The following is a 57,671-nucleotide window of genomic DNA, read 5'->3' on the forward strand; positions in this document are numbered from 1 at the left end:
AGAAAACAGAATCAAATCCAGCAGAAGTTTCTTTTGATAGTCTACATGAGAGTTCCAATTACACAACATTAATATAGCCTCCAAAACCAGTGTTATGGCAATTAATACCATACGCTGTGGTTTTCAAATTTTTGGAAGCTAATGTCAAGGTGTACAGTAACCATATATGGTTACTACTGGTAAATGTTGTTGGAAAATTTAAAGTAAAAAACTGGAGAATGTTAGAGGTGCGAGAAGAAAATTGCATCTTAAAACATAGAGCTCGAAAGCTATTGGAGTTTTCGAGAGTATTATTATGACTTCAAGGAGGTTTTTTATGATTATCGTAATGAGTCAGAGTGCAACCAAACAGGACATTGCAAACGTAGAAAACAAACTTACCGAGCTGGGCTTCAAAACACATCCCATATATGGTGACATCAAGACAGTAATCGGTGCAATCGGCGACAAGAGATTGCTGAATATACACGCAGTCTCACAAATGCCCGGGGTGGAAACCCTTGTGCCCATTATGAAGCCTTACAAACTGGCCAGTAATGAGCTGCAGCAGTCTCCCACAGTCATCGAAGTAGGCGATGTCAGGATCGGTGGAAATGAAATTGTAGTTATGGCAGGTCCATGTGCAATAGAAAATGAAAATGATTTTGTAGAAACTGCAAAAAAAGTCAGGAATGCCGGTGCCAAAATATTGAGAGGCGGTGCTTTTAAACCTAGAAGCTCCCCCTATGCCTTCCAGGGACTTGAGGAAGACGGCCTGAAAATAATGGTTGCCGGCCGTGAAGCCACCGGCTTGAAGCTGGTTACCGAAGTGGTTGACACAAGAGATGTGGAACTGGTCAACAAATACACTGACATATTCCAGATCGGCGCCAGAAACATGCAGAATTTCAGATTGTTAAGCGAGGTTGGCATGACCAGCAAACCTGTACTTTTAAAGAGAGGTCTGTCGGCTACAATAGAGGAATGGCTTATGGCGGCCGAGTATATCATTGCCGAAGGAAACCACAATGTTATTTTATGCGAACGCGGAATCCGCACCTTTGAAACCATGACCAGAAACACTCTTGATCTGAGTGCCATCCCTGCAATCAAGGAAGTCTCACACCTTCCCATAGTAGTTGATCCCAGCCATGCCACCGGCAACTGGAAATTCGTGCCGGCACTTGCCAAGGGAGCTGTTGCCACTGGGGCTGACGGCTTGATCATCGAAGTGCATCCCAACCCGCCCTGTGCTCTTTGTGACGGGCCGCAGTCATTAAGGCCTGAGAAATTTGAAACCCTGATGCAGGAATTGAGACTTGTGGCACAATCTGTACAAAGAACGATATAAATGCTCACAAAGTACATGCCTGAAATTTGTACAGCTCGTGCAAGTGTTCCGGCTGCAATTTCAGGCGTACTTTTAACGGGCAATGGGGCTTTACTCTTTACCTTTCAGTTTGACTGATTTGTTAGAATTGTAATAAGTATGGCTTTTAAAGCATGGTCATTCATAGGATACTTGAATACTCTTCCCCGGTAACCGGTTCCAGCGTAAATTCATGTATCCCCATAAACACGACCTTCAGACATTGGGTATCGCCGCAGGCTTCTCTGTCCGGGCCGTCGAGCAATACATACACCTGGGTATTATCATTGACCCTGATGTTTATTCTGTCAAAGATGTCCTTCTGCAAAAGGTCCAGAACAGAATCCATATTTTTGACAACCGAATGATTGGATTTAGGTTCGAGTACAACCGGTATTTTTGTATTGTTGGGATTTAGGAGTTTAACATGCAATATACCGGGATCAAGAATATTGTCCGTAGGGTATAAAAGGTCTCTTTCAAAAAGGAACGAGCTCATTTTTAACCTCCATGCCGGCGTAATTGGATACCGGTAAGGGGCCTGTCGTTCAAGGCCCCTTACCCGATATATTTTACACTCAAATTTTTATAGTATTATATATAAAAATACCACTATTTATTATTGTCGTAAAGCTTTTTATACATGCTGAAATATTTGCTGATTTTTTCTACATAATTTCTTGTTTCCTCAAAGGGAATCCGGTCAAGTGTCTTACCGTTTTTACTTACATTTTCATCCTTCAGCCACTTGGAAACATTTCCACTGCCTGCATTATAGGCTACCAATGCAAGTTCGGTATTCTGATTGTATTGTTTCAGCAGCCTGGCAATATACCAGCAGCCGATATTTATATTTGTTTCAGGTTCCAGCAGCTGTTCTGCTGCAAAATCCTCAAGCCCGATTTTTTCAGCTGCCCACTCTCCCGTAGAGTCCATGATCTGCATAAGACCTTTTGCATCCCTCGGAGAAACAGCATTAGGATCAAAGCCGCTCTCTGCTTTGATCATGGAGTAAACAAGATGCTTATCCAGATCATACTCATCGGAATATTTTTCAACATATTCGGAATAATCGGTAGGATACATATAATACAGCGCATACTTGACAGCGCTGATTGAAAATACAACCAGTAACACAAGAATCAAAAATATAATAAATGTTTTAAATTTTCCTGAAGTCTTCCTTCTTTTCAAAAAATCACCCTAACAGCCCGGTCAATTGACTTTTTACGTCCTCTTTCAAATGAGAATAATCATAGTTATTATATATTACAGTATCGGCAATTTTTATATATTCCTGCTCGTCAAGCTGGGAATTTATTCTCGAGACGGCTTCGTCGCGGGACATGCCGCTTCTTTCCATGATACGCCTGATACGCAACTCCCTGTTTGCCGTGATTGTCCAAACCCTGTGGCACAAATCCAGAAAACCATTTTTTATAGGTATTGGAGCATCAATAACAATGATTTTTGTCCTTTTTATCTGCTGTTCTTTCACATTATCATTTATTCTTTCTGCAACATATTTATGCAAAATGCCGTTTAATTTCTGCAGCTTTTCATTATCGTTAAAAACAATATGGGCCAGTTTTTTGCGCTCAAGCTGTCCTTGGGCATCAAGTATATCCCTGCCAAATACCTCCGACAACTCCTCCAGAGCCTTTTCACCTGGCATTACCACATCCCTGCTGATTTTATCCGCATCAATGACCACTGCCCCAAATTCCTCCAGAATACGGCTGACGGTGCTTTTCCCGCTGCCTATTCCTCCGGTCACACCCAGTACTACCGAGCCGCTATTTTGTTTCATACCAGCTCTCACCACTCTTTACGTCAACAGTCATTGGTACTTTCAGCTCCACAGCATTCTCCATACACTGCTTGAGCAGGACCGATACCTCCTGGAGCTCGGACTTCTCAGCTTCTACTATAAGTTCATCGTGTACCTGAAGGATCAGCCTTGATTTAAGCTTTCTTTTCTTCAGTTCACTGTACACCTTTACCATGGATATTTTGATTATATCTGCCGCACTTCCCTGAATAGGAGTGTTCATAGCAACTCTTTCACCAAAGGATCTCATATTGAAATTACTCGATTTCAATTCCGGCAGATATCTTCTTCTGTTAAAAAGTGTTGTTACAAACCCCAGTTCCTTACCCTTTGCCACGGTATCGCCCATATATTCCTTAACCTTGGAATACTTGGCAAGATAGTCGTCAATGTATTTTTTTGCTTCCTTCCTGGTAACCCCGATATCCTTTGAAAGGCTGAAATCACCGATGCCATAAACAATTCCGAAATTAACGGCCTTTGCCCGCGATCTCATGAGTGATGTAACTTCTCCCGCAGGAATACCAAATACCTTGGAAGCTGTGGTAGTATGAATATCCTCATTGTTGCTAAATGCTGAAATCATATTTTCATCGCCTGTTATGTGTGCCAGAACCCTCAGCTCAATCTGGGAATAGTCGGCATCCAGCAGTACATAATTTTCATCCGATGGTATGAATACTTTCCTTATCTTTCTTCCCATTTCCAGTTTTATGGGTATATTCTGCAAATTCGGTTCGGTACTGCTTATTCTTCCTGTAGCCGTGACAGTCTGATTAAAGCTGGAGTGTATCTTGCAGGTATTTGGGTCAAGTATTGCCAGCAAACCGTCGGCGTAGGTGGATTTCAGCTTCATCAGCGACCTGTATTCCAGTATCCTTTCGACTATTTCGTGTTTCTGGGACAGCTGTTCCAATACTTCGGCATCTGTGGAATAGCCGGTCTTGGTCTTTTTAACTACAGGCAGGTTAAGCTTCTCAAACAAAATGCTTCCCAGCTGCTTGGGAGAATTTATATTGAAGTTTTCGCCTGCCAGCATATATATTTCGTTTTCAAGTATGACAAGTCTTGAATCCATTTCTTTTGAATATGCCTTCAGGCCTTCAATATCCACTTTAAAGCCCCACAGTTCCATGTCTGCCAGTACTTCCACCAAAGGCAGCTCAATATTGTAATACAGCTCGTGCTGTCCGTTGCCTTCTATAATGGGGGCATATTTTTCAGCCAGTTCATAGATTGCGGTAACACAGGCTGCACAAACCGTCGAAGGATTGACATCCAGTCCCTGCTGCAGCTTTTTTCCATGCTTGTCGTACAAAATTTCTGCAGGCAGTATGCTCTTTTTAAGATTTTCCTCTGCAAGCTCGGAAATAGTATAGCTGTTTCTGGTTGGCTCAAGGATATACGCACCTATCATGGTATCAAATGCTATGCCCTTTATATCAATACTTTTTGTCTTGCAGAATTTTATTAATTTTTTCAGATCGTGGCCGTATTTTTTTATTTCTGCCGATTCAAGCACCTCGCGCAGAACGTCTATGGCCGTGTCTCCCGTGAACTCATTGTTGAAAACCATTACAGCCGGGGCATATTCCTCCTTGCAGGCATAAATACACAAATCATCAAGCCTGTTATCCGAAGGATCGGTATGATAGTATACCGCCATTTTTTTGCTGAGCCTGATTGCCTCGATGCAGGATTCCAGTTCACCAACGGTGTCTGCATCTACATGTTCCATATTTAACGACTCTGTTACCTCCACCATGGGAGTGTCACTTAAGCCGAATCTTTCAATAAAAGTTTTGAACTCCAGCTTTTTGAAAATGCTGTAAAGTCTCTCCCTGTCAAAATCCGTCCTTATATATTGCTGAATGTCGGTTGTTATACAGGGCATTTTTCTTTCAATTGTGGCCAGCCTTTTGCTTAGAAAAGCCAGTTCTTTGTTTGCCTCAAGCTTTTCCCTCACACCTTTTTTCTCGACCCTGTCTATATTTTCATATAATTCTTCAATACTGTGAAACTTTTGAATAAGATCCAGAGCCGTCTTCTCACCAATGCCGGGTACACCGGGTATATTATCCGAAGTGTCTCCCATCAAACCCTTAACATCAATAAGCATTTTAGGGGTAACACCATATTTTTCTACCACCTTCTGATAATCGTACTCATCAGTCTCCGTTTTGTTTCCTCTTGTAACAGGAAGTTTTATCCTTGTGGACTGGGAAGCAAGCTGCAAGGAATCCCTGTCACCTGTCAGGAGAATTGCTTCCATACCGTTCTCTTCGGCACACAGGGAAATAGACCCCAGTATGTCATCAGCCTCAAAGCCCGGAGTCTCAATTCTCTTTATATTCATGGCATCCAGCACCTGTTTGATAATGGGGACCTGCACTGCCAGTTCATCGGGCATTCCCTTCCGCTGTGCCTTGTACTTGTCGTATTCCAGATGTCTGAAGGTTGGTTCCTTCATATCAAATGCCACACATAGATATTTTGGATTTTCTTCAGAAAGAAATTTTGTGAGTATATTTATAAAACCAAATACCGCGTTTGTTTGAATACCTTCGGAGGTAGACAGCATTGTATTTCTGCTCAAACCGTAAAAGGCCCTGTTCAAAATGCTGTTACCGTCAACGATCATTATTTTTTCCGAGTTCATCAATGTCCTCCGGCCTTACTTTTTCACGAAAAAAATCCTGACCGTTATCTTACCGCTTTGGGCAATAATTTTATCCGTCTGTTCAACCAGGGTTGACTTTTCCGCTTCAAGAGCAGTTGTATCCTGCCCTTTATTTAAGGCTTCACTTATTTTATTTTCAATATCGTTTTTCTGAATTTCCAGGTTATTGTACTCTTCAGTAACGTCAGTTTTTATTATATCAGTTTTTGCTTGTAATTCCAGCTTATATTTCAATAATGCTTCACTCTTTAAGGAACCATACTCACTTAAGGGAATAATGTAGTCGGTATAGGCTACAATGTCCTTATAGTTTGCGGCAAAACCCTCCATGAGGCCTGAGGCCTGCTCAACCGCCTCCTGCTCCCCCATGAGCTTTTTCAGCTTTTCCACTTCTGTTTCGTCAGGTGAAACAGTTAAATTCAACTCAACGTAGTTTTTATAATAAAACGTTTTTTGGTCATCTGCCGGCTCGGCCAGGGTAAAAGCAATTATTTTTTCCGACTGGTTTTTGTCACCGTCTGCTGCGGTATTGCCGGTGCTTCCTGCCACACTTGAGTTTTCAGATTCTTCCCGGGAATCAGTCTTGACAGATGCTTTTACTTTAAAATCCCTCATGCTTTCGGATTCGACCACACCTTTTAAATTGCTGTTGCTGGCACCGCTTCGGGCAGCAGCCTCCTTCTGTGCAGACTCGTCCTGTGCGGTCTCCTGAGCCTGAGCACTGTCTGCTGCCGCAACTTTGGGTTTTGGCACAGCTTTGTCATCTGCAGCACCTGAACCGGTTGCCTCCTCGTTATGGACATTTCCGTCAGTATCGGAACCCGATTGCTGCTGTATATCTGCCGTACCGGCTGTGGCCTGAGGCGCCGCGCTTTCACTGTAACCGGTTTTGTCCATTCCCGGCAGCATATCGGGCAGCAGTTTAAAAGCCAAAAGTGAGATAACCACCACGGCAGCCGTTGAAAGAACGGCCATAAGCTTTTTATTGAAAAACAGAAGTTTACTTTTATTATTGTACTCTTTTTTGCTGACTTCTATAAGTTTCGAATGGAGAGATGAAGAAAAGTCATCAGGCAATTCAACGGTTTCTTCGTCATTAACAAGCTGAGTAAAATATGACTCTTCCTTGAGTTTCTGAGCGCATTGCGGGCATTCTTCAATATGTTTTAAGAATTCTTCTTTATCATTTTGTTCCAATTGATCGTCAATATACAGTGAAATATATAAATCGCTGTTATCACAGAAAATCATGTTATCCCTCCTTCCATTAACTATTTGACGTAGTCGGTAAATAAATGTTCCTTATCCTTGCACAATAATTCCCGCAATTCAGACCTTGCCCTGCTTATACGCGATTTAACCGTTCCCACGGGAGTCTCCAGTGTTTCAGAAATTTGTTCATAGCTAAGCCCCATAAAATCCCGGAGTACAATTATCATTCTGTTTTTTTCATTCATTTTCTCCAAAGCTTCTTTTATTGCTGCCTTTTGCGCATTGGTTTCGGCAATTTTTTCAGGCCCCGGCATACTTGAAACCAACCTGTCCTTCACAGTTATATCTTCAAAGGTGGCCTGTTCCATTGATACGATATTTTTATTCTTATTATTTTTTCTGATAAAATCAAGGCATGTATTTGTAGCAATACGATAAATCCACGTTGAAAAGGAGGAATTACCCTTAAAATCCTTTATGTATCTGAATGCCTTGATAAATGTCTCCTGTGCCTGCTCCAATGCATCATCAGGATTGTTCAGCATTCTGTAGCATATATTATATACTTTGGTATAATAGCTGCCGGAAAGTTCCTCAAATGCCTGTACATTGCCTTGCCGCGCTTTGGTCAGCAATCTATTTTCCACATCAAATCCCATTTTGATCCTACTTTCCTCTTAGAACCTGCTTAAGATCTCATTGCACTCGCCATTTTGGCGGATTTTGCGCCATGCTGCGTTAAATTTTTTTGCTTTTGTTACAAAAGTCATTATATCATAGCCCTATGTTAAGCCGCAAACCAATAAGGTTAATTTTGGGCATTATATTTGTGAACTATTAACATTTTTTTCAACAAAATTTGCGATTTTTTTAATTATTTATTGAAAGGTATTTTATCTTTCTTATAGAATTAAATATTAAACATAATATTGTAGAATTTACATAACCATAACTTATTTAAAAGGAGTTTTTATGATTAGTACTATTCTTGTGACCGATGACAATGTGCTGGACAATGCAATTCTAAGAAATTATCTTTACAAGGAACGTGTAAATATTGTCTCGGCATTAAACGGCAGGGAAGCTCTTGACATGGTGGAAAGCCGTAATGTGGATATAATCATACTTGATATGGTGATGCCTGTTTTAGACGGTCAGGGTTTTCTTGAGGAATTTTCCAAAACAACATATTACAAGGAGATCCCAATAATTGTTGCCTCCGGAGTAGAGAATGATGAACTGGAGAAAATCTTTCATTATGATATCTATGACTTCATATTAAAACCTTTGAATCATACAAATAAATTTGTTCTGATAAATAAGATACGGAAGGCGCTGCAGTTTAGAAAAATGCTTCTGGAATTAAAAAAGCAGGATATCGCTTTAGATAGTATAAAGTAACACAACCACCCGGATAGCTTATAGTAACTTTACCCTCTCTGGCCAGAAGAGGCCCCATTAGTATTATTGACGACCGCATTTCCGAGGCGAGACTTTCGGGTACAATTGTAGAAGATATTGTTGAAGAATCAATTATAGCGACATTATCTTCTACTTTTACTTTACATCCGATAGTCTTGAGTATATCCAGGATAACTTCCACATCGCTGAACATGGGACAATTTTTAATAATATTCTCTCCCGAATTAAGAATTGTCGCAGCCAGTATTGGCAGCACTGAATTTTTTGCACCTTCGATACCTATCTCACCTTTAAGCTTTTTACCTCCTTTTATTATTAGTTTGTTCATAATAAAACACACCTCCGTTACGCTGGGACATTATTGATGAATTTAACTGCACGACTTTCCCTCCTTAAAAATAAAAACACTGAAGTAAAAATTATATTAAGAAATTATTTGGTATTTTGGGTCTACTGAAATTCAGCCCTTTATAATAAAAATCTTAACAAATAACAAAGGCGGCAAAAGCCACTTATGTTGCATCTTTATACAAATGCAGATATATGTTTCCTATGCCCCTGCAATATTATTTTATGCTTTTTATACCAAATTGTTACTAACATTGAATATGGTTTAAAATCAGCCGGTAATGAGACCGAAAAGCCGGTTAAACCCATAATAATAAAATAGGCAGCTACTTAAAAGTAACTGCCCTTCCAATGCCGGTTATTGAGACATTTGAGACTGGATGCCCTTAATTTTCTGCTGCGCTGAGGATATTTCCTGCTGGCTGGCGCTTTGAACCGAATACCAGCCCTTTTGAGACATAATGTCGAAGACCTGTTTTTGTGCGTCAAATGTTTTTGTCAGAATACTCTCGGCATCATTTCTCAACATGGGACATACGCTCTCCAATATCAAATTTGTCAATGAGGATGCAGCAAGTTTGTGTTCCCCTAAAACCGATGCCATGATTTCCTTATCAGTTAAATTAGCCATGATTTCCTCCTTTTACTGGGCAGCCGTATCAATATGCTTCATCAGCAATTGTAAATTGTTCTTTTCATCACTTGCAAGCTTGTTGCACAGGTTTTTTATCTGACTGTCCTGCGCCAGCTGTGCACAGCCCTGCAAGTACTTTATATTGTCCTCGCACATGCTGATATTGTCCTGAATCAGCATTAACTCCTTACTTGTAAGTGGCATATAAATCCTCCTCTATTTCAAAAATTTGAAGCATATTTATTTTCCACAGTTTTTACTTTCATATTCCTTTGAATTTTTTGAAATATTAAAAATTAAAAGGCTTTGAGAATTGGTAGAATTGATAAATTCGTATTTGAATTCTAAAATTATTTATGATAATCTTTAAAGCTAGTAGTAGTATTTAACACCCAAATTCATACATTGCCTGCGGTTAAATTCCCCCAGAACTGCGTTGTTCTGAAAAATTTTTACTCGCCGGACAATATAAGTTTAGATGTTACAGGCTACCAGAAAAATACTTTATTTCACATTGAAAAAGGGTGATTAAATATGCATAAGGACACAATCAAAAAAAAGGGATATCACCTGCTCGGTATGGCCCCTTCCAAGCTGCTGGTCTTAAGCTTTGCCGCATTAATTTTTACCGGAGCGGTGCTCCTTACCATGCCGTTCTCTTCAAAATCAGGAGAGTGGACACCATTTATAAATGCGCTCTTTACAGCCACTTCAGCCTCATGTATTACAGGTTTGATTATTTATGATACTTTCACATACTGGTCAACCATAGGACAGGTTATCATATTATGCCTGATTCAGGTAGGAGCACTGGGCATTGTAACCCTTGCAACATTTTTTTCAATCCTGCTTAGAAAAAAAATAGGCCTTAAGGGGATGCTGCTGGCCCAGGAATCAATAAATTCCTTCAGCTATTCCGAGGTGCTGCGCCTTATAAGAAAAATAGTTACCGCCACACTGATTGTTGAATCGGCAGGAGCCCTGCTGCTTGCCATAAGCTTTGTACCTAAATTCGGAGCCTTTGGTGCCTATATGGGAGTTTTCCATTCAATATCAGCTTTTTGCAATGCCGGCTTTGATATTACCAGCGGAGCAGTTGACGGCAAATTCCTCAGTATGGTCCCATTTAACAGCGACCCTATCATCATTTATACAATTTCAGGACTTATAATCCTTGGAGGCTTAGGTTTCTCGGTCTGGAGAGATATCTGGGAATTCAGAAAAAACAAGCAGCTAATATTTCATACCAAATTGGTACTTACCATCACTGCCGCCCTGCTTATTTCAGGAACTGTATTTCTCTTTGCCACCGAATTCAATAATCCGAAAACACTGGGGCCCATGAATTTCTTTGAAAAAATCAATGCTGCCTTTTTTCAATCCACATCAGCCAGAACAGCCGGCTTCAACTCTATAAATCTGGCTGATATGAAGGAAATCTCAAAAGTATTTACGGTGTTTCTCATGTTTGTAGGTGCTGCACCGGGTTCTACCGGCGGCGGAGTCAAAGTAACCACCATGGGTGTTTTAATAATAGCCGTATTTTCACAAATAAAGGGCTCGGGAGATATTGTACTGTTTAAAAGAAGAATTCATCAATATACAGTAAACAAGGCAATGTCAATAGCAGGATTAAGCGGGATACTTGTTATGCTGGTAACGACTGTAATCGTAACTATGCAGTCCGATTTCGGTGTATTGGATGTTTTGTATGAAACCACTTCTGCCTTCGGTACTGTGGGTTTATCTCTCGGAATCACTCCGGCACTGAGTTCCTTCAGTAAAATGCTGATTATTTTAACAATGTTCCTCGGCAGAGTAGGTCCCCTTTCCTTTGCAGTAGCACTTACTTTAAAGTCGTCACGAAGAAACTCCGACGTTGTTTATCCGGAAGCTAAAATACTGGTAGGATAGTGTTTATAAGCATTTGATACACAATAATTATTGCCGATTATACCTTATGTAAATAGCAAAATGCACACCATACTTCAGATTGTTTTCGGAGTATGGTGTGCATTTTGTTTAATGGCTGCTAAACAACCTTTATTTTTACAAAGCTCTTCTTACCCTTTTGCAGCATGATCTCACCATCTGCAAGGTCACCGCTCCCCACTGTATAGTCAAAGCTTGTTATCTTATTATCATTGAGTGAAACTCCGCCCTGTTGAACTGCTCTTCTGGCTTCACTTTTTGAAGGAGTCAGTTCGGCCAGCAGCAGTAAATCCGTTATCTTAATTCCTGCTTCCAGATCGGCGGCTTTTACCTCAATAAAAGGTATATTTTCGGAATTTCCCTTACCGCCGAATATTGCTTCGGCAGCGTCTTTGGCTTTAAGAGCCTCTGCTTCTCCATGTACAATCTTTGTTACTTCATAAGCCAGTATGGCTTTCGCCTGGTTAATACCCGCATCTGTAAGCGCTCCAAGTCTTCTGACCTCGTCCATGGGAAGGAAAGTCAGCAGCGCAAGACATTTTTCCACATCATTGTCATCGATGTTTCTCCAGTACTGGTAGAATTCATAAGGTGTGGTTTTTTCCGGATCCAGCCATACCGCGCCGCTTTCCGTTTTCCCCATCTTCTTGCCTTCGCTGGTGGTCAAAAGTGTAAAGGTCATTCCGTAAACGCTCTTTCCATCAGATTTCCTGATCAACTCCAGACCTCCAAGAATATTTGACCACTGATCGTCCCCGCCAAGTTCCATCTGACAGTCGTATTTTCTATTCAGAACAAGAAAATCGTAGCTCTGCATCAGCATATAGTTGAATTCAAGGAAAGTCAGCCCCTTTTCCATTCTGCTCTTGAAACATTCGGCAGTCAGCATCCTGTTTACAGAAAAATGTACTCCCACATCTCTTAAAAACTCCACATAATTGAGACCAAGCAGCCAATCTCCATTGTCAACCATTATTGCCCTGTCATTTGAAAAATCTATAAATCTGGAAATCTGCGTTTTAAATCTTTCAACATTATGCTGTACTATTTCCCTGGTCATCATTTTTCTCATATCATTTTTACCGCTGGGGTCTCCCACCAGGGCCGTCCCACCTCCGATAAGCACAATCGGGCGGTGTCCTGCCTGCTGCATGTGAGCCATTACCATCAGTTGAAGAAAGTGTCCCACATGCAGACTGTCTGCGGTAGGGTCAAAACCTATATAAAAAGTCACACTTTTCTCGCTTAAAAGTTTCTTAATCTCATCTTCATGGGTTACCTGAGCTATAAAGCCCCTTTCCTGCAATAAATCATAAACATTACTCATTGTTTTTCTCTCCTTGTAAACAGTATTTACCAAATTGTATGAAAATATTGATGTCAGGTAATTGAATAAAGCTTTCCATTCCCTGACAATAATAAAAGCTCTTTATCCTGTATAAGGACGAAGAGCTCGTGGTACCACCTTAATTTGCACCCATAAAACCCGGAATGGCAGATTGTAATGAAATAAAATCCACCTGGGTTTACAGACACCTTTGATGCTGTAACGGGCAATCCCGGCAAAAAGCGGCTCATAATACGTAATTCACACATTCCATACAACTCAGTCTTCCCACCAGCCAGACTGCTCTCTGAACCTGTATGGACGGCTACTGGGGAACGAATTCATCGGTCCCGTAATTAATCCCGGCCTTTATAATTATTCCTCATAATTTTATCATATAAAAATCTAACAATGCAATACATTATCCTAAAAAGAATTCCTTCAGTTCCTGCTGTTCGGTATATGAAGAAGCGGCTATGATATAATCGCCTTCAGACAGCATTGTGTCTCCGTTTGGTATTATAACTGCATCGTCCCTGATAACCGATATCAATATGAAATCCTTCGGAATGTTCAAATCCTTCAGTTTTTTATTTATAACCCCGGACTCAGGAGTAATAACCAGCTCGCTTAGCGTTATTTTACCTCCCTTAAGCTTCATTAAGGTTCTGACACCCGAATAATCGACTTCCTGTTCTATAAGATCCGCAATTATGGATGTGCTGCTAACTGCAATATCCACACCCAGCTTTTCAAATACGGTTATGTTTTTCGGGTTGTTGACTCTTGCAATTGTTCTGTTTACTCCGAATTTCCGTTTAGCCAGCTGGCATGCAATAAGGTTTTCCTCATCCCTGCCTGTAACAGCTATAAATATATCGGCTTTGCCTAACTCCGATTCGGTCAGATGCTCAATGCTGGTTCCATCACCATTAACAACCGAAATATTGAGTTGATTTGCTATCTTCTCGCACAACTCCCTCTGGGGTTCTATAACAGTTATTCTATGTTTGTAAGGCTGAAGAGTTTTAATCAGATAATACCCTATTTTTCCTCCGCCCGCAATTACTATATACATTCATTTACCTCCGAATGTTGTATCATTAAACACAACCCTATTGCCGGTTTAAAGTCATAGCTTATGGGCCGTATCCGCGATAACAAAAATATCGCCTTTTATAAGCCTTCCCACGCTATTTGCAAAAATAAAGTCACCTGACCTGATGATTCCAAAAATCATACCTTCCTTTAGCTTGACCTGGTCAACCCTTTTGCCGATGTAACCTCCGCCAACCTTTTTATTCTGGAAAATAACAGAGGTATTCCCGATTGTATGCGTGCTTACATCATCCTCAGAGCTGATCAGGGCTCTTATAACATTTACTGTAATATCAGTGGGGCAAAAAGTGTCAAGTCCGAACTCGTGGAATACATGTTCTCTTGCAGGGTTATATATCCTTGCGATAACTTTGGGGACTTTAAATATCTCCCTGGCAACCTGACAAACCATTATATTTACATTATCGTCCTCAGTAACGGCCACAAGAGCATCAGCCGTCTCAATACCCGCGTTCTTTAAAACGTCCTGGTCTATAGGGACACCCGTCAGTGTGACACCGTCAAAGTCAGGTGCCAGATTTCTAAATGACTTATTGTCGCTGGAGACTATAACTATCTCATGTCCCTCCTGGGAAAGGGCTTGGGCAAATTTAGCGCCCACCTTTCCGCAACCGATAATAACTACCTGCATTGAATCCTCCCTGAAAAAGAGTAAAAATAATGAGCATTATAATATGCAACCAGCTATATATAATGCCCCATAGTAAAGAATACCCATTAATTATATCACTTTAACATTAATTACATGAAACCTTAAATTACAAGGATTATCAGTGATATGAATTATTAAAGTATAAATTGGCTGGATATTTGTACAAATATCTCTCTTTTTCTTCAAATAGCTAATAATATTGTACTTCTCAGGTAAAATATCGTCAGGCTCAATACAACTAAAAAATTCAAGTATTTTTTTCGGCTATTATTAAATAATAAACTTATCATTCAAATGGAAAGAGGTTAATAAAATTGTTAGTTGTTTTTATAAGAACTTTGGTTTTGTATATTATTGTTATTATTGCAATGAGAATAATGGGAAAAAGGCAGATTGGAGAATTGCAGCCTTTTGAGCTTGCAGTTGCCATTATGATCTCCGAGCTTGCCTCGGTGCCTATGCAAAATACCGGGATTCCCCTGGTGAACGGCATTATACCCATATTGACCATGCTGGCTGCCCAAATATTTATTTCCTTTGTAGCCTTGAAAAGTACAAAAGCCAGAGAAATTATCTGCGGCAGGCCAAGTATTCTTATTTCAGCCGGTAAAATCAATGAACAGGTATTCCGCAACGAGCTGTATACCTTGAATGATTTGCTTGAACAGCTTCGAAACAAGGATATATATGATATTGCAGACGTGGAATATGCAATTTTGGAAACCAACGGACAGTTGAGTGTGGTACCGAAGGCGGCTAAAAGAAATGTGACTCCGGAGGATTTAAATCTGTCAGTCAAGTATGAGGCACCGGCAATTGATTTGATAATCGACGGACAGCTGATAACAAAAAATTTAAAAAGGACAAACCTGGATAAAGAGACTCTCGAGATGGAATTGAACAAAATAGGGATAAACAGGATAGGGGATGTTTTCTTTGCAAGTGTCGATTCAGACGGAAAATTATTCTGCCAGGCAAAGGAAAAAAAATAATTCCAAAGGAGTGAGCTGCACATTATGAACACCAATACAAAAACAATTATCCTCATTTCCATATTATTGATAGTCATAATTCTTTCAGGTTCATTAACTCTTTATTACCTTGAAAGATCGGCAGGAATCCTGGAATATTCGGTTATTTCGGCCAGTAAATCAGTCTCGGACAAACAATGGACCTCTGCAGAAAAGCAGCTTGAGGAATTCAATAAAAACTGGGATAGGACAAAATATTACTGGGCCATGCTTGTAGACCATTTTGAAATTGATAATATTGACGATTCCTTTACCAAAACCAAAATGTATGTGGAAAGCGAGGATTACTCCTCTGCACTGGCTGAACTGGAGGCTTTGAAGTATTATATACTGCACATACCCAAAAAGGAAAGCTTTACTTTTGAGAATATCTTCTGAATTATTTAAAGCCCCTCTCTACCAGGAATATAATAAAAAAGATATAAAACAGGCCTCCTGATAATAGAGGTATTGGACTCAGCTGTCTCTTTACCTTTATCCAGAGGAAGGTTACCAGCGCCGAGCACAGCGCAAGCAATGCGCTTACCAGAGTGATGGTGTCAAGTCTCCAGCATGTGGCAAGGATACCGATGGAAACAGGTATACAGCTCTGAAATACCATCGCACCTGTTATATTTCCAAGGGAAAGGGTATCCTTGCTTTTGCTGATCCATATGACACTGTTAAACTTTTCAGGCAGCTCGGTTGCTATGGGAGTTATGACTATTGACAGGGCCAGTGTTGATATTCCAAAGCCCTTTGAGACCACTTCAATATTACTGACGAAAAGTTCCGCCCCCACAATGATCACTGTCAGTGCAACCATAACCTGAAGTGATATGACAAAAATATTGGCTTTTGTATTAAAAGCCTTTGCAAAGGTGAGGTCATCAACCTCCTCATCACTGGAACTGTCACCGTTAACGGTTTTAAAAACATAGTACACATAACACCCTATCAGTATGAAGGCAAATGCATTTTTAACCACCCCAAAAGTGATGATTGAGGCTAAAATCATTCCTGTATAAACTATCACAAAAAATGAGATATCCCTGCTCAATATCTCAAGATTTACATTGAGTATATGTCCTGTTTTTCGCCTGCCGGCAAATACAACAGCACTTAAACCGGTAATAAAGAAGGCCAGTGTGGAAAGCATAAATGGTGCGCCCACAATTGCTCCGATGCCTATATCCACAGATTCCGAGCCTTTTGAAAACAGGAGTGCAATAATGGGAATCAGCGTTTCAGGCAAGCAGGTGCCTACAGCCGAAAAAATACTGCCCACCACGCCGTCTCCCACATTAAGTTTTTTACCCAGCCATTCTATTCCGTTGGTAAACAATTCACAACCGGTAAGTATTATCCCAAGACTTAAAACAAGTATAATAATATTCTGCAGCATTTTTCATCCCTATTCCCTTCAGACGTTGCCTTCGGTATTTCCGTCATTTTGCTACTGTATACCAAACCCGTGATTTGTATCAGTTAACTTATGTGCTTGTATAATAATATGAGAGGGGCAGCTGAAATCATTACAAAAATATATTCAACAATTATTTAACTGATAATTGTTGAATATATGGGAAATAAAGCAGCATGGAATTACTATTAATATGGATTAACAGATGTGACAGCTATACAATATAATGCGGATAAAAGGCTGGGTGGGCCAAAATCCAAGCCTTCATCCCGGATATCATAATTTTATAATCCGGTACCTGATAATCAAAATCATGACGGGTATTGATGAGACTTTTATCTACCAGATCATTAAAATACTTGTCTATATACACATCATTTCTATTGAAAACTTCTTTAAAGAGCAAAAGCAGCTCATATTTATTTATGCTTTGGGTCGAAACCAAATGGTATATCCCGGACAGGTCATTTATTACAGCCTGTTCCACGGCTTTTGCCAGCTCAATGGTTGTAATGCCGGTCCAAATTGCATTTACATAGCCGTTTATCTTTCCTTTGGACTTCATGAACCAATTAAAAAGTCCAATCCCGTCATAATTTATATCAGGCCCGATTATGGAGGTTCTGAACGTTAAATTACGGCCTTCACCTATCTCCCCTATGGCCTTGGTCCGGTCATAATATGTGTCTCCGTCTTTAAAGGAGTTTTCTGTATAGGAACCTGTTTTGCCTGAAAATACGCAATCGGTACTTAAATGGACAATTTTGGTGCGGGAGTCTCTGAACCGGACTTCCAAAAAGTGCGGCAGATAGGAATTCAACAAAATTGCCCTGTCCTTAAAGTCTGTGGCATTCCGGTTTAAAATACCAATACAATTTATAATGACATCGAAGTCCTCTTTATCCAGAAATACTCCAAGCTTAATAAAATCAGCCGCATCACACAAATATGATTTTTCATTCAGCTTTTTCTTATGTGCAAGATTAAAAACATCATAGGCCCCACTCTCTTCAAAGAAGGCAGTCATAACATGCCCTGCCATTCCTGTGGAACCCAGTACCAATATTTTTTTCCTGCCCATCTGCTAATCCGTCCTCCTCCACACCGTCCGGTTGACATAATCCGTATAGCTCATAATAATTTTTACCACCTTATCAGATACATTGGAAACATTGTAGTCCTCAACCGGCTTTCCGGCTGGGGCTTTACCGCCCGTAACGCCTGTTGCAATATCCACCGACTGCAATACCCTGTCTGCCTTGAGACCGGATAATATAAGCACCCCTTCATCCATGCCCTCAGGCCTCTCATGGGCATTTCGAATGGTAACGGCAGGAAAGGAAAGCAGGGAAGCCTCTTCCATAATGGTTCCGCTGTCCGATATTACGCAAAATGCATTTGTCTGGAGTTTTATGTAGTCAAAGAAACCCAATGGCTTAATCCACTGGATTTTAGGATCCAAGAGAGCTTTATCCAGCAGCATTACTTTCTTCATGGTTCTTGGATGAGTTGATACGATAATTCTTTTACCGTATTCTGAGGCAATGGTGTTCAAGCTTTCAATAAAAGCCTTGAAATTCATATCCGAATCAATATTTTCCTCCCTATGTGCGCTGACCACAAAATATCCTTTTGGCTGAAGCTTCATCCTGGCCAGTACCTGGGATTTATCAATGTCATTTTTATAAAATTCCAGCACTTCCAGCATTGATGAACCGGTTTTTATGACAGTCTCACCTTTAATGCCCTCCTGGAGCAAATACCTTCTTGCATGCTCCGATATGGGCATATTGATATCGCTTAAATGATCGACTATTTTACGGTTTATTTCTTCGGGCACTCTCTGGTCAAAGCAGCGGTTTCCGGCTTCCATATGAAATATTGGTATCTTTTTCCTCTTGGCGGCGATGACGGACAGGCAGCTGTTTGTATCTCCATAAATCAGGACTGCATCAGGCTTCTCGGCTTCTAAAACTTCATCTGCCTTGATCAGAACCTTTGCAATTGTCTCAACAGATGATTTTCCGGCAGAATTTAAATAGTACTGAGGCTTTCTTATGCGCATTTCTTCAAAAAATATCTCATTAAGTTCATAGTCAAAATTCTGTCCGGTATGGACAAGTATATGCTCGGTACATTTATCAAGCCTGTCAATGACTCTGCTCAATTTAATGATTTCCGGCCGGGTGCCCACTATGGTCATCACTTTCAGCATATGTCAAACCCCTTTTATTTGTTTTAATTCCTTTTGGATATAATCCAGGCTCAGGAGCAGCTTCTTTAGCTCATCACCGGTGAGCCTCCGGGTATTATGGGAATTGTAATCGCTTAAACCGGCTGTCCTGCTGTTGCCGCAGCTGATATACTTATCATAGTTGAGATCCCTGTTGTCTGCCGGTATTCTGTAGTAATCCCCCAGATCTTCAGCTATTGACATCTCTTCCCTTGTCAATAGTGTCTCGTATAATTTTTCGCCGTGGCGGGTGCCTATAGTCCTTATTTCATTCCCGGCATTGAAAATATCCTTCAGTGCCTCAGCCAGCTCCAGTATTGTTGCAGCGGGTGCTTTTTGGACAAATATGTCCCCCTGCTTTGCATTATTGAAGGCATAAAGTACTAAATCAATGGCATTTTCCAGTGACATCATAAACCTTGTCATATTTGGATCTGTGACAGTCAAAGGCGACCCTTCGGCTATCTGCCGGACAAACAACGGTATAACCGACCCTCTGGAAGCCATTACGTTGCCGTACCTGGTTCCGCACAAAACCGTTTCATCTTCATTTACATTTCTTGAGGTAGCCACCATTACCTTTTCAAGCAGCGCTTTGGACATTCCCATGGCATTGATCGGGTAGACAGCTTTGTCGGTGCTTAATACAATTACCTTCTTTACTTTATTTTCAATAGCTGTATTCAGAAGATTCTCAGTTCCGATTATATTGGTCCTGACTGCCTCCATGGGATAAAACTCGCAGGAGGGCACCTGTTTTAACGCAGCCGCATGGAAAACAAAGTCCACGCCCTTTAATGCTTTGTATATGGAGTTGTAATCTCTCACATCTCCGATATAAAATTTAACCTTCTCATTGTTCAGTTCACGCCGCATGTCATACTGCTTTTTCTCATCTCTGCTGAATATACGGATTTCTTTAATATCGGTATTAATAAATTTATTAAGTACGGCATTGCCGAAGGAACCGGTCCCTCCGGTGATAAGCAAAGTTTTTCCGGTAAACATATAATCTCCCATCCCGCCAGTTGTGCAAATAGTTGCTATATGGCGTAACAAACCGTTTCGTGCAGGCCGTTTGAATAATGTCTGATATAAATATTATAGGAGGCCGGCAGGGTCCGGATAAGCAAGGGCAGCTCCCATAAATCGGCAGCTTTATGATAAATTGATATGGCAAGCTTTGGATGATTTTCAGCGATTGTGTTTTGCATTCCATAAAGAGCTTCTTTCTCAGCCCCTTCAATATCCAGCTTTATATATGTCGGTTTATGCTCCCCTACCACATCATCAAGCCTGACCAGTGAGATATTATCCCCGCCGGTATCGGAAATAGCCGAGGCGCTGTTTCCATGGCTGTCAAAGCTTATTTCTCCGGCTTTCGAATACAGACCCGCATTAAACAGCTTCAGACGGTTGCAATCCATATGCGCAACACTTTTTGTTAAATTGCTGAAATTTTGTTTATCTGGTTCAAAACCATATATGTAATCAAATTTATTATCAACGCTGTTAACAAAATCAGCTATGGTCTCTCCGTTGTACACTCCTCCGTCAACAAAACACTCCCTGTCGTTCAAGACAAATATATCCGAAGGAAAATACTGTTTCTGACTTATAATATTATCAAGGATTGAAAAATCCATGGTAATCCTGTGTTTCAAAATATTCATGAATACTGATCTGGAAAGGCTGTCGGCCAAAAATTCATATACGGCGTCAATTTTATCCCGGTTCTCTTTAAGCAGAGAGATATTATAAAAATTCTTTTCCCACATCATTACAGGGAAATATTGAACCTTCTTGTAACCCAGGCTTATGAGCCTATGATAAACATCCATAGGGTTGGGAATACATATGAGGACAATATATCCATATCCCGCATCCCGGCCCAGTTCTTCAAGGGATATGACCTTTATTCCGTTGACATATGTTCCCTGTTTGGTTTTGTTATCATCAACAAAGCAGTGTATGTTACAGGCTTTTTCTTTTAAAATGCAGCTTGTAATATACCCGATGCCTCCGGCACCATATAACACTATATTACCTTTCTGAAAGGATTCAATTAAGTCAGTGTATATTTTATCTTTATCTCCGGTTTCCATGCCGCATATCTGTTCCAACATTTCCATCATATTGATTACCCTTTACGATTCATTCAGAAGATTTTTATACTCTGTTTCCAGCTCAACCAATTCATTTCGTAAAGTATCTCCCTGTGTCAGCCCCTGGTGAATATACAGCATTCCTTCGTCTATAAAGACACGCATGCATTCTTTTATCTGCTCTTTACTGATGGTGTGTTTTAAATGGCGGGGTATTCCCCCCAAATTCATATATTCGGTTATTTTTTTATAAAAATGTGAGGCGATTGAATAGTTTTTAAGCTGTTCCCTGTTTTCTGAGCTGCTCCACTCTATGGCAGGCAAATATGCAGCTTCATTAAAATTTTTAATGATATAGTCATACACTACCAGGGATGACTTGATTCTTTCCTCCAGGTTATGGGAACAGTTGCTTTGGTGCAGCCTGTAATAAATCAGGCTTTCATTTATCATTCCGTATTTCATGCCATTCCTGATAAAATTGAGTGAGTTTATGGTATCGCAGGAATGGTCATTGTTCCTGTATATACTCCAGGTAATACCGCTTTTTCGGAAAAAATCAAGTCTGTACAAACCGTTCATGGGAATAACCCCAGAGGCGTTTGCAAATATGCTGCCGACCATGTCATCAAGTGTGGGATGAGAATAATTCCAGCAGGATGTGAATTCATTATTTTCATTTATGATCTTAAAATTGCAATAAACATAATCATTATTGGTTTTTTCCAAATAGTCAACGAATTTTTCAATGGCATCGACCTGAACATAGTCATCGGATGCAATCCATTGAAAATACTTTCCTCCCGCCTGCTGAATAATTTCCTGGATGGCCTGCGAAGGACCGCCGCTGTTTTTCTCATGATAAATGCACCTTACGGTTTCATTGCATTGTTCCAATTCCTTAAGTATTTCAATGGAGCCATCGGTAGAGCAGTCATCGATAATAATTATTTCTAAATTCCTGTATGACTGGTTAAGATATGACTCAACACAATTCTCTAAAAATTTAATACAATTATAATTAATGATCCCGACAGTAACCAATGGCAAGCACAAAGGACTTTCCTCCCACACCTCTTATTTGTATTAAGCCGGTTTTCAATATACCAGGCGTAAAGCATATTTATTTAGTAATAAGTTATGGATTAATAATAGATTTTGTTACAGTAATTTAAATTTTCTTAGGTTAATTACTTTCGCCTGAAAGCCCATAATCACTTCTAAGTTGTAAAATACAGCCCAGCCATATTTGACAAATTATAAAAGCAGGGTTGCTGAACTGCCCCCCTGCTCATGATTTAAAAAATAACAAAATAAAAGCAAGGGTTATAACCTTGCCTATATATTAACTATTTTATTTTTTTGAGTTTACTTTCGGTATCTGTCCTGAATTCCATCAAGTCGGCAACCGCATCATTGATGCTTGCTATTTTACTATCCAGTTCATTAAAACGCTTCATTGTCTGCTTCTCAAAGGCATCCAGTTTATCAGACAATTTAATTTGAGATAATTCCAAATTTTTTTGTCCCTGAAATAATTCTTTTTGTCCCTGAAATAATTCTTTTTGCCCTTGAACTAATCCTTCTTGACCCTGGAATAATTCTTTTTGTCCTTGAACTAATCCTTCTTGACCCTGGAATAATTCTTTTTGTCCTTGAACTAATCCTTCTTGTCCCTGAAATAATTCTTTTTGTCCCTGGAATAATTCTTTTTGACCCCGGAATAATTCTTCTTGACCCTGGAATAATTCTTTTTGTCCTTGAACTAATCCTTCTTGACCCTGGAATAATTCTTTTTGTCCTTGAACTAATCCTTCTTGACCTAGCTTTAATTCCTTTATATCTGACTCCATACCGCTTAACTTCTCAAGAATGAGTTTTAACGTTTCTTCCATGAGCATACCCCTCCAGAAAATAATTATATCACGGATAGATAGTTTATATCTATCCGTTTTCAAGCTTTATGCCATATATTTACTTATATGTCCCATTTCTTTTCTGCCATGTAATAATATAACATATAACCATTGAAGGCTGCACGGCCAATTTCAACATAATACAAAGTCAAAGACAGAATTTTCAGGAGATAGTACTTTAAAAAATACTTTATTTAGTATAGCTGATGTTATTAAAAGATAGACCCAAAAATAGGATTAGAATGATATATTAAGTCAACTGATTAAAAAGAATAAGGTACGGATTTGAACCATATTTGCTGGAATTTACTCTGCTACCCCCAAAAGCCACCCTCATTACCGGATAGTCATACCGCTTTATACTTTCAGAAAAAAGCTATCTATGGGAGTTATAATTTGGTGGGCAATACAGGACTCGAACCTGTGACTTTCACCACGTCAAGATGACACTCTACCAGCTGAGTTAATTGCCCTTACATAAATTTGATACAACAACTATAATATATGGAGTTAACGACTTTGTCAAGATATCAATTCATCTTTTTTATCTTTAAAACACCAGGAGAAATATGCGGCACAGCAAAGGATCATCAATCCCGATATTCCAAAAACAATTAACATATTATCCAAAACTGTCACCTTAATATCTATCTTTATACCGCTCAAAGCTCCCACAACAAATGAGCCCATAAGAGCGCTGAAAAACCCGGCTGCTCCGGCTAAAGCCGCATTAAAGCCTATAAATACCGTCCTTCCCTCCTGAGGAGCATATTTAAACTGAATATTAAACAGGGACATATTAACTCCTGCCCAGCCTATACCCGCAAGCACCTGAACAAAAGGAATTATAACAAAATAGGTATTATGGTTAATGAAGCTCCAGGTAACATGAACTACGCCCAATACTGCCATTGAAGCAACCGTAGTAAATTCCCAGCTCTTCTTTTCCGAGATCCGGCCCCATATTCTTGCCGAATAAGATTGAACACAGGATAATATTATTCCAATAACCATTATATACGTATATGAGAGTTTCAAGCCATTAACCATATATACCGAAAAAAACGGCAGCGAAAACTGTACGCTTAAATTCCATAGAATATTGAGCAGCACAACCTTTCGGAACTGCTTGTCCCTCAGAGGAATGGAAATAAGGCCTTTTATGTCCAGATTTTGATCATATGGCTTGACCTCAGGTTCCCTGATCCTTTTCAAGGTTAAAACATTAAACAGTGTAATAACCAACGCAACCGAAAATACCACCACAAATCCCAGATAATCCTGCCGGTTTGATTTAAACAGGTCCAAAACCCTGCCCATCACCAGGGATAGTACTGCTGCCGAGGCAAGTATACACATATCCCTCAAGCCAAAATATCTTCCCCGCAGCTTATCAGGAACAAGGCTGATTATCCAGCTGGCAGCGGCAGGTGTCAAAAATCCTGCCGCACAATAGGCCAGAAAATACATGCCTCCTAAAATCAGCAGCCTTGCAGGCTTACTGTCGGTTACAAAGGGGATAAACATCATCAGGCATAAAAGTGTCCTGTAAAACAGGCATAAAGCTACAATAAGAGGTCTTCTCCTTGACAGTTTCTCAAACACGAGAGGACTGAACAACTGTATTATATTAGCCAACAGCGGAAGAGCCACTATTATTCCGTTAAACTGCTCATTAGCTCCCAGGTAACTGGCATAGCCCACTAAAAAGGCACCGCTGGTCAATGTAAAAATAGCATTTGCAAGACAGCCCTCAAGCACAAATCTCCGTCTGCTGAGTTCCAGGTTATCGTCAGTTACAGTCCTATTGATAAGACCAAGTTTGTCAAAAATATACCTTATGCCCATGTATGTAGCCCCCACTATAAATATGCTGCGACAAAATTATACGACGAAAAATTATATATAAAAATTTATATGAAATAATTATGACTTGGCAGATCGTTCGCTTTTATACTCCAGATCCATATACAACTGGGCTATGAGTCTCTGAAGAATCAATCCTGCAATAGTGCTGAAAAAAGAAGCCAGATAAGCTGAACCAAGTGTGCTGCCTGATATCACCAAAGCAATGGGTAATTCAAACATCAGATAAAATCCAATAAAAACACTGGCTATTTGAACTTTTTTATTCCTGGTAATATCACTGCTGGCTGTAAATGCATCAGCTACATTTAATTTTAAATCCACAACATAGCAGAAACCAAAAATAAAGACGATATATGCAATTATTCCGGGGATGATAAAGAACATCAAGCCCATCATGACCAATAATCCAAAGAGTATATTGTAGATTATAAGCCTGCCCAGATGCTTGAAAGCTCCCTTAAATCCAGATAAAATACCTGTTGTCTTTCCCCTCAGCTCTGAAATATATGAGTATAGATATACAGATAAGAACAGGTTGGTTATCAATTTTATTACCAGTGTAACCCCCAATACCAAAAGAGCAGGTGAAATCACTTTTTCAGCCGCATTTCCCTGTTGTGCAGTGGTTACCGTTGTCAATGCCGACATAAGTAAATCAAAATCCTCAGAAGATATCTGATTCAATATTCTATGCTGAATATAACTCCCTGCCATCTGACAAAAAAGTACAAGCACAAAAATCAATCGGGCAAGTCCCTCACTTTTCAGTTTATGAAATTTAATACAGACAGGAAGATATTCAAAAAATCGTTTTACTCCTGAAGAATTATCCATAATACCTTTCCTCCCGGAAATTATGTAAATACAGCAAAAAGCCATACATAAATCAAAATGCAATTCAATTTAAAACATACTAGCTTAGTATACCTTATTGTCCTGAAAAAACAAGCTTATAAGTAAACTAAACTGCTCTAAAATTTTAGTTAATTAAATTCAAATCAGGAAGCCTCCGTTGGGACTTATCACCTGACCTGTTATAAAATCAGATTTGTCTGATGCCAGGAAATATACCGTCTCTGCAACATCAATTCCTCTCCCTATCACGCCAAGGGGAGTCTGATCCTTCAGATCTTCAATGGCAGCCTGGTCCAAACCGGAATTCATATCTGTAGCTATTACCCCCGGTGCAACACAATTAACCTGAATGTTTGACGGACCCAATTCCTTGGCAAGAGCTTTTGTCATCCCAATGACAGCAGCTTTTGTTGATGAATAGAGCACCTCGCAGGATGCACCGGCAATACCCCATATGGATGAAATATTGATTATCTTTCCCCGCTGCTTCCTTATCATAGCCGGTAATACCCCCCGTGCGCAGAGAAACATACCTTTAACATTGACCTCGAACATCCTGTCCCACTCTCCCGGCGAAATGTCGGTAAACAGCTGCTGCCTCGCTATACCCGCATTGTTGATCAATATATCTATGTCGCCGAAACATTTATTTATGCTGTTTAGCATATTTTCCACCTGTTCCTCCTGCGAAACATCCGCCTGTACGGCAATTGCCCTGCAACCGGCTTTTCGCAGCTCCTTCAGCAGGCATTCCGCCGCCTGGCTGCTGGTGTTGTAATTTATAGCGACATTATAGTCCCGGGCAGCAAAAAGCCGGGCAATATCCTGCCCGATCCCTCTGGATGCACCTGTGACCAAAACGGTTTGCCCCATATCAATCTCCCATTTTCATAAAATATATTTGCAATATGCCGTCGTCCATCACTCACGTCCGGTAATTGTATTGAAAAAGGCCTGTTTTTCTGCCTCATCCTTAAACTGGCCGAAGTAATCGGCAACTTCAACAGCAAAATCCACAAAGGATATACCCTTGGAGGTAATAACACTGCCGTCCCGGACCACTCTCGCATTGACAAAATTACCCCTGGGGAAGGGATCTTCTTCCTTAAACTGTGCCCTTCTCATTTCATTCCATTCCACTATGGACGTAGTATATTTGACCTTATCAAGTATACCTGCCTTTGCCAGAAAACGCGGGCCTGCGCAGATTGCAGCCAGAAGTTTTCCGCTGTTGTAAAATCCCCTGATCAATTCAAGCATTTCCTCTCTTACCACAGGATTCCAGCCTCCCGGTATGATGAAGCCTTCATAGTCTTCAACCTTTGCCCCGGCCACTGTAACCGAAGGTAAAAATACCATGCCTCCCTTGCTTTTCACGGGTTCCATATGGTAAGCACACGGAACTATCTCCTTTGAGAGTTCATGTCCTAACAGGTGGGTTGCATATATGACTTCAAAATCAGCCATATCATTATACATAAACACTAATATTTTGCCCATGGTCCATCTCACTCCATTCTTCATTTTATTGATTTCTATCCTCTTCACCGGACACCTGCAATACAACTGTTGATTTGCTGAGTTCATTGCCCCGGTTCTATTTTGTTTGTATTTCAAGTAAATCCAGGTAACCCACAGCTTCCTGCCGTGAGCCTCCGCACATTTCCACCGAAGGTCTCAGGCTGGAGCAAACAGCAGGCCTTTCCGGTTTTCCAAAGAGCTTGCACCTATAATTATCGTCAAGCTGTATACATTTTACACCGGCAGGTTTTCCGTGAGGCATCCCCGGAATCGGAGATGAAATTGACGGTGATATACAGCAGGCTCCGCAGCCATCTCTGCAGTCCATATTCCGGCGGCACCTCCTTCTTCTCAATGGCCATGGCATTGCAGCTTCTATGCAGCTAAAACATTATTCATGTTATTGGTTGTTGTCCGGCTACCATTCACTGTAAGGCTTTCTCACCAGATGAGAGTTCCCGTATTTCCTGTCAAAAGTAACTTCTTCACCCAGCCAATCAGGTCTTTCAAAAAACTGTTCCTCAGATTTCAATTCTATTTCGGCTACAACAAGTCCTTTATTTACTCCGAGGAATTCGTCAATAACCCACTCATTTCCCCCATATACTGCAAAATGACGTATCTTCTCTATCAGCGGCCTTATACAAAGGTTGTCAAGTATCATATCCGCTTCGTCCGCCGGAATTTCATATTCAAATTCATCCCTTGTAAAGGACTGGGCCTTCCCTTTTACAGTTATAAAACCCTTATTGTCATAAGTCCTTATCCGCACCGTTCTGCCGCTCTCTACAGACAAATAACCCTGTTTGAACAATACCGGCTTTGCATGTATTTTGTAATCATCATTTTTAACCAGAAATTTCCGTTCTATTTCTACCGGCATTTATGTTTCTCCTTTTTGGAATCAATCAATTAATTCTCAATGATATAATTATAGCTCAGTGCAAAATGTTTTTCTATTAGCAAATATAACGAAAGAATAATTGTTGGCATTTAAAAGGCAAATGCTTGTTTTTCCGGACGATGAAAAGCCGCACATCACACTGGATATGCGGCATAAAAACATAAATTTTAAACTCCCCTTAATTGTCTATCCCTTTAATCCGGTAGTTACAATTCCTTCTACAAAATATCTCTGGGCAAACATATAAATTATCAGAATTGGAATGAGACAGAACACCGAAGCCGCCATGAGCAGATCAAACCTGGTAGTGTGTTCTCCTCTGAAAGCACTCAGTCCCAGCTGGATAGTAAATTTGCTCGTTGAATTTATGTATACCAGCGGGTATAAAAAGTCATTGTAATAGCTCTGGAACGTAAAGACTGTAATTGTTGCTATAATAGGCTTTGACAGTGGAACAAAAATATTGGCCCACGCTCTTAACCTCCCGCAGCCGTCAATGGTAGCCGAATCCTCCAGATCCTGCGGTATGGTCATAAAAAACTGTCTTCCAAGAAATACCGGCAGTCCGTATCCGAATAACATCGGAATTATAATAGGCCAGAGCGAATCCTGAAAACCAAGGTTTTTGAAGAATATAAACCTTGGTATCAGGACAACCGAGTCAGGTATCATCAAAGATAAAAGAAACAAAGCGAACAAAAAATCCCTGCCCCAGAATTTTATGCGTGCAAATGAGTACGCAGCAAGAGTTGCACTCAATACGGTAAAAAATGTTCCGGGAATTACTATTGTAAATGTATTTATGAACATACGTGTAAAACTGAGACCATATGCATTCCATGCCTTGACATAATTATCAAATCTCCATTCGGAGGGAAAAATTGCAGGCGGGAATGTCATTATCTCGGTTCTCGATTTGAAGGAACACAAAATCATCCATATCAAAGGAATCAGATCAAATAAAACAAATAAAACAAGTATAATATATGCTATTACCAATACTGCCTTCTTTTTATTTCTACTCCTTGTATTAACTGCATTATCCACAAAAAGCCACCCTCTCCGCTACAGATAGTCAATTAGGTTTCATACTGAACTTTACTGCCTAAAACATACTTCTGCAGCACTGTTACAATCATTATAATAATAGCCATGATTATTGCTATTGCGCTTGCATATCCCATTTCATTATGGGTAAATGCTTTTGTATACAAATAATAAACCAGCGTGTTGGTGGAATTTCCCGGGCCTCCTCTTGTCATTGTAAAAATTTCGGTAAATACCTGAAACGCATTTATTATTGCATATACCACCACAAAATAAATGGCAGGCATTATTAAAGGAAGCTTTATAAACCAGATTTTCTGATATGACTTGATACCATCCAACTCCGAAGCCTCATAAACCGATCTGGGCACAGCCTGCAGTCCCGCTAATAAAACAACCATGTTATAGCCTGCCATTTTCCACACACTCATTAATGCAATGCTGAAAATGGCCAGATTAGGATTGGTAAGCCAGCCCACAGGTCCTATTCCAAATAAGGATAGTCCATAATTTATCAAACCGAATTCGGTATTATAAAGCCAGGTAAACAGCAGTGCAATTACAATAAGCGGGCATACAACAGGAAGGTAAAAGATGGCTCTGAATGCATTGACGCCTTTTATCGGCAGCTCGGCTATTAACGCAAGTCCGAAAGATATTATCAAGGACAGCGGGACATATATTACAACCCATTTTAATGTATTTTTCAGGCTTATGAGAAATACTTCATCGCTGATGAGTTTTGTATAATTGTCAAAGCCTATGAATTTGGCATCGGATAAAATATTCCAATCCGTAAAACTGTAAAATATAGAACAAACAAGCGGATATAAGGTAAAAACAAATAGTCCGATCAGAGCAGGTGCTGCAAACGCATATCCATCAATATTCCGTTTCAGAACCGTCTTTTTGCTAGCTTTCATATTGCCACCTCTTTAGATGACAATATAAGAAGGAAAACCTCCTTCTTATATTGTCTATAAAATTTAAATTATTCTACTTAAACAATTCAGTATTTGCTTTTTTGTCTATATTGGCAGCTGCCTGTTCCATTGTCTGACTGCCGTTGAAAGCATTGTCCAGTTCAGGAGTTATAATATCCTGGAATTTTGTGTATAAACCCGTTGCTGCTGCATTGTATTGAGTCTCTGTTTCTATGTATGAAGCCGTTGCCTTAAACGGTGCTGCATCAGGAGGAGTAGTAACTATCTTTTCATTATCAAGCATTTTCTTATAAGGAGGCATTGACAATCCTCCGGCCATTGTTATTCCAAGACCTTCCTCACTCAGAAAATATCTGATAAGGCCAATGGCCGCATCCTTGTTCCCACTCTTTTCACCCATAGCCAGAGTACCTGAAATAACAGGATTTATACGAGTCGTACCCTTTGGCATTTCAATTGCCGTCCATTCAAAATCAGCATCATTTCTGCAGGTTGGGACAAACCATCTGCCCGAAGGATACATGGCAATTTTACCCGTCAGGAATAATTGGTCCGAACCCTGTCCGATTGACGACAGTGCCGAAGGTGACGGTGCCGTCTTGTTTTTGATGATATCATACATGACGTTCATACCTTTTAAGACCGACGGATCACTGAAGTTTGACTTTCCGTCCTTGAACCATTGTCCCCCGTATGATGAAGCGAAAGTCATCCAGAATGCCCAGTAGTTGTCTGCTTCAGCCCCATACTGAACAATCTTGCCATTCTCGGTTACAGTAAGTTTCTTTGCCAGATCCACATATTGCTCCATGGTCCAATCACTGGTCGGTATCTCAATATTAGCCTTTTTAAAAAGATCAACGTTCACATACATATTTATTGCTGCCCAATCCTTGGGAATAGTATATGTTTTACCGTCAACCTGCCCATACTTCAAAAGTCCGTCAACCAAATCGGCCGTCAGTTCAGGGTATTTTTGAATATATGGATCCAGAACGGCACAAGCTCCTGATTTAACATACTCAGGTACTTTGGATTGAAGCAGCCAGAATACATCCGGTGTCGAATTCCCGGCTACCATGGTGGAAAGCTTGGTATAATAGTCATTTGGGGTAAACATATAGTTTACTTTAACTTTTGGATTCTTGGCCTGGAAATTCTCCAGTACTTTCTCATAAAGCAATCTTTCGTCTTCCTCGCCCCAGCTCATGAAACTGATTTTACCGCTAAGTTCCTGAGCCGTCCCGGCATCGGATGACGCACTTTGCGATTGACCTGCAGATGCATCCCCTGTGCCTGATGCAGCCGATACACCTGCTTTGTCATCCGAACCACAGCCTGCAATAACAAAAGAAAACATACACAGAGTTGCAAGTAATAATGCCAAATACCTTTTCATGGTAATCCCCCTTTAATTTTTATTTAGGCCTGATTAAATAATAACTTCCCCACTTTAAGACCCAGCTTTATTATTTAATCCTACCTTAATTGCCGCTGTTTAAAGCGGCAAAGAAAACCAAAACAAATGCTTCTGTTATATTTTTTTATTATTCTATGGAAAAGTATGTGGTATATATCTCATCCTTAACATTATACAGAGGTATAAATTTCACATTTACATCCTGATTTACGGTGTAAAACGAAACATCCTCCCACGCATTCTTATTGCACCCAATCAGAAGGTCTTCAGCAGACAGGCCTTTTTTGTACAATGTTCTTGCCTCGGCTGTAAGGCCTGCAAGAACAACCGGTCCGTACATGAATGCCACAAGGTTCGGGTTATCATCAGCAGGGCAGACCCATAGCTTTTTTATAAATTCAAGCTGGACTATGTTGTCATGCCATGTTTGTTCAATTGTTATAAAACCGTTTTTGACCTCTAAATCCTTCAGCCTGTGTCCGTCCACTTTCACACTGAAGTTATCACCGGCCCACCATGGTATTCTGAATGTCAACGGTAATTTTACAGGCTGCCCGGTCTTTATGCTGATGTGTATATTGCTGTTGTCAGGCAGCTTCCACGTTTCTTTCCCTTTTAAATAATTCTGCTCTATTCCAACACTGGTTCCATTTTTGTCATATACCAGCTTTGAAGGAATATACTGTGCAAAGACAAGTTCTTCTCCGTTTTTATATATACTTAAATCTGTATAAAGAGTGTGTGCCTGCAAAAGAGTTCCGTGACAGCACCAAAAATCATGAGTGGGTGAACCCCATTTCTTTTTTGCACCGCATTGAAGCGGCAGATAGTATATTACCATGCCGGTCTCAATATTTTGCTGTGCAAATAGCCCATTATATATATTTCTCTCGATATAATCCAGATATTTGACTTCCTTCGACCATCTGTAAAGAAAATCCGCAAGCCTTATCATATTGTATACGACACAGTGCTCCTGGTTTGTCTCGCTGAGCATAGTGCTCTGCACCCCGGGCTGGGTCCATACTTCGGCGGTTGTCTGGCCTCCCGTGCAGAAGTATCCCAGATCCTCCACCGTTTGTTTCCAGTATGCTTCTACGATTTTTCTGTATCTTTCGATTCCGGTCACTTCATAAATCCGGGCTGCACCGTGTATTTCAACAATAGTTGTATTGGCATGTTTTCCGCTTACGGTCTCTATCCCGTTCAATAAATTTTCAAAAAGCCTTGGTCTGTCATAACGTTTGATCAATTCCAGATATTTATCATTCTTTGTTATTCCATACAGGTCTGCCCATACCTCAAGCATTGCACCGGTTTCAACATCAAGAATGTCATCCATTTGTTCCCTGGTAAAATTACCGCTCCAATCAAAAAACCAGTCGGCCCAGGTGTCCGCAATTTTCAATGAAGTCTCGTCGCCTGCATACCTGTACATATCCACTAAACCCATTAATGTTTTATGGACCGTATATTGAGGTGCCCAGACCTTCTTTTTTCTTACAACCCATTCCATATATTGTTCAGGAATGGAACCGGCCCATATCCCGCCATTTTCCTGCTGGCATACGGCAAGCTGTTTTACTATATTAACAGCTTTTCCCCGGACTTCTTCATCACCGGTCTGTTTATATACCCTGGCGGCTGCCGAAAGCCAGTGTCCCAGGAAGTGTCCCCTCAACTGACAGCACGGGGACTCCCAGCCCCAATGGATATCGGGTACGGTATTTTTATCAGTCTCAATGATTCTGCCAAAAATACCTGCCTGCATATAATAGTTTTGCAAGAGTTTCTCATTTTTCAGGCTCATAAGATAGGCTTTATTGATATCAAATCTTTCTGTGAAAACGCTGGGTGTCAATTCCATCTGCTTTGCGCCGAGATATTCTGGCATTGGAAATACCCTCCTTGAATAGCGAGATTTGTGTAAGACATGTCTAAATTTCAAAATCATTATATCATCATGAAATTCTTTTTATCAGTAGTAAAAAAGTTAGAATAGGTGGCTAAAACCTACTTTTATATGGGAACATTGAGATCAGCAGGATTTTAAGTTATAAGACAACATTAGTATAACCATATAATTTTAATTCCATGGAAAGATACACTTTTTTACTTATGGAAGTAAATAATGGTTTATGATATACTAAATTTATGTTTACATATGCTTAGTTTTGAAATTAATTATAGGTGGTGAACTTTGTGAAATTTGTAAAGTTTGACATAAGTACTCCTCTCTCCTATATTTCAAGTGGCAGATTCATATCTAAAGGAGAATGGTGTCATGCTAAACGCAATATTGACAGCTTTGTCATAATATATGGAATTGAGGGAACAGCATATATTCAGCAGGCTCAAGAGTGTTTTGAAATTTCTCCGGGCAGTACGCTGCTCCTTATGCCGCAAACCGTACATGAGGGCTATAAGGTTTCAGAAGAAGTTGTCTCTTATTATTGGTGTCATTTCTACTCCCAAACTCCCTATGAGATATTGGATGAAAAAGATCTTTCAAATGAGTTTTCACTGATGAGATTTAACAATTTTGATCAGCAAGTTGTACTGTTGCCATTATTCCAAGCATTTGAATCAATCGAAATAATTCATATTTTATTCAGACAATTGATCCACTCCCAAAGCTTTAACCGCCATACAAAATATCAAACCAATTTGTTTCTGACCTCATTGGCCCTTGAAATTACAGAGCTGACTATTTTAAACTACTATAAATCAAATATGGGCAATGACATTAACAGCAGTGTTTTTAATTCGGTTTTGGAATGGATACGTATAAATATAAAAAAATCAATTCATATATCCGATATTGCAGATAAATATAATTATAATGTGGATTACTTTAACCGGATATTCAAACAAAAGACCGGAATGAGCCTATTGAGATACATTAATGACAGAAAGTTGTCAAAAGCCAAAGAAATGCTGGTAAATACCAATTACAGCATTAAGGAAATCTCCTATCACCTGGGATTTGATGACGAGAAATATTTTATGAAGTTATTCAAAAAACATGAACATCTGACTCCAACGCAGTATAGAAATGCATTTTATTACACACATTTAAACAACCACTGATGCAGGATTATAAAGAAAAGCCCGAAATATATCGGGCTTTTCTTTATCCTAATAATTTTTTTACAATCTGGTTAACCAATTTACCGTCGGCTTTGCCTCTGGTTTCAGGCATAACAGCCTGCATTACCTTTCCGATATCCTTAGCGGAAGTGGCACCGGTTGAAGATACCGCATTTCTGACAATATTCTCAATCTCAGCTTCACTCAACTGCTGTGGTAAATATTTTCTCAATACTTCAATTTCAGCCTTTAGATTATCTATAAGATCGTCCCTGCCGCTTTTCTCAAAGTCAGGCAAGGTATCCATTCTCTTCTTTACTTCCTTAGCAATAATCTCAACTATACCATCATCGTCAAGGGTGACCTTTGTATCCTTTTCAACCTGAAGCACTGCCGACCTTGCCATCTGAACAGCGGTTTTTTTAACACTATCGCCATCCTTCATGGCATCTTTTAAATCCTGTAGAAGCAAATCTTTTAGTGACATGATAAATATCTCCTATTTACTATAAGCTACTACTGTCACAATATTATTTGAATTTTCTTTTCCTTGCAGCTTCAGATTTCTTTTTTCTCTTAACACTTGGCTTCTCGTAATGTTCTCTCTTTCTAACCTCGGCCAAAACACCTGATTTAGCACAAGATCTCTTAAACCTTTTGAGAGCACTATCTAAAGACTCATTCTCTTTAACTCTTACTTCAGACACACAACTTCCCTCCCTCCGATGGTAACAATTGTGCCGGGAATAAGCCGTAGTATTTATATAAATACTATAGGGAATCAAGCTAAATACAGCACACAGTATATTATATAATATTTTTCAAAAAAGTGTCAACATTTATTTATATAAGCACATAACTTACAGTATTTTGCTGCCCATGGGTTTACCGCCCACAAGGTGATAGTGGAGGTGGAAAACCGTCTGGCCTGCATGGGTTCCGCAGTTGTTTATAAGCCGGTAGCCGGTCTCCGCCACACCTAATTGTTTTGCTATTTCATTTGCTGCAAGATGTATATCTTTCATTATTCCAACATTCTCAACTGTTAATTCATTATGGGAAGCTATATGCTCCTTGGGTACTATGAGAACGTGAACAGGTGCCTCCGGATTGATATCATGAAAAGCATATACCCTGTCGTTTTCATAAACCGGTTTGGATGGAATCTCTCTGTTGATTATTTTACAAAAAATACAATCGCTCATAATAAAGCTCCTTTCCATATTACTTCTTCCATATTACTTTATTTGTGCCTCAATAACAGGAATTGCAGCCTTCAGCGCATCATTTATCTTTGATGCATCCTTTCCGCCGGCCTGTGCCATGTCAGGACGACCGCCCCCTCCGCCGCCTGCAAGTTTTGCAACTTCCTTGATGATATTTCCCGAATGAACGCCTTTTGCCAGAACATCCCTTGTAGCAGTCACTATAAAACTGACCTTGTCTCCATAGCTTGAGCCCAATACGACAACGCCGGATTCCAGCTTGTTTTTAAGCATATCCCCTGTATTTCTGAGCCCGTCTATATCAAGAGTATCGAAGCGTGCGGTAATTACTTTAACGCCCTTGACTTCAACAGCTTTTGAAATAACTTCATCGGCCTCGCCGCTCACCAGCCTGTTGCGAAGCTGCTCAATTTCCTTTTCAGCATTCTTAAGTTCCTGTCCGAGAGCTTCAACCTTTTTCAGACTGTCCTGGGGGGAAGCCTTCAAGGCCTGTGAAACCTCGTTTAACAGGTTTTCCTTCTCGGCATAGTATCTGATGGCGGCTTCACCGGTAAGGGCTTCCAATCTCCTCACACCGGCTGCTACACCGCTTTCTCCCAATATCTTTACCAGCCCTGCCTGCGCTGTGTTCTTCAAATGAGTGCCGCCGCAGAATTCTATGCTGTAATCCTCAACCTTTACAACTCTGACGGTGTCTCCGTATTTCTCTCCGAACAGAGCCATGGCTCCAAGCTTCTTTGCTTCTTCTATGGGCATTTCCCTGACGTTTACCTCCATACTTTCAAGTATGGCCCGGTTTGTCATATCTTCAACCCTTTTGAGTTCCTCCGCCGTCATAGCCGAGAAATGGCTGAAGTCAAATCTGAGCTTGTTTGGTTCTACAAGTGAACCCGCCTGGTGAACGTGATCGCCAAGCACTGTTCTCAGCGCCTTGTGCAATAAATGTGTAGTTGTGTGGTTTCTGCAGATCGCCATTCTTCTATTCACATCTATCTGTGCGGTGACCTGATTGCCTGTTTCTATCAAACCGCTTTCTACAACACCGGTATGCAGATATTTTCCGTCGGCAGTCTTTGTACAGTCACTGATCTTAACCCTGCCGTTACCGGAGGTTATTGTACCGGTGTCTCCCACCTGTCCGCCGCTTTCGGCATAGAAGGAGGTTTTATCCAGTATTACTGTAACCTCATCCCCCTCCTGGGCCGTTTCTGCAATCTCACCGTCTTTTACAATGTAGAGGATCTTTGCATCGGCAGAGGTGGTTTCATACCCGGTAAAGGCAGTTTTGAGGCTTTTGTCCAGCTTGTCGAATACGCTGTCGGCCCAGGCAGAGGTATCCTTGCTGTTATGGGCATCCCTTGCCTTTTTCTTCTGGGCGTCCATCTCCTTTTTAAAGCCGTCCTCATCTGTTCCAAGACCGTTTTCCTCTGCAATTTCCCTGGTGAGATCCAATGGGAAACCATAGGTATCATGCAGTTTGAATACCATTTCTCCCGGAAGGACCGCCTGTTTCTTTTCCTTGATTTCAGAAATAAATTCATTCAGAATAACTATCCCCTGGTCAACAGTAGCCTCAAAGCGCTCTTCTTCAATTCTTATAACCTTTTTGATGTATTCGGCCTTTTCAGCAAGTTCAGGATATGCTTCCCTGGATTCGTTTATCACTACCATCGCAACGTCGTACAGGAAAGGCTTGTTTATTCCAAGAAGTCTTCCGTGTCTTGCCGCTCTTCTGAGCAGTCTTCTTAAAACATAGCCCCTGCCTTCATTTGAAGGGAGAACTCCGTCACATACCATCATTGTGGTGCTTCTGATGTGGTCGGTTATTACACGGATTGATACATCCGTGTTTTCGAATTTTTTATATTCAACGCCTGCTATACTGCATATATAATTCAAAATATTAAGCACAGTGTCAACCTCAAAGAGGTTGTCTACGCCCTGGGATATACAGGCAAGTCTTTCCAGGCCCATGCCGGTATCTATGTTTGGATGTGCAAGTCTGGTATAGTTACCCTGCTCGTCTTTGTTGAACTGGGTGAACACATTGTTCCAGAATTCAACATAGCGGTCACATTCACAGCCCACCTTGCAATCGGGGCTTCCGCAGCCCTTTTCGGGGCCTCTGTCAAAATATATTTCCGAGCATGGGCCGCATGGACCTATGCCGTGTTCCCAGAAGTTATCCTTCTTTCCCATTCTGACAATTCTCTCGGGAGGGAGTCCTATATCCTTGTTCCATATTTCAAAGGCTTCATCATCATCTTCATATATTGTCACCCAGAGCTTGTCGACCGGCATTTTCAGATCCTGGGTACAGAATTCCCAGGCCCATGGAATAGCTTCTTTTTTAAAATAATCTCCAAAGGAGAAATTCCCAAGCATTTCAAAATAAGTTCCATGACGCGCTGTTTTTCCGACATTCTCTATATCAGGAGTTCTGATACACTTCTGACAGGTTGTCACCCTTTTCCTGGGCGGTTCCTCCTGACCTGTAAAGTAAGGCTTCAGCGGAGCCATTCCCGAATTGATAAGTAAAAGGCTAGGGTCATTTTTAGGCACCAGCGGTGCACTTGCCATTCTCAAATGACCTTTGCTTTCAAAAAAGCTGAGATAACGTTCTCTGAGCTCGTTTAATCCTAACTTCTGCATCTAATCCTCCATCCCGCTGCAATGCAGCGACACAATAGTAATGAAAGTAATGAAAACCTGCTTGCAGATTTTTTATGCGTGAACTTTCAGCTATAACAATAAAAAACTCCCATCCCAAAGTCAATTGACTTTTACAAGGGACGAGAGATATTCTCACGCGGTACCACCCTAATTCCCCTGAACGGGGCTCTTAGAACAAACGTTAACGCCGTTTTCACGTCCTGTCCTTTTAACGACAGGCAGCTCCGGAACTGCTTCACCATATACCCTGCAGGAGCTTCCACCAAGCGCTCCCTCTCTGTGACAGCAAACATAAGGCTACTTCTTTCCATCAATGCCATTTACACAAAAATTATATACAAACCTGCAATGGCATGTCAAGAGGTTGCTGCAAAACTAAAACAATTTGAAATACTATGAATTATTCCGGTCTATGAACTCAACCAGCTGCAGAGGATCTGAAAACAGGACCTGTGAACCGCATTCCTCCAGTTCCTCTCTTTCCCTGAAGCCCCATAATGCGCCTGCCGCACACATTCCTGCATTCCGTGCAGATATCATGTCTCCCCCCGAATCTCCAAGATAAATGGCTTCGGCCGGTGTAATTCCCATATGTTCCGCCGCTTCAAGAAGAGCTGCCGGATCAGGTTTTCTCGGTACTCCCTCCCGTTCGCCGAAAATAACTTCAAAATAGCCTTTTCCAAGGACCTTTTCAATAATCTCGTTTGTGGGTCTGTGAGGCTTATTTGAACAGACAGCCATTTTTATGCCTGCAGCCCTGAGCTTTCCCAACATTTCAGGAATGTTGCCATATGGTTTTGTTTTATTAACATAATTATTGTTGTAGATAATTCTGTAATCAGCCAGGATGCTGTCAGCAATTTCTTCCCCTGTACCTGCCGGAACAGCTTTTTTTATCAGCTGTTTCACCCCATTGCCTACAAATTTTTTATAGGCAGCAGTGGGATGGCTGGCAAAACCATGTTTTGCCAGTGCTTCATTTGCACTGTCTGCCAGATCTTCAAGGGAATCGATCAATGTACCGTCCAGATCAAATATTACTGCTCTATATTTCATGATAACCTCCATAAGTCAATACTCCGATTAAAATCCGCCTTTTTATAAAGTATATAATTCCTGGCGGGAATCGTCAATTTTGCCGTATGCCCGCCGGGAATCATATTATTGGCTATTCTGTGCAGGAGGCCTCATTGCGCTCCAAATACAAAAGAATTCACTAATATAAATCGTATCTCTCCATGAATTTTACAATCATTACGGCCGCTTCCGCTCTTGTGGCTATTCCCCCTGGATCAAAGCTGCCATCCTCTCTGCCGCCTATAATACCTTCTCCAGCCATAGCAGAGACGGCTGTCCTCGCCCAATTACTTATGGAAGCATGGTCAACAAAGTTTGTTTTTCCCTCTCCAGTCACCTCCAGGCCCTTTACCCTGGCAAGATTGTACAGCATCACAGCCATCTGCTCTCTCGTAACAGGACTGCCCGTGCCGAATTCATCAGAGCTGATTCCGTTTACTATACCCGCTTTGCTGGCCCAGCCCACGTAGCCGGAATACCAGGTATCACTCCTGACATCCTTAAAAACATCTGTCTCTATTCCCTCAGCACCGGCCAGCTTTCCGAGTACAGTAACAAACATCGCTCTTGTCATGGTATTATCTGGAGCAAATTCGTGCTGTCCCACACCTGCAAAAAGCTTTTTCTCAACAGCCTTTCCAATGTAATTGGCAGCCCAGTGATTACTGACATCGGAAAATAATTTGGCTGCTGTTTCGCCATATGAAATATCCGGAGCTTTTTCCGTTTCTTTTTTGACTTCGGAGGACTTTTCCTTTTCATCAGCATTATTTTGACTCGAAGACGGTGAAGAACTGCTTCCGGATGAGGATGAACCACCGCCGGATGAAGGACCTCCGGTTGAGGGTGAATCTCCCCCTGACGGAGCTTTTATCAACCTGTCCTTGAATATAAGACCCTGCTCTGAAGAATACGCCCAATCACGCAAGATTACTTCAGTTGCAATTTTTGTGCCAAGCTCAGCTAAAACAGCGTTGGCCCTGCCTATGAGGCTGCTGTCGCTTTTATTGGCGTTAAGCAGGTTTGCAAAGGCAGTGCTCTTAATCTCTGACAAAGTCCTGCCCTCAAGAGCTATAACCGTTCCTTTTCCATAATTGGTCCCGGGTACAACAGTTCCAACACCTTTTGCAGGAGAAACAGCGGTGGCTCCGCTTATCTGGCGGGAATCCGTGCTATAATATGCATTCTCAACATAGCCTATACCTGAAACCCTGCCTGAAAAGCCTCCGATATCAACCGTTGTATTTTCTGATGTAAGGTTTACATTTGCATAATTATTTACGGATACTGCGGCATTCAATCCTGCGATTCCGCCAATCTCTATTCGTGCTCCGTTTCCAGTGCCTTTTATACTGCCAAGAGCGTAGTTATTGACAACAGCCGCCCTGTTTGGAAGGCCTGCAAGTCCCCCGGCATAGCAATAACCGTCCCTGCTCTGTCCGATTATTGCCACATCGGTGTAGCAGTTTGCTATTGTGCCGCGGTTGATAGCCCCAATCAATCCTCCGCTGTCATTTTGCTTGGCCGAGTAGCTGTTTATCCTTCCCGTGGCATAGCAAAAATCAATATACCCGTTGTCTCCTGCGTTTTCTATGACATATCCAGCCAGGAGCCCGGCATATGCTATGGAATCTCCCAAATACTTCTGATAAACAGACGCATTCTCAATTCCTAAATTTTTGATTTTTGCCCCTTCGAGATTGGCAAAAAGCCCCACCGATTTGCAATATGTCTCCGGTTCTGCTTCAGAACCTATGGTCATGTTGCCGACGACTTTATTATTTCCGTCAAGGGTTCCCCTGAACCCGTAAGCTCCTGGGCCCCCAACCGGCAGCCAGTTGATTCCCGCCAGTGAGATATCACTTCCAAGCTTAATAAAGCTGCCTTCGTAATGCTCATCGGCATTTACCGATTCCGCAAACGCTTTGAGCTGATTTGCAGTATTAATCACAAAAGGATTGTTCTTTGTCCCGTCTCCCCATGCAAATATGGAAGGATCAACCTTTCCATAGCCTGTCAGGTCATGATTTGCCGCTTTCTGCGCCGCGGCGGCTATAGCACTCTTTAATGCCTTTACAATTTCACTGTCCTCGTTTGCTTTTGCGTAGTTTTGACTTGAAAGGACAGCCTTAATCACTTCCGAAGCAGCATTTTCAAGTGCAGCTCCCTCGCTGTGATCTTTAATGTTGATGGACGTTATATAATTATTTTTTACGGTTATAACCACATAGATATATTTTCCACTGGGTCCCGCCGCCCTGCCGTAATAGGTTCCATCTGCAATATAAGGCTTTTCAGGCTCAAATTCCGGAGTCATATCCTTATAGGTTATACTTACCTGCGGGCCAACAGGCATGACAAGGCCGTCAGCCAGCTCCCAGGCTCTGAGTCTCATAAAGCCCGGCAACCCCATGGCATTCTGTTCCCCCGTGTTTGAGCTCTCACCCTTCACAATATCCAAAGGGAAAGCGTTGTGGTTTGAATTTAAAAGTTCGGCAAAAGTCATACTTTTAAGTTCTGCCTGACTTTTGGCCTGGATGCCCACATGGTATGTGCCGTCATAGGGCCCACCCTCGTCATTTACGCCTGCACTGACCATAAAACCCACATCTATGACCGGATTGCTTATTGTACCGTTGCTGTTCTGCACAGCTTCCGAATTATAGTATGATATAAACTGCCGGGCTATTCCCGTGGACCAACCCGCTATCGAGCCTACATATTGTGAAAAGGAATCGGCCTTCATATTTCCGGCAGCGTAACAGTTTGCCATTTTGCCCCCATTGACACCGATAAATGAAGACACCGCCGGCATTCCTTCGTTTCCGTTATCCCTGCTTGCCTTTCCGCCCGTATCACCAAGTGCAAAGCAATTTGCAACCACGCTTCTGTTTGTCATACCTATAAAGGCTCCTGCCTCGGAAAGACCGCCTACGGCTGCACAATAAACCCCGGCATTTGTCCAGGAGTTTATGACACCGCCTCTTACAGTCTGTCCTATGAGCCCGCCTGCCCATGTATTGGCTTTCTGGTTGGTAGTTTCACCATATACATAGCCCTCTGCATGACAGCTGTCAATATAGCCCTTGTCTGCAAGACCTGCAAGCAGCCCTGCGTATGAACTTCCGCCACCTTTTACAGCAACTGTTGCTGCTTCAATACCAAGGTTTCTCACAACACCATTTTCACCTATTACACCAAACAGTCCATAAAAGGTTGTCATTTTATTTGTGTCGCCGCTGTCCGTTTTTGCTTCTTCATACGGACTGCCCTTGGCTCCTATGAACATTCCTCTGACCGTATGACCCTTTCCGTCAAATATACCCTGAAAGTCATAATGACCAAGGCCAATACATATCCATTGTTCGCTTGATACATCTATATCCCCGTCCAGTGCAATATATATTCCCGAATAGGTTATGTCATCCGAGAGTGATTTTGCAAATTCTCTAAACTGTTCCTCGGTTTTTATTATATACGGACTTTCCTCTGTTCCGTTTCCGCTTTCAAAGATACCGGTATCAATGGTATCATCAACAAAAGTCCTGCCTGAAAGTACAGCACCTCCGCTGCCGGGCTCCCATGCATAAAGGCCTCCTACCGTGCTGACTGCACCAGTCAGGTTCCCCATATTGGGCTTGTTTGCCCCCTCAATGGCAGCTGCCGCATTTGCTATTGACGCCCTTTTCAGCCCGTTGTTCAGCTCTTCGGCAAAGTCTGCCGTACTCATATCTCCACTGCCAACCGCAGCAACATTATTTTCAATGTAACCGGTAATAGTTGAAGTTGCCGTCATAAACGCCCTGGAATTTTGATCACTGTAATAAGCATTTATTATTGCCGTATTGGGTGTGACCATCCCGCTGATTCCGCCGGCCAGGCACTTTGCAGGATCAGCACTTTCAGAGCTGACCAGCCCGCGGCTGTGAACATTATAAGCCGAGCCTCCATGGGATCCCAAAATCCCGCCTGCAACGCTGAGTGATGTGCTTAGTGTACGCGCAGATACATTTCCTGCTGTCCCCGCATTCATAATCACACATTTGTTTCCGGAGACACCGGCAATACCGCCTGCATAAGCCGCAGCACCTGCAGCTTCAGCACTGACATCAACATCGGTATGGCAGTTTGCAACAGTGCACTCCATTCCAAGAGAGCCAACAACTCCACCGGCCCAGCTCATTTTAGACGCTCCGCCTGTATAAGCCGAAACCGTCCCGTCAATCCTGCAATTGTCGATTACCACACCATTTGCCGTTCGGCCTGCAATGGCACCGGCATAGATTGCATCACCGGCAGCAACTGAAATACCGACCTCTGTGAGCTCAACTTCGGAAATTCTGGCCCCGGTACCCAGATACCCAAAAAGACCCAGGTACTGTCCGGTTCCGCTGCTTATTGCAAGACCCTCCACATTATTGCCCGCTCCGCTGAAATCCCCTGAAAAAGCCGTATTCTCAGCAATTCCGATAGGCGTCCATTCCTGGCCCTTGAGAGAGATATCGGCGGTAAGCCTTATGTACTTGCCTTGATAATCAAATCCTTCATTTACCTTTCCGGCAAATCTTTTAAGCTGTTCAGCATTCTCTATGCGGAATGGATCGCTTTGTGATCCGGTTCCGCCGGCAAAAATCCGGGTATCGGTTATCAAAGCCTTTGACAAAGCATCATTCACAGCCGCCTTGATCCCTTCACTGCTTCCGGTTGCTCCGCTGATGCAATCAACATCTGTGGAATTTGCTCCTATAATGCCGGCTATAACAGCCAGAGCCTGTTCCCACCTGGATGGGGTCTCATCTTGCGAAACCACCTCTATTTTTGTAATAACATTATCAGCTATTGTAACCTCTACGGTAACCTCACTTTTATAGCCGCTGCCGGTTCCCTGATATGTGCCGTCGGCATATTCTCCCGACAGTCCTATGCTGCGGACCTGTACCGGACCTGACTCCGAATCATAGGATTCCCCTATGAAAATTGCTCCGGAGGTTGTTGCAGCAGGCCGCAGATTCTCATCCCCACCCTCGGTATCCATATCAAATTGCAGTTCAGCAGCCCTCTTAACCTCATTACTGCTGTCCTGTAAAGCTAAAACGCTTCCCGTACCTGTATCAACCTCCTGCGAATATACCGGTGCAAGGGCCGAGGCCGCAACAGCCAATGCTGTTACAAATCCGGAAAGCCTCCTTAATTGCTTTTTTAAATTAGTAAACTTCAAAATATGTTTCTCCCCTTTCCATACAGTTAGCATATGCTAACTGTAATATTAGCATAGTTTTGAAAATTATGTCAATCTATTTTATTTTAATATTTTGCCTGAATATATGCATGCGAATATGAACATGCTAATTTTAATTGATTCATTTGTCATATTTATGTATAATAACTTACAAATAACAGCTTTTTATTTATGGTTAAATTTGTCTAATATGGATTAGATACGTAATTAATCAGTTAACTAAATTTATGGCAAGGGAATAAATTTATAATATCCCTGAGAGACTTCCCAAGTTTCTTATACACACTGAGAGTTCTGGTTTTATATGGGATATTTGATTTATCCCATGTCGGAAATGGAGATAAAAATGAATGTGATAGAAGGCGGAGTTACAGCTCCAAAAGGTTATACAGCTGCCGGCGTGGCTTGTGGAATCAAAAAGAACAACAGCAAGGATCTGGCTATTGTCTGTTCGGAAGACAATGCAGTGGCTTCGGGAGTATTTACCACAAATGTTGTAAAGGGTCATTCCCTTCAGGTATCAATGGAGCATATAAAGAATGGCATCGCCAGAGCTATTGTTATTAACAGCGGCAATGCAAATGCCTGTGTCGGTGAGACCGGATACAAGGATGCAAAGGAAATTACTGCCCTGACTGCCGAGTTATTGCACTGCGAACCGGAGGATATCCTGGTAAATTCAACAGGAGTCATAGGTTCAAAATTGAACATGCCTTCGGTCAGATCAGGTATCAGATCGGCGGTTAACGTCCTCAGCAAGGACGGCAATACCGATGCTCAGGAAGCAATTATGACGACAGACCTGTTAAAAAAAGAAGTGGCCGTCGAAATTGAAATACAGGGTGAAACCGTTCGTATCGGCGGAATGGCCAAAGGCTCCGGAATGATTCACCCAAATATGGCAACCATGATCGGTATTATCACCACCGATGCCAATATATCCAGAAGCCTGCTGGACAAGGCCTTAAAGACCTGTGTAAAGTCAACCTTCAACAGGGTTTCGGTCGATGGTGATACAAGTGTCTGCGATTCTGTTTTCGTTCTTGCCAACGGGTTTGCAGATAATGATGCAATTGTCAAGGACGATTATGAATATTCAAAATTTGTAGATGCTCTCATGTTCGTCTGCACCTACCTTGCAAGGCTGATGGCCAAAGACGGTGAAGGCGCGACCAAGCTGGTTGAGATAATAGTTGACGGAGCTGCCGATGAAGCTGATGCCTACAAAGCTGTTAGTGCAGTTGCAAAATCTCCGTTGGTCAAGACAGCGATTTTCGGTGAAGATGCAAACTGGGGCAGAATAATAACTGCAGCAGGCTATTCAGGTGCCTCTTTCGACCCGAATCTCACTGACATTCAAATCGGTAATATTTTGGTATGCAGAAACGGTACAGCCGTGGATTTTGACGAAGCAGCCGCAAAGCAGGTTCTGAAGCAAAGGGAAATTACTATTAAAATCAATCTGAAAAAAGGCAAGGTTTCGGACAGAATGTGGACCTGTGATTTCTCATATGACTACGTTAAAATCAACGGAAGTTACAGAAGTTAACAGTAAAGTTTATTATACTACAAAATACAGCAAAAATAATTGCCGAAATTTTGTAATACTGATATAATGTATTTTAAATAGTAGTTTTTTACTGAGGGGGTATTTGCTGATGTCAACACAATTGGTTTTGTTTAAGGTTAATAACGAAATACTTGCTATTAGTATCAACCATGTAAATATCATCGAAAAGGTTAGCGATATTTATAAAGTACCTGATACACCTGTTTATATTGAAGGTTTGATTAACCTCAGAGGTAAAGTTCATACAGTCTTCAATCTCAGAAAAAAATTCGGATATCAGCCCATTGATTTTGACGAAAATACCCGTATCATTATTTTAAATCACCAGTCAATGGTCGGCCTGCTTGTTGATGAAGTAAGTGAAATATTCAGCGCCGAGGACTCGGATATAAAACCTGCTCCCGAACTTATTTCCGGTCTCTCGGGCAAATTCTTCAGCGGAGTTGTTGAGAGAGAAGGTAAGATAGTACTTATACTTGACCTGGATAAGCTTTTAGAAAAATAATTGATCATATTAAAAAACGCAACGTTTCCCTTAGGAAACGAGGCGTTTTTTGTTGTGCAAAAAGCAGATCAGGTAAGGAATTTGTTATTTTATTTTTTCCTTTATGGCATCATAGCTATCAAGAGGAACATATCCGACTTCTTCTGATAATGTAGCAGCATTATCAATGTAATATTCTACGAATGCCCTTACCTGCGGCTGATCCATCTTTGCCTTGTTTATATATATGAATAGGGGTCTTGAAAGCGGACTGTAGCTCTTGTCCTTGATTGATACTGCTGTTGGTTCTATCGGTCCTTTTCCGTCGTCAATTTTTAATACCTTTAATTTATCCTGGTTTTCTTCATAGTATGCAAATCCGAAATAACCCATTGCATCCTTATCTCCGGCAATACCCTGTACAAGTACGTTGTCGTCTTCGCTCGGAGTGTAATCTGTTCTTGATTCCTTGGCTTTTTTATTAATTTGTTCGGTAAAGAATTCAAATGTACCGGAATCTGTTCCAGGGCCATATAGCTTAAGCGGTTCTGCAGGCCATGCGGGATTTACATCCTTCCAGGTCTTAACCTGGCTGTCTTTTGCCCAGATTTTGTTAAGTTCTGCGGTAGTAATTGAGTCCACCCAGTTATTATCCTTGTTGACCACTACCGATATGCCGTCATAAGCTACTTCCAATTCAACATAATCTATACCTTTCGCTTTTGCCTGATCTATCTCTTCCTGCTTTATGGGTCTTGAAGCATCGCATATATCTATTTCACCTGCAACGAACTTCTTCATGCCTCCGCCGGTTCCTGACATTGCCACTGAAACCTCAACACCTGGCTGTTCATTTTTAAATTCTTCCGCAACCGCCATTGTTATTGGATAAACCGTACTGGAACCGTCAATTACTATCTGTCCGCCGAGTTTTTCAGCTGTACTTGCTGCCGAAGTATTGTCAGCATTGCTTGCAGAGCTCTCTGCGTCATTTGTGCCGCTTCCACATCCTGCAACAGTTGCCGTCAATGCCAAACCTAATGCTAAAGCTGTTATTCTTTTCATTAATACGGAATTTCTCATTTTGAAACCTCCACTGGTAATCATTTTTTATTGTTCCTAAGTAAGCAGATTTTTATTATTTTTTAAACTGCTTTCTATTTACTACAATTTCATTATATTAGCGTTTTTTAAAGAGAGTATTTTGTTTTGGTTAACTATTGTTAATTACACATTAAGAAAGCTTAACAATAGGGACACAAAAAAAGGTACTGCAGCTGCTACATCCGGCAGTTTGCAGTACCTTTCCAATAAGTTTCTTCAGTTTTCAGCAGGTTTAACTTATTTGTTAACTTCCTTGTCAGTTATTTTATTCAATTGATCTCTGATATTTGTTTCTTAATACAATTGTTATTGCGTTAGTTGTAAGTAATATTGCCAAAAGTACGATTATTCCTGCTGCCGCCAGATCCTTGAAATCCTCTTTAGGAAGCCCCATCCAATAGTATATCTGGAGCGGCAGAGCCGTGAAAACCGAAAAAACGTTATCAGGAAGCTTTGAAACATAAGTTGCTGCTCCAACCATCAATAAGGGAGCACTTTCACCCAGGGCTCTTGAAACCGACAGTATGACACCTGTAAATATACCGGGCAGTGCCGAAGGTATGACTATCTTTCTTATGGTCTGCCACTTTGTAGCTCCAAGAGCATAGGAACCATGCCGTAAATATTGAGGTACAGCCTTAATTGCCTCCTGAGAGGACACAATGACTATGGGAAGTACAACAAGTGACATGGTAAGCGCACCCGACAATATACTCTTGCCAAGACCCAAAGTTCTCACAAACACTGCCAGGCCAAGCAAACCATAGACAATTGACGGAGTTCCCGAAAGGTTTGAAATGTTTATTTTAATAAATTTTGTCATCCTGTTGTTTTTTGCATATTCTTCAAGATATATGGCTGTACCCAAACCAACCGGAACAGCAAAAGCTATTGTCAGCAGTATGATATTTATACTCCCCACAATACCCGGAAGGATTCCCGCCTTGTTTGGAAATCTTGAAGGGAAGTTTGTAAAAAAGGTTCTGGTCAGAAAAGGTACTCCTCTCTTGATAATGTCAATTAAAAGTATTGCCAGAATAACAATCCCGATCAAAGTAATGCAAAATATTACACCATGAAAGATGGAGTTTTTCAGTTTTCTATATTTAACATAATTCATGTGACGCCTCCAGATCTAACTCAATTATTTTAACCCTGTTTTAATATTCCTTCCTATATTTATCAACCATGTAATGGGAGAGGATATTAAGTCCAAGGGTTATCAGGAACAACAGCAAACCTACCGCAAAAAGCGAATAATATCCTACAGTACCGTGGGGATTATCTCCCTGGCTTGCCTGTACTATGAACGAAGTCATGGTCTGTACGCTCTGCAGCGGATTAAAGGTCAGGTTGGGTCTGGCACCGGCTGCAATGGTTACGATCATTGTTTCTCCTATGGCTCTGGACACTGCCAGAACAAAGGAAGCGGAAATTCCTGAAATTGCAGCAGGCACGACTACTTTCAGTGAGGTCTCCATCTTTGTGGAACCCAGTGCCAGCGCCCCCTGCCTCAAACTGTCCGGCACTGCTCTCAAGGCGTCTTCACTGAGCGAAGATACCAATGGTATTGTCATAACTCCAACCGCAATACTTGCACTTAACGCATTAAAAATCTCTGTTTGAGGAATTATTCCTTTTAAAAAGGGAGTTATTGCCGTTAATGCAAAATAACCGAAAACTATTGAAGGTATACCGGCAAGTACTTCCAGGATAGGCTTTATAACCTTTCTCACCTTTTTGTTTGCATATTCACTGAGGTATATTGCTGTAAAAAGTCCTACAGGTATTGATATAACAGCTGATATTAATGTAATCAGAAGCGTTCCGCATACAAGCGGAAGAACACCGAAGTGAGGCTCGCTGAAAAGAGGTGTCCATACCCTTCCAAATAAGAAGTCTTTTATGGATATCTCGGTAAAGAATCCTACTGAATCTCTAAGCAATGATATTATGATTCCCAGTGTAGTTAAAATAGTTATAACAGCAAATAAGAAAAGAATATTTTTTGCTATGGTATTTGAAAGCTTCATTCTCTTAATTCTTGTATTGGCAATTTTTCTGTTTTGTGCCGCATCCACGCTCTGAGTCATTTTTGAGCCCTCCTTCACAACATCATAATAGCATTAATAGAAGAAAGCAAAAAGTAAACTGCTGTTAAGCCAATGTTAATAAAATGTTAAGTGAGATGATATTAAAATTATTTTTATCCAAACATGATTAAATTATTGTTCCGGTTAAGAAAATAAGACAGGAGTAAATTGCCGATTTGTGCAGATAATATGAATTAAATCCTGATTAAGTAATTTATTGACGTAAATTATTATTAACATCAAGTTAACATAGATTTAAACCTGCATTAAAAAAGTGTTGTTATTATTAAAATATCCAATAATAAATTAAGATAGAGGATTACAATTATGACAAATGATTATAGAATAACAACCAAAAATTTAAATCTGTTTTACGGTGATCTTCAGGCCTTAAAAGATGTTTCGATTGATATTCCCAGTAATCAGGTAACTGCTTTCATCGGACCCTCCGGCTGTGGAAAGTCAACTTTTCTAAAAACTCTTAACAGAATGAACGACCTCATTTCAAATGTCAGAATCACCGGAGACGTGTATTTCGACGGTTTGAATGTTTACAGGGAGTATGATATAGTTGAGTTGAGAAAGAATGTTGGAATGGTATTCCAGAAGCCTAATCCATTCCCCATGTCTATTTACGATAACATTGCCTATGGGCCTCGGATCCATGGTATAAAATCCAAATCAAAGCTGGATGATATTGTTGAAAAAAGTTTAAGAAACAGTGCACTATGGGATGAAGTCAAAGACAGGCTGAAGCAAAACGCACTGGGACTGTCCGGAGGACAGCAGCAGAGGTTATGTATTGCCAGAGTACTTGCAGTCGAACCTGAAGTTGTCTTGATGGATGAACCCACTTCGGCGCTTGACCCTATTTCAACCCTTAAAATAGAAGATTTGATTGAAGAATTAAAGCGGAATTATACTATAATAATAGTTACGCATAATATGCAGCAGGCAGCCAGAATCTCAGATTTAACTGCTTTTTTCCTTCATGGTGAAATTGTTGAGTTCGGTAATACCAACCAGTTGTTCAGCAATCCGAAGGACAAGAGAACCGAGGACTACATCACAGGAAGATTTGGCTGATACTTTAAAAATATTTGGCCGCTATGTGGCTCAAAGCCATATTATGGCTCATGGAGGTTAACATGGTAAGACACTCATTTGATAAAGAACTTGAGCATTTGCACAATTTAATGGTTAAGATGGCCGGTCTGGTTGAAGAATCAATCGAGAACTCCATCCTTGCTCTGAAAAAACAGGATATAGAACTTGCCACAAAAGTATACCAGAGTGACGACGAAGTGGATGAACTGGAAGGCCGAATTGAAAAAATATGCATTAATCTCATTGCAAGACAGCAGCCTCTGGCAAAGGATCTAAGAACTATAAGCACGGCATTGAAAATTATTACCGACATGGAGCGCATAGCTGACCATGCGGCTGATATTGCCGAATTGACCATAAGAATGGCCGACATGAAATATATCAAGCCTCTGGTTGATATCCCCCATATGGCTGAACTGGCAAAGAAAATGGTAATCAGATCAATCGATTCTTATATAAAACAGGATGTAGTGCTGGCAAGAGAAGTATGTGATTCCGATGATGAGGTAGACGATCTTTTTTCAAAAATAGTACTTGAACTTATCAATATAATGAAAAATAATCCCGAGACGGTTGAACAGGCTACAGATTTCATGTTTATTGTAAAATATCTAGAACGGATTGGTGACCATGCTACAAACATCTCCGAATGGGTTGTATTCAATGTAACCGGATCCCATGGTCATCTTGCAAAAAAGACTGATTAATAACCGCAAGCGGCTTTTCATTGCTATTTTGAATTGCTGCTCAAAGCAGCAGGATGGGAGAGAATATGTCAAAACAAACTATTTTTGTCGTTGAAGATGAAATGCATATACAGCAGCTTATAAAATACAACCTTGAATCCAACGGCTTCAAGGTCACGGTTTTTGATAACGGTGAAGACTTGATTTCACATGCTCAGGAGAATATACCCTCCCTTTTCATTCTTGACATCATGCTTCCCGGTATCGATGGTTTGGAAGTTTGCAGGCAGCTCCGCCAGAATGTTGCTACCAAAAATATACCTATAATAATGCTGACAGCCAAAAGCGAAGAATTTGACAAAGTACTGGGACTTGAGCTTGGTGCCGATGACTATATTACAAAACCCTTCAGCGTAAGAGAATTATTAGCCAGAATCAAAGCACTGTTCAGAAGGATAAACACAGTAATTGAACCAAAACTTGATGTTATCACCCACGCAGATATAACTATCGACTGTACCAGAAGAGAAGTTTATAAAGGTGACAGGCTGATTGAAATGCCCCTCAAGGAATTTGAACTGCTTAAAATGCTGGTTTTAAACAAGGGAAAAGTGCTATCCAGAGAGCACCTGCTTGACAAAATCTGGGGTTTTGATTATTATGGGGAAACAAGAACTGTAGACGTACACATCCGTTATCTCAGACAAAAAATTGAGGATAATGATGAAAATCCTACTTTTATTGAAACAATCAGAGGTATAGGTTACAGGTTTACCGACAAAACATCGTCTGCAAATGCCAAATAGTATACATATGCTCTCTTGGAGGTGCAGATACGGATGAAATCAAAGATAGTAAAATATACGATATTTCTGGTCATTATCGCAATAACCATCACAGGAATATTCACATCGGCTCTGGCGAGATATTTTTATAAGTATGAGGTTCAGAACAGCATAGAAAATACTGCTGTTCTTTTGGTACATCAAATAAATGAGGAAAATTCCCAGAATAAAAGCGTAGATTATGACAAGCTTGCAAAAAGCTACGCGAAGCTTTTAAATGAAAAGCCGTCAGCAATTGAAAGCTTTTCTTTTTTTACCAGAATAACTATTATAAACTTTGACGGGACTGTACTTGGAGAATCTGATTCAAACTTAAATGAAATGCAAAATCATTTGAACAGAAAAGAAGTCAAAGAGGCCATTGAAGGTAAAATGGGCACCGACGAGCGCTTCAGTCAGACCTTAAAAGTTACATATCTGTACGTGGCATTGCCTATAAAAGAGTCCGACATAATTGTCAGAGTATCAATTCCCCTCTACCAGCTAAACTCAATCAATAAGGCCTTCTTCTTTTATACCATAATTGGCATACTGGTTGGATTAATGCTGACAATACTGATTTCCTTCAAGCTTTCAAAAGTAATAACAGACCCTATCCGCCAGCTAATTAATACCTCAAAGGAAATTGCAGGCGGAAACTATAAAAAGCGGGTAAATATCAATTCAAAAGACGAAATCGGACAACTAGCCCACACATTTAACGGGATGGCCGATAAACTGGATGAAACCCTTTCCGGAATAATGGATAAAAACGTAAGGGTTGATACGGTTATAAACAGCATGCGAGATGGAATAATTGCAGTTGATACAGAATATAAGATACTGCTGATAAATACTATTGCATGTGATATTTTCGGGGTCAAACACGGACCGGGAATTATAGGTAAAAATCTGATCCAGATCACCCGTAATGCAAAGGTAAATTCCATACTCATAGACACAATAAAAAACAACCACCCTTTAACCGATGAAATAATGATGTTTTCGCCATTGAAAAATACCGATAATATTTATAAAATCTATACCAATCCCATAAAAAATACCGACATAATAAAAAGTGTCAACTCGGGCGGAGTAATAACCCTTCACGATGTTACCTCGGTAAAGAAACTTGAACAGATCAGGACGGAATTCGTATCAAATGTAACCCATGAACTTAAAACTCCTCTTACCTCCATAAGGGGCTTTGTCGAAACCCTCAAAAGTGGTGCTATCGAGGATACCGCAGTCGCAACAAAATTTCTGGACATAATAGATATAGAAGCGGAACGCCTGCACACCCTGATAAATGATATTTTACAGTTGTCTGAAATTGAAGTCATGAGAAAGGATGACAACATAAAGGAAAACAACCTTGGCAATATTATAGACGAAGTTATTTTAATACTTGATGCAGCCGCACAAAAAAAAGGAGTAAAACTTGAAGTTGAAGCAGATGAAAATATAATTATGCTGGTAAACAAAAACAGAATAAAGCAGATGCTGATAAATCTTGTTGATAATGCCATAAAGTACAATGTTGAGAATGGTACTGTCCACATCAGAGCCAGTAAAGCCAGCGGGAAAACAATGATCTCCATCAGAGATACCGGTATCGGCATATCTGAAAAACATCACTCCAGAATTTTTGAAAGATTTTACAGGGTTGATAAAGGCCGTTCCAGAAACATGGGCGGAACAGGACTGGGATTATCAATCGTGAAGCATATCGTAAACCTGTACAACGGAGATATCAGGGTGATAAGCAAGGCCGGACAGGGTACTGAATTTATTATACAGCTGCCGCTATAAAAATCGTGGGGTCCTGCTGATTTTGGCAGACTTTTAGTGTATAATAAAAATGGCTCAACTGTATTACATTATATTTTAAATGCTGTTTCCGGGAGGTATTCCATGAAATTCCGCAAGGTATTAAGTATATTTATGGCCTTGATATTAATCATGTCACTTTCTGCCTGTTCCGGTACGGCTCCCAGGAGGAATCCCTCTGCTTCCAATGCTTCTGTTTCAGGTAAGGATTCCAAAACCGCACCTGTTACACTAAAGTATTATACTATAGGAACTCCTGATTCAGATTTGGAGAAAGTAAACAAAGCATTAAATGAGCTGCTTGAAAAAAAGATCAATGTCCGTATAGATTACAACAAGATAAACTGGAGTGATTATGGGCATATTCTTTCAAATATAATTAATTCGGGCACCAATTTTGACATAGCATTTGCAACCGAAGGCGACCAGGGAGATTACTCGGGAAATGCGGTGAAAGGTGTGTGGCTTGCACTGGATTCATACCTCAGTACCACGGGTAAGGAAATGTATGCTGCAATTGATCCGCTCCTCTGGGAAGGTGTAAAAATCAACGAAAAGATTTACGGTGTTCCCACAAACAAGGAAGTAGCCGTCCCCGAATGGTGGATGTATTCAAAAGAGCTTATTGACAGGTATAATATTGATATTTCAAAGTATTCAACTCTTGAATCGCTGGAACCTCTTTTTAAATTGATCAAGCAAAATGAGCCCGACTACACCGTCATAGAACTGGATCAATACTCTCACAACTTTTTTGCCCTGGAAAGCTATGAATATGTTTTAAACAAGGATATTCCATTAATGGTCAAATCCACCGACAAAAGCCTGAAAATAGTAAATATCTTTGAAACTGAAACTGCCAAAAAAACTCTGTCGATGCTGCGGAAGTTCTACAAATCCGGCTACATTAACGAAGATGCGGCGGTAAAGCTGATTTCGGGACTGGAAAAGGATCTGAAGGTTTTCTGGCGTGAAGGAGGCGGAGGCCCTTATTCCACCAGTTCCTGGTCAAAAGACACCGGATATGAGGTGGTTGCACACCAGGTCTCCCCTTCCATTGTCACCACAGAATCAGCCCGCGGCGGAATAATGGTGGTAAATTCCCGTACAAAATACCCCCAGGAATGTATTAGCTTTCTCACCTGCCTGAATACCGATCCTGAGGTAAGGAATTTGATCAACTTTGGTATTGAGGGAGAACATTATGCTTTGACTCCCCAGGGCCAGGTAGAAGTGAAAAAAGACAGCGGTTACACCGGAGTTCAGTATACACAGGGGAACTGGTTTATCTTGAAAACCTTAAAGGGAGATCCCGGGAACAAATGGGATGTATATAAGAATTTTAACAGTGAAGCAATAAAATCGGAAGCTCTGGACTTCACTCCCGATGTTTCCGGTGCCGCCGTCAGCACACGGCTGTCAGCCGTATCAAAAGTAACTGCAAAGTATTACCCCGGATTAATGACCGGCACAGTTGACCCTGAAAAAGTGCTGCCCATGTTCATTAACGAACTAAAAGCTGCCGGAATTGATGAACTGAAAAATACCCTTCAGCAGCAGATTGATGAATGGAAATCAAAGAAAAGTGCTGTGTTCAAGTTAAATTAACTCATTGTGATAATAATTTAACTTTTGCTTTACCTGTGTAATTTTATATATCAACTGGTAACTTCCGTACTAACTTCATAAAATAAGGACGCACCCAAAACAATTACGAAAATTGTATCGCCTCATTTAAAGTGGTTTTGCCGTCGCTCAAACTCGACATCCTGTCTCGATTTGAAGCTCAAAGCAACATCCTGCTGCTTTGCCGGAAAAACCGCTTTACCTTCGTCGACAACTTATCGCAATTGTTTTTAATCGTGCATCCTATTTCATGAAGTTGTCCTCGCGTACCAGTTGATTCTAATTAAATCTATCTGTAAAGCAAAACAAAATTTCAATTAGCACAACAGTTTAAATTAATATTTCACCTCAACTAGTGGTCTGTAACATCTAAAACATAGTGTTGTCAGGCGAGAAAAATTTTTGCAAGGCAAGGCGGAGGAAGGCGGAATAATTGCTTTATTTCAAATGACGACAACGAAAGCCGACGGCAACCTATGAATTTAGGTGTTACAGACCACTAGGCCGCTCCATATTTTTCTTCCGCTTTCCCTCAGCTCCAGTAAAAACTCTCCCGGTTCCACGCAGTACCTCATTCCGCTGTCCCAGACAGCCAGCTGCCCATACTTCAGCTCAAGCCTGCAGGTCTTTTCTTCTCCAGGCGCAAGCCTGACCTTTGTGAACCCTTTTAGTTCCCTTATCCGCCTTACGGTGCTTGCCTGCAGGTCTTGAACAAACAGCTGCAGCACTGCGTGTCCCTCAAGGTTTCCTGCATTCCTTACAGTGAAAGCCAGCTCAAACTTCTCCCCTTTTTCAAGCTTCTCAAGAGAGATAGTTTCAGTCGTAAGTTTAAAATTCTCTGCTTTAAAACCGGTATAGCTGAGTCCGAATCCGAAAGGAAACAGAGGCGTGTTTGCCATATCACTGTACCTCATTGCGTCATAAGACACCTTGTAATTATAGTACACCGGCAGCTGTCCTGCGCTCCTTGGTATCGATACCGGCAGGCAGCCTGAAGGGCAGACCTTTCCCAGCAGTATTTCAGCCAGAGCCTGCCCGCCCATGGGACCCGGATAAAAAGCACCTATAAGTGCCCTGCTGCGGGCAGCCTCCTCCTCCACTGCATAAGGTCTTCCCTGAATCAGTACTGTTATTACCGGTTTCCCGGTGTCAAACACAGCCCGGGCCAGCTTCTGCTGCACTCCCGGCAGGATAAGCCCGGCACAGTCTACTCCCTCTCCGCAATCCATTTGAATATTATGGGCACCTTCCCCATCCGGTTGAGGAGTGACAGCGGCCCCGTTAATATCA

The 57,671-nt window shown here is 41.0% G+C and carries 51 protein-coding genes, 1 tRNA gene, 1 pseudogene and 1 other annotated feature (1 of these 54 running past the window's edge); of the genes and pseudogenes, 13 read left to right on the forward strand and 40 right to left on the reverse strand.

What is annotated here, in order from left to right; genetic code table 11:
* The first annotated feature begins 316 nt into the window (after positions 1-316).
* On the forward strand, positions 317-1,330 hold the full coding sequence (gene aroF / locus T344_RS0108695) for a 3-deoxy-7-phosphoheptulonate synthase (RefSeq protein ID WP_027628381.1): 1,014 nt from the start codon (positions 317-319) through the stop codon (positions 1,328-1,330).
* Positions 1,331-1,490: 160 nt separating this feature from the next.
* On the opposite strand, the gene T344_RS0108700 is transcribed toward aroF, so the two are convergent.
* From T344_RS0108700 to T344_RS0108725, 6 genes are all read right to left on the reverse strand, one after another.
* Positions 1,491-1,847 carry a hypothetical protein gene (locus T344_RS0108700; protein WP_027628382.1) on the reverse strand — a complete coding sequence of 119 codons (357 nt, stop codon included), beginning with the start codon at positions 1,845-1,847 and terminating at the stop codon, positions 1,491-1,493.
* A 113-nt stretch (positions 1,848-1,960) separates the two neighbouring features.
* Positions 1,961-2,542: a lytic transglycosylase domain-containing protein gene (locus tag T344_RS0108705; protein ID WP_004626958.1), complete on the reverse strand. Its 582-nt coding sequence runs from the start codon at positions 2,540-2,542 to the stop codon at positions 1,961-1,963.
* 4 nt (positions 2,543-2,546) lie between these two features.
* Entirely contained in the window at positions 2,547-3,158 is a 612-nt protein-coding gene (gene coaE, locus T344_RS0108710; RefSeq protein WP_027628383.1) for a dephospho-CoA kinase, read from the reverse strand.
* Positions 3,145-5,838: a DNA polymerase I gene (polA, locus tag T344_RS0108715; RefSeq protein WP_027628384.1), complete on the reverse strand. Its 2,694-nt coding sequence runs from the start codon at positions 5,836-5,838 to the stop codon at positions 3,145-3,147. Before polA ends, coaE begins: the two co-directional genes overlap by 14 nt.
* A 15-nt stretch (positions 5,839-5,853) precedes the next feature.
* The gene (locus T344_RS0108720) at positions 5,854-7,110 is read right to left on the reverse strand and encodes an anti-sigma factor family protein (protein ID WP_027628385.1); all 1,257 of its coding nucleotides are present in this window, start codon (positions 7,108-7,110) and stop codon (positions 5,854-5,856) included.
* A gap of 20 nt (positions 7,111-7,130) precedes the next feature.
* Positions 7,131-7,730: an RNA polymerase sigma factor gene (locus tag T344_RS0108725; protein WP_027628386.1), complete on the reverse strand. Its 600-nt coding sequence runs from the start codon at positions 7,728-7,730 to the stop codon at positions 7,131-7,133.
* A gap of 313 nt (positions 7,731-8,043) precedes the next feature.
* On the opposite strand from T344_RS0108725, the gene T344_RS0108730 reads away from it, so the two are divergent.
* Positions 8,044-8,472, forward strand: coding sequence for a response regulator (locus T344_RS0108730; protein ID WP_027628387.1), 429 nt, complete (start codon positions 8,044-8,046; stop codon positions 8,470-8,472).
* On the opposite strand, the gene T344_RS27880 is transcribed toward T344_RS0108730, so the two are convergent.
* From T344_RS27880 to T344_RS0108750, 3 genes are all read right to left on the reverse strand, one after another.
* Positions 8,414-8,821 (reverse strand): hypothetical protein, encoded by a 408-nt coding sequence (locus T344_RS27880; protein ID WP_051571695.1) that lies wholly within the window; start codon positions 8,819-8,821, stop codon positions 8,414-8,416. The genes T344_RS0108730 and T344_RS27880 overlap by 59 nt on opposite strands.
* Before the next feature lie 378 nt (positions 8,822-9,199).
* Positions 9,200-9,472 carry a spore coat protein gene (locus T344_RS0108745; protein WP_004626931.1) on the reverse strand — a complete coding sequence of 91 codons (273 nt, stop codon included), beginning with the start codon at positions 9,470-9,472 and terminating at the stop codon, positions 9,200-9,202.
* Between the two features lie 12 nt (positions 9,473-9,484).
* Positions 9,485-9,679 (reverse strand): hypothetical protein, encoded by a 195-nt coding sequence (locus tag T344_RS0108750; RefSeq protein ID WP_004626934.1) that lies wholly within the window; start codon positions 9,677-9,679, stop codon positions 9,485-9,487.
* Positions 9,680-10,009: 330 nt separating this feature from the next.
* Between T344_RS0108750 and T344_RS0108755 the strand changes: the two genes are divergently transcribed.
* Complete coding sequence (locus T344_RS0108755) at positions 10,010-11,389, forward strand: TrkH family potassium uptake protein (RefSeq protein WP_027628388.1); 1,380 nt, start codon at positions 10,010-10,012, stop codon at positions 11,387-11,389.
* Between the two features lie 118 nt (positions 11,390-11,507).
* Here the strand turns inward: T344_RS0108755 and tyrS are convergent, their stop codons facing one another.
* From tyrS to T344_RS0108770, 3 genes and pseudogenes are all read right to left on the reverse strand, one after another.
* Positions 11,508-12,734: a tyrosine--tRNA ligase gene (tyrS, locus tag T344_RS0108760; protein ID WP_027628389.1), complete on the reverse strand. Its 1,227-nt coding sequence runs from the start codon at positions 12,732-12,734 to the stop codon at positions 11,508-11,510.
* Between the two features lie 421 nt (positions 12,735-13,155).
* Positions 13,156-13,812: an NAD-binding protein gene (locus tag T344_RS0108765; RefSeq protein WP_027628390.1), complete on the reverse strand. Its 657-nt coding sequence runs from the start codon at positions 13,810-13,812 to the stop codon at positions 13,156-13,158.
* Between the two features lie 54 nt (positions 13,813-13,866).
* A pseudogene (locus tag T344_RS0108770) lies at positions 13,867-14,487 on the reverse strand (potassium channel family protein); the annotation flags it as partial.
* Between the two features lie 332 nt (positions 14,488-14,819).
* Here T344_RS0108770 and T344_RS0108775 point away from each other — a divergent pair.
* Both T344_RS0108775 and T344_RS0108780 read left to right on the forward strand, forming a co-directional pair.
* Positions 14,820-15,497, forward strand: coding sequence for a YetF domain-containing protein (locus T344_RS0108775; RefSeq protein ID WP_027628392.1), 678 nt, complete (start codon positions 14,820-14,822; stop codon positions 15,495-15,497).
* A gap of 24 nt (positions 15,498-15,521) precedes the next feature.
* Entirely contained in the window at positions 15,522-15,914 is a 393-nt protein-coding gene (locus tag T344_RS0108780) for a DUF4363 family protein (RefSeq protein ID WP_027628393.1), read from the forward strand.
* 1 nt (position 15,915) lies between these two features.
* Here the strand turns inward: T344_RS0108780 and T344_RS0108785 are convergent, their stop codons facing one another.
* From T344_RS0108785 to T344_RS0108870, 18 genes are all read right to left on the reverse strand, one after another.
* Positions 15,916-16,920 carry a sodium:calcium antiporter gene (locus T344_RS0108785; protein ID WP_027628394.1) on the reverse strand — a complete coding sequence of 335 codons (1,005 nt, stop codon included), beginning with the start codon at positions 16,918-16,920 and terminating at the stop codon, positions 15,916-15,918.
* Positions 16,921-17,152: 232 nt separating this feature from the next.
* Positions 17,153-18,019 carry a sugar nucleotide-binding protein gene (locus T344_RS0108790; RefSeq protein WP_027628395.1) on the reverse strand — a complete coding sequence of 289 codons (867 nt, stop codon included), beginning with the start codon at positions 18,017-18,019 and terminating at the stop codon, positions 17,153-17,155.
* 3 nt (positions 18,020-18,022) lie between these two features.
* On the reverse strand, positions 18,023-19,153 hold the full coding sequence (gene wecB, locus T344_RS0108795; protein WP_027628396.1) for a non-hydrolyzing UDP-N-acetylglucosamine 2-epimerase: 1,131 nt from the start codon (positions 19,151-19,153) through the stop codon (positions 18,023-18,025).
* A 3-nt stretch (positions 19,154-19,156) separates the two neighbouring features.
* Entirely contained in the window at positions 19,157-20,179 is a 1,023-nt protein-coding gene (locus T344_RS0108800) for a polysaccharide biosynthesis protein (RefSeq protein WP_027628397.1), read from the reverse strand.
* Between the two features lie 35 nt (positions 20,180-20,214).
* On the reverse strand, positions 20,215-21,306 hold the full coding sequence (locus T344_RS0108805; protein ID WP_027628398.1) for an FkbM family methyltransferase: 1,092 nt from the start codon (positions 21,304-21,306) through the stop codon (positions 20,215-20,217).
* Positions 21,307-21,318: 12 nt separating this feature from the next.
* Positions 21,319-22,332, reverse strand: a complete 1,014-nt coding sequence (locus T344_RS0108810) for a glycosyltransferase family 2 protein (RefSeq protein ID WP_027628399.1) — start codon at positions 22,330-22,332, stop codon at positions 21,319-21,321.
* Positions 22,333-22,625: 293 nt separating this feature from the next.
* Entirely contained in the window at positions 22,626-23,171 is a 546-nt protein-coding gene (locus tag T344_RS29675) for a hypothetical protein (RefSeq protein WP_051571699.1), read from the reverse strand.
* 418 nt (positions 23,172-23,589) lie between these two features.
* Positions 23,590-23,665: transfer RNA gene (locus T344_RS0108820), tRNA-Val, on the reverse strand.
* A 49-nt stretch (positions 23,666-23,714) separates the two neighbouring features.
* Positions 23,715-25,040, reverse strand: coding sequence for an MFS transporter (locus T344_RS0108825; protein ID WP_051571700.1), 1,326 nt, complete (start codon positions 25,038-25,040; stop codon positions 23,715-23,717).
* A 78-nt stretch (positions 25,041-25,118) separates the two neighbouring features.
* Positions 25,119-25,895, reverse strand: coding sequence for a YciC family protein (locus T344_RS0108830; protein ID WP_027628401.1), 777 nt, complete (start codon positions 25,893-25,895; stop codon positions 25,119-25,121).
* 159 nt (positions 25,896-26,054) lie between these two features.
* On the reverse strand, positions 26,055-26,789 hold the full coding sequence (gene ymfI / locus T344_RS0108835) for an elongation factor P 5-aminopentanone reductase (protein ID WP_313560508.1): 735 nt from the start codon (positions 26,787-26,789) through the stop codon (positions 26,055-26,057).
* 48 nt (positions 26,790-26,837) lie between these two features.
* Positions 26,838-27,464: a DJ-1/PfpI family protein gene (locus T344_RS0108840; protein ID WP_242842045.1), complete on the reverse strand. Its 627-nt coding sequence runs from the start codon at positions 27,462-27,464 to the stop codon at positions 26,838-26,840.
* Between the two features lie 49 nt (positions 27,465-27,513).
* Positions 27,514-27,765: a YkgJ family cysteine cluster protein gene (locus tag T344_RS0108845; RefSeq protein WP_084331163.1), complete on the reverse strand. Its 252-nt coding sequence runs from the start codon at positions 27,763-27,765 to the stop codon at positions 27,514-27,516.
* Positions 27,766-27,855: 90 nt separating this feature from the next.
* Positions 27,856-28,320, reverse strand: coding sequence for a CYTH domain-containing protein (locus T344_RS0108850; protein ID WP_004626867.1), 465 nt, complete (start codon positions 28,318-28,320; stop codon positions 27,856-27,858).
* 207 nt (positions 28,321-28,527) lie between these two features.
* Positions 28,528-29,388, reverse strand: a complete 861-nt coding sequence (locus T344_RS0108855; RefSeq protein ID WP_004626866.1) for a carbohydrate ABC transporter permease — start codon at positions 29,386-29,388, stop codon at positions 28,528-28,530.
* 32 nt (positions 29,389-29,420) lie between these two features.
* Positions 29,421-30,311, reverse strand: a complete 891-nt coding sequence (locus tag T344_RS27890) for a carbohydrate ABC transporter permease (protein ID WP_004626978.1) — start codon at positions 30,309-30,311, stop codon at positions 29,421-29,423.
* Between the two features lie 73 nt (positions 30,312-30,384).
* Positions 30,385-31,731 carry an ABC transporter substrate-binding protein gene (locus T344_RS0108865; RefSeq protein WP_027628405.1) on the reverse strand — a complete coding sequence of 449 codons (1,347 nt, stop codon included), beginning with the start codon at positions 31,729-31,731 and terminating at the stop codon, positions 30,385-30,387.
* 148 nt (positions 31,732-31,879) lie between these two features.
* Positions 31,880-33,646: a beta-L-arabinofuranosidase domain-containing protein gene (locus T344_RS0108870; RefSeq protein WP_027628406.1), complete on the reverse strand. Its 1,767-nt coding sequence runs from the start codon at positions 33,644-33,646 to the stop codon at positions 31,880-31,882.
* Between the two features lie 308 nt (positions 33,647-33,954).
* On the opposite strand from T344_RS0108870, the gene T344_RS0108875 reads away from it, so the two are divergent.
* Positions 33,955-34,842: an AraC family transcriptional regulator gene (locus tag T344_RS0108875; RefSeq protein WP_004626881.1), complete on the forward strand. Its 888-nt coding sequence runs from the start codon at positions 33,955-33,957 to the stop codon at positions 34,840-34,842.
* A 43-nt stretch (positions 34,843-34,885) separates the two neighbouring features.
* Here the strand turns inward: T344_RS0108875 and T344_RS0108880 are convergent, their stop codons facing one another.
* From T344_RS0108880 to T344_RS0108905, 6 genes are all read right to left on the reverse strand, one after another.
* Complete coding sequence (locus T344_RS0108880; RefSeq protein ID WP_027628407.1) at positions 34,886-35,329, reverse strand: GatB/YqeY domain-containing protein; 444 nt, start codon at positions 35,327-35,329, stop codon at positions 34,886-34,888.
* A gap of 43 nt (positions 35,330-35,372) precedes the next feature.
* Positions 35,373-35,549: a 30S ribosomal protein S21 gene (rpsU, locus tag T344_RS0108885; RefSeq protein ID WP_004622093.1), complete on the reverse strand. Its 177-nt coding sequence runs from the start codon at positions 35,547-35,549 to the stop codon at positions 35,373-35,375.
* A gap of 153 nt (positions 35,550-35,702) precedes the next feature.
* A complete protein-coding gene (locus tag T344_RS0108890; RefSeq protein WP_004622895.1) occupies positions 35,703-36,047 on the reverse strand; it encodes a histidine triad nucleotide-binding protein in 345 nt (114 codons plus the stop codon).
* 33 nt (positions 36,048-36,080) lie between these two features.
* A complete protein-coding gene (alaS, locus tag T344_RS0108895) occupies positions 36,081-38,720 on the reverse strand; it encodes an alanine--tRNA ligase (RefSeq protein ID WP_027628408.1) in 2,640 nt (879 codons plus the stop codon).
* Positions 38,721-38,853: 133 nt separating this feature from the next.
* Positions 38,854-39,064: a binding site (T-box leader), on the reverse strand.
* Between the two features lie 70 nt (positions 39,065-39,134).
* The gene (locus tag T344_RS0108900) at positions 39,135-39,797 is read right to left on the reverse strand and encodes an HAD family hydrolase (protein ID WP_027628409.1); all 663 of its coding nucleotides are present in this window, start codon (positions 39,795-39,797) and stop codon (positions 39,135-39,137) included.
* A gap of 160 nt (positions 39,798-39,957) precedes the next feature.
* The gene (locus T344_RS0108905; protein ID WP_027628410.1) at positions 39,958-45,036 is read right to left on the reverse strand and encodes an S-layer homology domain-containing protein; all 5,079 of its coding nucleotides are present in this window, start codon (positions 45,034-45,036) and stop codon (positions 39,958-39,960) included.
* 367 nt (positions 45,037-45,403) lie between these two features.
* Between T344_RS0108905 and argJ the strand changes: the two genes are divergently transcribed.
* Both argJ and T344_RS0108915 read left to right on the forward strand, forming a co-directional pair.
* The gene (gene argJ / locus T344_RS0108910) at positions 45,404-46,606 is read left to right on the forward strand and encodes a bifunctional glutamate N-acetyltransferase/amino-acid acetyltransferase ArgJ (protein WP_034860926.1); all 1,203 of its coding nucleotides are present in this window, start codon (positions 45,404-45,406) and stop codon (positions 46,604-46,606) included.
* Between the two features lie 109 nt (positions 46,607-46,715).
* A complete protein-coding gene (locus T344_RS0108915) occupies positions 46,716-47,132 on the forward strand; it encodes a chemotaxis protein CheW (RefSeq protein WP_027628412.1) in 417 nt (138 codons plus the stop codon).
* An 84-nt stretch (positions 47,133-47,216) separates the two neighbouring features.
* On the opposite strand, the gene T344_RS0108920 is transcribed toward T344_RS0108915, so the two are convergent.
* From T344_RS0108920 to pstC, 3 genes are all read right to left on the reverse strand, one after another.
* On the reverse strand, positions 47,217-48,194 hold the full coding sequence (locus T344_RS0108920; RefSeq protein ID WP_027628413.1) for a PstS family phosphate ABC transporter substrate-binding protein: 978 nt from the start codon (positions 48,192-48,194) through the stop codon (positions 47,217-47,219).
* A gap of 286 nt (positions 48,195-48,480) precedes the next feature.
* Positions 48,481-49,335: a phosphate ABC transporter permease PstA gene (gene pstA / locus T344_RS0108925; RefSeq protein WP_027628414.1), complete on the reverse strand. Its 855-nt coding sequence runs from the start codon at positions 49,333-49,335 to the stop codon at positions 48,481-48,483.
* 40 nt (positions 49,336-49,375) lie between these two features.
* Positions 49,376-50,308 carry a phosphate ABC transporter permease subunit PstC gene (gene pstC / locus T344_RS0108930; protein ID WP_004622891.1) on the reverse strand — a complete coding sequence of 311 codons (933 nt, stop codon included), beginning with the start codon at positions 50,306-50,308 and terminating at the stop codon, positions 49,376-49,378.
* 327 nt (positions 50,309-50,635) lie between these two features.
* Here pstC and pstB point away from each other — a divergent pair, with 327 nt between their 5' ends.
* The 5 genes from pstB to T344_RS0108955 all read left to right on the forward strand — a co-directional run bounded on the left by pstB (position 50,636) and on the right by T344_RS0108955 (position 56,363).
* Complete coding sequence (gene pstB, locus T344_RS0108935; RefSeq protein ID WP_004622906.1) at positions 50,636-51,394, forward strand: phosphate ABC transporter ATP-binding protein PstB; 759 nt, start codon at positions 50,636-50,638, stop codon at positions 51,392-51,394.
* A gap of 62 nt (positions 51,395-51,456) precedes the next feature.
* Positions 51,457-52,122, forward strand: coding sequence for a phosphate signaling complex protein PhoU (gene phoU, locus T344_RS0108940; protein ID WP_004622898.1), 666 nt, complete (start codon positions 51,457-51,459; stop codon positions 52,120-52,122).
* Positions 52,123-52,187: 65 nt separating this feature from the next.
* Entirely contained in the window at positions 52,188-52,907 is a 720-nt protein-coding gene (locus tag T344_RS0108945) for a response regulator (RefSeq protein WP_027628415.1), read from the forward strand.
* A gap of 33 nt (positions 52,908-52,940) precedes the next feature.
* Positions 52,941-54,737 carry a two-component system histidine kinase PnpS gene (pnpS, locus tag T344_RS0108950; protein ID WP_027628416.1) on the forward strand — a complete coding sequence of 599 codons (1,797 nt, stop codon included), beginning with the start codon at positions 52,941-52,943 and terminating at the stop codon, positions 54,735-54,737.
* 102 nt (positions 54,738-54,839) lie between these two features.
* Complete coding sequence (locus T344_RS0108955) at positions 54,840-56,363, forward strand: ABC transporter substrate-binding protein (protein WP_027628417.1); 1,524 nt, start codon at positions 54,840-54,842, stop codon at positions 56,361-56,363.
* Between the two features lie 500 nt (positions 56,364-56,863).
* Here T344_RS0108955 and T344_RS0108960 read toward each other — a convergent pair whose 3' ends face one another.
* On the reverse strand, positions 56,864-57,671 hold the end of the coding sequence (locus T344_RS0108960; RefSeq protein WP_084331164.1) for a glycoside hydrolase family 3 N-terminal domain-containing protein. The gene runs 1,562 nt beyond the window's last position; 808 of the gene's 2,370 nt are visible here — the last part of the coding sequence; the start codon falls outside the window, past its right edge; the stop codon is at positions 56,864-56,866.

The organism is Ruminiclostridium cellobioparum DSM 1351 = ATCC 15832 (assembly GCF_000621505.1).
GTDB lineage: Bacteria > Bacillota > Clostridia > Acetivibrionales > DSM-1351 > Ruminiclostridium > Ruminiclostridium cellobioparum.

What these genes read in the sequence shown, in the direction of transcription:
- T344_RS0108700 (WP_027628382.1), bottom strand. Translation starts at nt 1,847, where the DNA reads ATGAGCTCGTTCCTTTTTGAAAGAGACCTTTTATACCCTACGGACAAT.
- wecB (WP_027628396.1), bottom strand. Translation starts at nt 19,153, where the DNA reads ATGCTGAAAGTGATGACCATAGTGGGCACCCGGCCGGAAATCATTAAA.
- T344_RS0108730 (WP_027628387.1), top strand. Translation starts at nt 8,044, where the DNA reads ATGATTAGTACTATTCTTGTGACCGATGACAATGTGCTGGACAATGCA.
- T344_RS0108750 (WP_004626934.1), bottom strand. Translation starts at nt 9,679, where the DNA reads ATGCCACTTACAAGTAAGGAGTTAATGCTGATTCAGGACAATATCAGC.
- T344_RS0108790 (WP_027628395.1), bottom strand. Translation starts at nt 18,019, where the DNA reads ATGGGCAGGAAAAAAATATTGGTACTGGGTTCCACAGGAATGGCAGGG.
- T344_RS27890 (WP_004626978.1), bottom strand. Translation starts at nt 30,311, where the DNA reads ATGAAAGCTAGCAAAAAGACGGTTCTGAAACGGAATATTGATGGATAT.
- coaE (WP_027628383.1), bottom strand. Translation starts at nt 3,158, where the DNA reads ATGAAACAAAATAGCGGCTCGGTAGTACTGGGTGTGACCGGAGGAATA.
- T344_RS0108805 (WP_027628398.1), bottom strand. Translation starts at nt 21,306, where the DNA reads ATGATGGAAATGTTGGAACAGATATGCGGCATGGAAACCGGAGATAAA.
- T344_RS0108725 (WP_027628386.1), bottom strand. Translation starts at nt 7,730, where the DNA reads ATGGGATTTGATGTGGAAAATAGATTGCTGACCAAAGCGCGGCAAGGC.
- T344_RS0108850 (WP_004626867.1), bottom strand. Translation starts at nt 28,320, where the DNA reads ATGCCGGTAGAAATAGAACGGAAATTTCTGGTTAAAAATGATGATTAC.
- T344_RS0108755 (WP_027628388.1), top strand. Translation starts at nt 10,010, where the DNA reads ATGCATAAGGACACAATCAAAAAAAAGGGATATCACCTGCTCGGTATG.
- T344_RS0108765 (WP_027628390.1), bottom strand. Translation starts at nt 13,812, where the DNA reads ATGTATATAGTAATTGCGGGCGGAGGAAAAATAGGGTATTATCTGATT.
- T344_RS27880 (WP_051571695.1), bottom strand. Translation starts at nt 8,821, where the DNA reads ATGAACAAACTAATAATAAAAGGAGGTAAAAAGCTTAAAGGTGAGATA.
- T344_RS0108920 (WP_027628413.1), bottom strand. Translation starts at nt 48,194, where the DNA reads ATGAGAAATTCCGTATTAATGAAAAGAATAACAGCTTTAGCATTAGGT.
- aroF (WP_027628381.1), top strand. Translation starts at nt 317, where the DNA reads ATGATTATCGTAATGAGTCAGAGTGCAACCAAACAGGACATTGCAAAC.
- ymfI (WP_313560508.1), bottom strand. Translation starts at nt 26,789, where the DNA reads ATGGGGCAAACCGTTTTGGTCACAGGTGCATCCAGAGGGATCGGGCAG.
- T344_RS0108825 (WP_051571700.1), bottom strand. Translation starts at nt 25,040, where the DNA reads ATGGGCATAAGGTATATTTTTGACAAACTTGGTCTTATCAATAGGACT.
- pnpS (WP_027628416.1), top strand. Translation starts at nt 52,941, where the DNA reads ATGAAATCAAAGATAGTAAAATATACGATATTTCTGGTCATTATCGCA.
- polA (WP_027628384.1), bottom strand. Translation starts at nt 5,838, where the DNA reads ATGAACTCGGAAAAAATAATGATCGTTGACGGTAACAGCATTTTGAAC.
- T344_RS0108900 (WP_027628409.1), bottom strand. Translation starts at nt 39,797, where the DNA reads ATGAAATATAGAGCAGTAATATTTGATCTGGACGGTACATTGATCGAT.
- alaS (WP_027628408.1), bottom strand. Translation starts at nt 38,720, where the DNA reads ATGCAGAAGTTAGGATTAAACGAGCTCAGAGAACGTTATCTCAGCTTT.
- T344_RS0108890 (WP_004622895.1), bottom strand. Translation starts at nt 36,047, where the DNA reads ATGAGCGATTGTATTTTTTGTAAAATAATCAACAGAGAGATTCCATCC.
- T344_RS0108945 (WP_027628415.1), top strand. Translation starts at nt 52,188, where the DNA reads ATGTCAAAACAAACTATTTTTGTCGTTGAAGATGAAATGCATATACAG.
- T344_RS0108720 (WP_027628385.1), bottom strand. Translation starts at nt 7,110, where the DNA reads ATGATTTTCTGTGATAACAGCGATTTATATATTTCACTGTATATTGAC.
- T344_RS0108870 (WP_027628406.1), bottom strand. Translation starts at nt 33,646, where the DNA reads ATGCCAGAATATCTCGGCGCAAAGCAGATGGAATTGACACCCAGCGTT.
- pstC (WP_004622891.1), bottom strand. Translation starts at nt 50,308, where the DNA reads ATGACTCAGAGCGTGGATGCGGCACAAAACAGAAAAATTGCCAATACA.
- T344_RS0108880 (WP_027628407.1), bottom strand. Translation starts at nt 35,329, where the DNA reads ATGTCACTAAAAGATTTGCTTCTACAGGATTTAAAAGATGCCATGAAG.
- T344_RS0108800 (WP_027628397.1), bottom strand. Translation starts at nt 20,179, where the DNA reads ATGTTTACCGGAAAAACTTTGCTTATCACCGGAGGGACCGGTTCCTTC.
- T344_RS0108955 (WP_027628417.1), top strand. Translation starts at nt 54,840, where the DNA reads ATGAAATTCCGCAAGGTATTAAGTATATTTATGGCCTTGATATTAATC.
- tyrS (WP_027628389.1), bottom strand. Translation starts at nt 12,734, where the DNA reads ATGAGTAATGTTTATGATTTATTGCAGGAAAGGGGCTTTATAGCTCAG.
- T344_RS0108845 (WP_084331163.1), bottom strand. Translation starts at nt 27,765, where the DNA reads ATGGACTGCAGAGATGGCTGCGGAGCCTGCTGTATATCACCGTCAATT.
- T344_RS0108865 (WP_027628405.1), bottom strand. Translation starts at nt 31,731, where the DNA reads ATGAAAAGGTATTTGGCATTATTACTTGCAACTCTGTGTATGTTTTCT.
- T344_RS29675 (WP_051571699.1), bottom strand. Translation starts at nt 23,171, where the DNA reads ATGGAAGAAACGTTAAAACTCATTCTTGAGAAGTTAAGCGGTATGGAG.
- T344_RS0108780 (WP_027628393.1), top strand. Translation starts at nt 15,522, where the DNA reads ATGAACACCAATACAAAAACAATTATCCTCATTTCCATATTATTGATA.
- pstB (WP_004622906.1), top strand. Translation starts at nt 50,636, where the DNA reads ATGACAAATGATTATAGAATAACAACCAAAAATTTAAATCTGTTTTAC.
- T344_RS0108915 (WP_027628412.1), top strand. Translation starts at nt 46,716, where the DNA reads ATGTCAACACAATTGGTTTTGTTTAAGGTTAATAACGAAATACTTGCT.
- T344_RS0108745 (WP_004626931.1), bottom strand. Translation starts at nt 9,472, where the DNA reads ATGGCTAATTTAACTGATAAGGAAATCATGGCATCGGTTTTAGGGGAA.
- pstA (WP_027628414.1), bottom strand. Translation starts at nt 49,335, where the DNA reads ATGAATTATGTTAAATATAGAAAACTGAAAAACTCCATCTTTCATGGT.
- T344_RS0108830 (WP_027628401.1), bottom strand. Translation starts at nt 25,895, where the DNA reads ATGGATAATTCTTCAGGAGTAAAACGATTTTTTGAATATCTTCCTGTC.
- phoU (WP_004622898.1), top strand. Translation starts at nt 51,457, where the DNA reads ATGGTAAGACACTCATTTGATAAAGAACTTGAGCATTTGCACAATTTA.
- argJ (WP_034860926.1), top strand. Translation starts at nt 45,404, where the DNA reads ATGAATGTGATAGAAGGCGGAGTTACAGCTCCAAAAGGTTATACAGCT.
- T344_RS0108785 (WP_027628394.1), bottom strand. Translation starts at nt 16,920, where the DNA reads ATGCTGCAGAATATTATTATACTTGTTTTAAGTCTTGGGATAATACTT.